This window comes from Phaeodactylibacter sp. (genome assembly GCF_022763345.1).
Classification (GTDB): Bacteria; Bacteroidota; Bacteroidia; order Chitinophagales; family Saprospiraceae; genus Phaeodactylibacter.
In genome coordinates this window covers 57672-115342 of record NZ_JALEGS010000037.1, presented here as the reverse complement: position 1 = coordinate 115342, position 57671 = coordinate 57672, and the positions used below count along the sequence as shown (strand labels likewise).

The window sequence follows — 57671 nt, the reverse complement described above, 5'->3', positions numbered from 1 at the left end:
CGTCCGGTTGCCAGTTGGTAGCCCACCGCAGTTGGAGGGGCTGCTGCATTATGCTCAGCAACGCCCGGCTTACGGCGGGCATTGTGTGCTGGTGGCAGACGGGGAGGCGCTGCCCGAAAACTGGCAGTCTCCGCTTCAGGAGCGTACCGTGGACCAGGTTATAGGCTGGAGATTTAAAGAAGAAGTAAGCGCAGGGCGCCCTTTCGTGGCGCTCAACAGCCCGGTAGCCGCCCGCCAATACTTTAGCAAGCATCAGTTTGCAAATACCTTATTCCTTGTACACGCTGGCGATGAGCCGACCTGCACCGATCTGCTGGGTTATATGGGAGCGCCCTTACATCAGGCTACCCTACAGGTAGATCTGGACGCACTTCACCATAATTTGGAGGTACACCGCTCGGTATTGACGCCAGGCACGTCAGTTGCCGTAATGGTTAAAGCCAATGCCTACGGGGCCGGTCTGATTGAAACGGGTCGGGCATTGGAGCGGGCAGGAGTAGATTACCTGGCCGTTGCTTATGCAGATGAGGGGCTTCAGTTGCGCCGGGCTGGTGTGGAGTGCCCGATTATGGTCCTGAAAACGGAACTAGCTGCCTTTGAGCATTTTGTACAGGGGCGGTTAGAGCCAGTCGTGTATCATTTCCCGCTACTCAAAGCGCTGGCAGGCCTGCTGGAAGAACATCAGGTTGATATGCCGGTGCATTTGGAGTTCAACACAGGCATGAACCGCCTGGGTTTCGAGCCGGAAGAAGCTCGGCCTGTTGGTGAATTTATTGGCAGGCAAGCCCATATCCGGGTGGCAACAGCCTTTGCCCATTTGGCCGCTAGTGGCGCTCCGCAGCATGACCGGTTTACGGAGCAGCAGATGGCGAAGTTTACGGCAGCTTGCACCGAACTTGACCGCCACCTCGGCTATCGGGCTCCCCGCCACCTGCTCAATTCAGGAGGTGTCGCCCGTTTTCCGCAATACGATATGGATATGGTGCGTTTGGGGATCGGTGTTTATGGTGCAGACGAAACTAGCGTGCTCCAGACTAAGCTGCGGACGGTGATGCAATTGCAGGCCTGCATATCCCAGGTCCGTACCTTGCAGGCCGGCGAAACGGTAGGGTACAGCCGGGCAGGGCAACTGCCGGTGGGCAGTAAAGTCGCTACTTTGGGAATTGGCTATGCGGACGGGGTGCCAAGGGCGCTCAGCCGTGGGCGGCATAAGGTGCTGATCAACGGGCAGTTGGCACCGATCGCAGGCAATGTGTGCATGGATATGTGCATGGTCGATGTGACGCATATTCCTGACGTGGAAGCAGGCAGCCTGGCTACTATTTTTGGCGCTGAGCCCACAGTGGAAGTGACAGCTGAACGGCTGGGGACGATTCCCTATGAAGTTTTTACCAACGTGGGGCCGCGCGTACGGAGAATCTACCGGGAAACTGTTTAGTGCAGGGTGGAAAGGTCAAAAATATGGAATACCATACGATATCGAACAGATAAGGAATACAGCAATATTTTTTAGGGTGCGGTATTTTGCTAATTTTGCGGCGGTCTCCCCTAAATTGAGAAATATTAAACAAAAACGATCATTCATGCTCAACCTAATGATTAAGCGCTTTTGGATGCTGATGGTGGCAGTAGTATTGCTACCCGGGCTTAGCTTTGGACAGGACGACCCTGTTTTGTTTACCGTTGATGGCAAGCCTGTGCATCAGTCTGAGTTTGTATACATCTATTCCAAAACCAATGGCAAGAATGCAGACTTCTCGGAATCCTCTCTGGAAGAGTACCTGGACCTGTACGTCAAGTTCAAGCTGAAGGTGGCTAAAGCTCGCGAAATGCAGCTGGATACTATCCCCGAGCTGATGAATGAGCTCAATGGTTATCGCCGGCAGCTGGCCGATTCCTACCTCATTGACAAGGAGGTTACGGAGAAGCTGATTAAAGATGCTTACGAGCGTTCTAAGCAAGACGTAGACATTAGTCATATTCTTGTAGCGGTAAAGCCGGAGGCGACAGCGGAGGAAGTGGCTGCTGCAAAAGGCAAGCTGGAGCGGGCGATGAAGCGGATTGAAGAAGGGGAAGACTTTGAAATCGTTGCCCGTTCGGTTTCTGACGATCAGTCGGCCAAGAATAATGGTGGCCGGATTGGCTACGTCACGGTCCTGTTCCCAAATGGGTTTTACGAGCTGGAGAAAGCTGCTTACGAAGTGCCGGTGGGCGAGTTGAGTGGCCCGATTCGTACAGATGCCGGTTTCCATGCTCTGCTGGTACATGACCGCCGCCCTGCCCGTGGAGAAGTGGAAGCTGCCCACATTTTATTGCGGGTAGAAGAAGCGGGTGATGAGAAAGCGGTCAAGGCCCGTATTGACAGCGCATATCAGGCGCTGGAAGCAGGGGCTGATTTTGACGCTATGGCGAAAGCTATCTCTGAAGATTCCCGCACCGCCTCAAAAGGGGGGTACATCGGGTTCTTTGGGATCAACAGTTTCTCCAAAGACTTTGAAGAGGCTGCTTTTGGCCTTAAAGAGGAAGGAAAGTACAGCAAACCCGTTAAAACCAGTGTAGGCTGGCACATCCTAAAACTGATTTCCCGCCGGGGCATACAACCCTATAACATCGAGCGGGGTCGTTTAGAGAACGAGATTAAAAAGGACAATCGGTTTGAACAGGCCAAAGCCGCTATGGTGGTGCAGATCAAAGAGGAAGCTGGCTTGAAGGAATTTCCCGATGCACTAAATCAATTCACTGCTTCGCTGACTGATACGTTCCTGACTTTCCGCTGGCGCGCGCCGGAGACGCCTTCTGAGGCAGTGCTGTTTCAGTACGGTCCTGAGTTCAAAGTGACAGAGGGAGACTTTGCTGATTATCTGGAGCGGGCATCCCGCGAGCGCATTCGGATGGGGCGTGGCAAAGACGTTGCATCAGCCGTGCAGTCGCTTTACGATAAGTACCTAGACGAGAGTGCTATGCGGTACGAAGAGAAGCAGCTGGAGGCTAAATACCCGGACTTCAAAGCACTGATGCGGGAGTACGAAGAAGGTATACTGTTATTTGAGGCGACCAAGCGCCTGGTTTGGGACAAGGCTTCTCAGGACACAGTGGGCCTCGAAAAGTTCTATGAAAAAGTGAAAGGTAAGTACCGTTACGGCAACCGGGCAGAAACAAGTATTTACCGGGTTTCTAACGAGCTGAAAGATCAGATGGAGGAAGTGCGTGCTTTTATTGCAGACAACGAACCGGAAGCCGTGCTTGAAAAATACAATGACCCTGATGCGACTTTTCCCCTAATCACGCATGAGTCCAAGGATCTGGACAAAACGTTGTACCCGGATTTCAAAAGCATGGAGTGGAAGAAGGGAGCAATGTCGCAGTCAGAGCCTAATCCGCAGGCGCAAAAGTTCAAGATTGTAAAAATTGAAAAACTGCTGGAGCCTCGGATGAAAACGCTTGATGAAGCACGCGGTTACGTGGTAGCAGATTATCAGGACTACCTGGAAGAGCAGTGGGTGGAAGAACTGCGGGAAACCTACGAGGTGGATATCAACCGCAAAGTATTCAAAAAGCTCATAAAGGAATAGAAGGTATGCTGCAAAGTGCGAAAGCCGGGCAGGCCCTTCGCCGTCCGGCTTTCGCCGTTTTATTATCCAAAAGACCGACTATGAGAAGGATAAGGTTTTCCGTACTGTTGCTGGGGGTGTTGATTGGCCTGTCGTCTTGTACCGGAGAGGATGGGAAAGCTGCTGCCGAAGATCAATTGTTGGCGAAGGTCCACAACAAAGCCCTTTACATCTCGGACATGGAGGGCATGTTCCCGGACGGTACTTCTGGCAAAGACAGCACCGTCATCATTCAGATGTTTGCTAACCGCTGGATGCGGGAAGCGCTGTTGCTGCATGAAGCTGAGCAGAATATCCCCGGCGATCTGAATATCGATAAGCTGGTACGGGACTACCGGGCTTCACTAATCCGGCACAACTATGAAAAAATCCTGGTCCAGGAACTGCTCGACAGTACGGTGACCGATGAGCAGTTGGCTGAATTTTATGAGCGCAACAAGCAGCAGTATCAACTCGAAACCCCCATTGTCCGTTGTTACTTTGTGAAGGTGCCCATGCCAGTGCCGGAAGCGAACGAGCTTCGGCAGTTGTGGAACAATAAACGGGAAGACCTGAAGCCGCTCGTCGATTACTGTTCCCGAAATGCAGAAGCCTACCTCCTCAACGACAGCATGTGGTATAAGGTAGAGGATATTGCCCGGGAGATGCCCAAGGGCACGGTGACGGTGGACAACATTAGCGCCAAGCAGGACTTTAGTCAGCGAGACGATGAGTACCAATACTATTTTAAGGTATTTGAGGTGAAGAACCGGAAAGATATCGCACCGCTTTCGTACATAAAAGGGCAGGCCCGGAAAGTCATCCTGCGCAACCGAAAAGAGAAATTACTGGAAGATAAGATCGAAGCCATGTATCAACGGGAGCTTCGGCGCAACAACATCAAGACATATTACTGATTATGGATACAGCAATGAAATATTGGATTAGTGCGCTGTGCGTCTTGTTCATCGGAACGAGCGGCTGGGCACAACGTGAGGTGATTGACAAAGTCGTTGCCACCGTTGGCGGGGAGCTGGTTTTGCTCTCTGAAGTAGAGGAACAACGTGCACTAATGGCTTCACAGCAGTCCAATCTGCCGGATGACATCCGCTGTAGCATTATGGACCAGATTATGGCCAATAAGCTGTTGCTCAACCAATCTAAGCTCGATAGTATCATGGTAACCGACGAAGAGGTGGAAGTACAGCTGGATGCCCGGATTGAGCGGATTCTTGGCTTTATGAACAACGATGTAAGCCAGTTTGAGGAATACTACGGGCAATCGATTAACGAAGTAAAAGCACAGTTCAGGGAAGACTTGAAAAATCAGCTGCTCGTGGATCGTATGCGTGGAAATATTATGGCAAGTGTGACGGTCACGCCCTCTGAAGTGAAGACCTTTTTCAACTCCATCCCGCAGGATAGCCTTCCTTATTTCAATGCTGAAGTGGAGATCGGTGAGATCGTGTACAAGCCCAAGGTGAATAAGGAAGAGCGGGAGCGGGCGGTCAGCCTGTTGGAAGAGCTGCGCGAGCGGATTGTGGACGGTGGCGAGAGCTTTGCCGAACTGGCCGGAAAGTACTCTGACGATGGCTCTGCCCGCGCCGGGGGCGACCTGGGTTGGGCAAAGCGGGGCCGCTATGTGCCGGAATTCGAAGCTGCCGCTTTCCGTCTGGAAAAGGACGAAATATCTCCGGTGATTGAATCTGAATTTGGTTTTCATATCATTCAAATGCTGGAGCGCCGTGGTAATTCTATCCGGGTACGCCACATCCTGATCAAGCCAGATATTACGGAGGCTGACCTGGAACTGGCCAGAAACCGACTGGACAGTGTCCGCCACTTGGTGATGGACGACTCCATGAGCTTCTCTATGGCTGTTAAGCGGTTTGGGAATGAAGACCAACAGAGCTATAATAACGATGGGCGGATGGTGAACCCGGCGACTGGTAATACCTTCTTCGAAATTGGTGACCTGGACCCCGATATTTACTTTACTGTAGATACAATGGATGTGGGGGAGATCTCCGCCCCATTTATGTTCCGTGACCCGACCGGGGAGCGCTATTTTCGGGTGGTGCAATTGCAGTCCCGGTCCAGTCCGCACAAAGCGGACCTGAGAAAAGATTATTCCAAGATTCAGATGGCTGCTATTGAGGCTAAGAAAAGCGAATTTATCAGCGACTGGGTATCGGACAAAGTAGGGGCCACCTATATCGATATTGATCCCATGTTTAATGGCTGTCTGGTGTTGAGGAAATGGACGGTCGATAAGACGGCGAGGCCCTAAAATTTTGCCCGGGGAACCCCTTCCCGGGCAAAACTTTCTGTATTACTGTTCGTTAGATTGCAGTAACTGAACATGCAAATTGCGAGAGTTATATGCACGATATAGAGCCTTATTATCGCTGGAGAGGGAAGTACATTTCGGCTCACGATGAGCGCTCACCATTTTATGGGCGGACCTATAGCGAGTTTACCTTTTCCAATAAAGTCTACAATTACTTTATCCACCCGCAGTGGGATGAGTTTGGCTCGGATACGCTCTACCTGAAGGTTATTTATGCCGACTACGATGAAGCTTTTGCTATTATTGAGCTGATCGGGGAATGGAATGACGCCTTGTCCAATGACATCATGTATCTCAAGCGTGAGGTAGTAGACCGGATGTCTGATCAGGGTATCTATAAATACATTATGGTCTGCGAAAATGTCCTCAACTTTCACGGTTCAGATGATTGCTACTACGAAGAGTGGTATGAAGACGTGGTGGAGGAAGGCGGCTGGATCTGCTTTGTCAATACCCTGCCGCATGTGAAAGAGGAAATGAAAGACACCCAATTGCATCAGTTTGTTAACTTTGGCGATGCATTTAATGACATCAACTGGCGCCCCCACAAGCCTAAACTGTTTTTCAAGGCTATGGATGCGCTGGTACACGGTGAACTTCAGCGGTATTTGCCGGAGGAGCTGTGATTAATACAACTTCATGCATCAATCCGGATTCGTCAATATTATCGGTCGGCCCAACGTCGGCAAATCCACGCTCATGAATGCCCTTGTGGGTGAGCGTATGTCCATCATCACCAACAAGCCACAGACTACCCGCCACCGCATCATCGGATTGGTGAGCGGGGATAACTATCAGGTGGTCTTCTCCGATACGCCCGGCGTGATTGAAGCGCCTTCCTACCGTATGCAGGAGTCGATGAACCAATTCGCCTTCTCTACCTTTGAGGACGCAGATATCATGATGTTCGTCACAGAGCCGGGCGAGCATTATGCGGATGACGATCCCATCATTCAGCGCCTGCAAAACGTTAAAGTCCCGTTCTTTCTGGTGATCAACAAGATTGACACGGTGGATGACGGTAAGGTCCTGGAGTTGATCAAACTTTGGAATGACCGGATTGCCTTTACAGAGACTATTCCGGTTTCTGCGCTGCAAAAGGTCAATACCGAGCGCCTCATGGAAGTGGTCATGAAATACCTGCCTGAGGGGCCTGCCTTTTATCCAAAGGATCAGCTGACGGACCGGCCCGAGCGCTTCTTTGTAAGCGAGATCATCCGGGAAAAAATACTGCTGCTTTACCAACAGGAGATACCCTACTCCTGCGAAGTAATCGTCACCTCCTTTAAAGATGGGGAAACGAAAAAGGGCGAACCGCTCGTGCGCATCGGAGCGGAGATCTTCGTTGCCCGGAAAACCCAAAAATCCATCATCATTGGCAAGGGCGGGAGCGCCATTAAGAAGCTAGGTATGGAAGCCCGCAAAAGTATTGAAGAGTGGCTGGAAAGCAAGGTGTTTCTGGAGCTGCATGTTAAGGTGAAAGACAACTGGCGGGATGATGAACGGTCTTTGAAGCATTTTGGGTATTGAGCATCTAGGTAAGTCAAAAACGGCAAAGTTGATTAAAACATTTTCTGCTCTTCCGCTAAGATTTTAGCGTATAAACTATCACTAATCCAAAATCCGATACGCCTTAGTTTGTCCATTTCTTCCTGGATGGAGACAATTAAGTTTTTGCTTCTTGCTTCTATTAAAACGCCAAGAGTACCTATGATTTTTATATTTTTTTCAAGAGCTACAATTCGTCCGGCTTTCTCATCAATTAACAGATAATCAGCAGAAAGTTCAATGCCCATAATAATGGCTTCTGATTCACCAATATCTAACCGGTCTAATAATTTACTAACTTCAGAATGGTCTTTAACTCGTTTAGGTTTGATCCATTTTTGCCGCAAATCTTCCTTTGAGACAATATTTAAATCCACGAGGATTTGTAGCTCCTCATAAACACTCTCAGGTATAACAACCTCTCCATAGAGACTTTGCAGAAGGTTCAACTTTCCTATCTGAACAAGGTTGCTAATGGCTGTGGTATCACTTACTACTATCATTGGTTGTCAACCCAAGCGTATCTAAATCTTTGATAAATTCTTCTTCGTCATAGGTAACCGGAATAGCTCTATTGGCAAGCTCCTTCAGAAAGAGAATTTTATTCATACCAGCAAACTGACTAGCTTTTCCAGTGGAAAGCCTACCTTGCTCATATAACATAATTGCTATTTCTTTTCGGAGTTCTTCTTCACTCATGTGAACAAGCTCTAATTCGTTATCTTTAATAAGTAATGCCATAGGGTTACGGAAGATATGTTATATTATAGGTAACGGATCGGATGGTTTTTTAGTTCTTTCTGGTGACTATCGCCTCACCTCATAATCTTTACCAATCTCCACCTTATACTCCCGTATCGCCATCGCCTGATCATACTGCCGGGGATCAATGCCGGTTTCCAGTAGTTTTTCTATTGGAGCGCTGCAGCGGGCACAGGCACCTTCCACAATCACATCACCGGCAGGGTTAAGCCAGAATTTTTCCGGCAACACTGCGTCGTCTTCCTTTTGGCGGCAGGCCGGGCAGAAGACGTCCCTGAGCGCAGCGGCGTAGCGGGGTTTGAAATTCCTGCCCATAATCAGTTGCAGGTCCTCTTCGGTGATGGAAATATCGACGTACATACGGCTTTTGTTATCTTCGGCGTAAATCTGCGTTTATGAAAATCTATGTATACAACGGTCTGGCCTTCGTATGGTTTGCGATGGCGATGGTGGCCTGCGGCCCTGAAGTGTCCAAAATTGAGCCCGGGATGGTCATCACACAGTCAACCAGCTTTGAGGCAGACACCCTGGTATTGCCAAGCGATACGCTGAGCCGCCCGGTCCTCGTGATAGAAGGGGAAGGGCTTACGATTGACTTCGGGGGGACCCTTCTTCGGGGGAGTTTGGCGGATAGCCTGCCTGATATCTTCACCGGCCTGGCAGTACTCGTGCGCAACAGCAAAAATGTGACCATCCGCAACCTGAATGCTCGGGGGTATAAGGTCGCCCTCATGGCGGAAAATACCGACAGCCTTGTGCTGGAAGACTGCGATTTCAGCTACAACTACCGGCAGCGGATGAAAAGCACCCCGGAGGCTGAAGACCTTAGCGACTGGCTCTATTACCACCACAACGAATCGGACGAATGGCTGCGCTATGGGGCTGCGGTCTACCTTAAAGGATGCGATGGGGCTACCGTACGCCGCCTCCGCGTCACCGGCGGGCAAAACGGGCTGATGATGACAAACTGCAACAACGGTACGTTTTACAACAACACCATTCACTTCAATTCCGGCATTGGGATTGGGTTGTACCGAAGCAGCCACAACCGTGTGATGCACAACCGGCTCGACTGGAATGTACGCGGCTTCAGCTATGGGGTGTACAGCCGGGGACAGGACAGTGCTGGCATTTTATGCTATGAGCAAAGCTCAAATAACGTTTTCGCCTACAACTCTGCCACGCACTCCGGAGACGGATTCTTCCTTTGGGCAGGCCAGCATACGATGGATACGGGCGAGGGCGGCTGCAACGACAACATCATCTTCGGCAACGACTTTTCCCATGCGCCCACCAACGGCATCGAAGTGACCTTTAGCCGGAATATCATAGCAGAAAACAGGCTGGAAGAGTGCCGCTACGGTATTTGGGGCGGCTACAGCTTCGAAAGCCTGATGTGTGCCAATACCATCACCAACTGCGACTATGGCATCGCGATTGAGCATGGGCAGGACAATACCATTTTGTACAATAGCTTTGATAGCTGTGAGGTGGGGATTAAGCTGTGGGAGCGGGCAAAGCAGCCTGAAGACTGGGGCTATGCGCAGCAGCGGGAGGTAGAAAGCCGGGACTACCGCATTCAGCACAACCTTTTTTACAAAACAAAGACCCCGCTTGCCATTGCTGGGACGGATCAAGTGGCCATCAACGATGATAATCAGTTTTATGCTTTCCAAACCTTACTCAGGGAAGAGCAACCGAACGACCGCCTCGTACTGGTGAAAAACCGGATGGGCGAGGGTAGCCTTGGAGATGCTGCGCCCTTCGCCCGGGATAATCCCCCGGCAGCGCTGCCTGACTCCGATGGACGTCGTGACTTGGTGAGGGCTATGCCGGAGCAAGCCCCCCTTGAGAAATACCGGCCAGAACCCTTACCCGATGGGATGGATGCCCGGCTTCCGGAAGCACATCTGAGAGGCCGGAAGTACATCCTGGTCACCGAATGGGGCCCTTACGATTTTCGCAGGCCTATTGCGTGGAAGCGGGCAGCGGATGAGGAAACGATGACCTTCCTGCTACTCGGGCCACAGGGCAACTGGCGGCTTGCCGGAGGGGAGGGCTTTACCCGGGTGACACCTAAAACCGGGACGTTCCCCGCGACCGTAACTGCCCGGATTGATCCAAAGGCAACCAAATATGCTCTGAATTTCGAGTTTGTGGGGGAGGCGGTGACTACAGAATTTGGTAAGGATTTGAAGCGGGGCGCAGGCGTTTCTTTTCACTGGAAGGACTAAACGTGGAGTCTGAATCGAACCTGGTCTCCGGGGCGGCACTGCGCAAGGATCGGTAAGTCATTGGTACAGACCTGTGCCAGCCGGGGGTATCCACCGGTCGTCTGGGCATCGGCCATCAGAATAATGGGTTGACCGGAGGAAGGTACCTGTATGGTGCCCGGGAGTACGGCAGAGGAAAGGAGCCCGGGCAGGTGGCCTGTTTCGGGCAATTGTTCCCTTAAGCGCAGCCCCATGCGGTTAGAATCTTTGCTTAGGGTAAACGGCTGGTTCAGGAAGTGCTCCCTGGCTGAGTTGGGAAAAGCCCCCCATTCTGGTCCGGGAAAGACCCTGACTTCACAGATTTTTGGAAAAATGGGGTGATCCTGTAGCGGAAACTGCCGGATTTCGATGTTTGGAGCGTTCTGAATTTTCAAAAGTTGGCCAGGTTGCAGTCGGCTATCCGGTGTCAGCACCTCAGGCTGATAAGGCGGCGGGCTGCAACTGCCCAGCCATTTTTGTACCTGCCAGTCACCTCGGATAGCGAGATAGGTACGGCAACCTTGCTGCATGCTACCGATGTTGAGAATGGCTCCAGGAGGCACATTCACGGTAGTGTAGCGAGGTAAGGGGTGCCCATTCAGCATAGGGCTGGCCAATGCTCCGGCCAGCGCAAGTTGCGCCGGGCCGTGGAAGCAGAGCCTTGGTCCCAGGAGCGTGCTTTCCAACACCGGTGTCCTTAAAGGATTACCCACTAATTGATTAGCCAGTGCTGCGGATTGCCGGTCCATGGCACCACCGAGGGGAACACCCTGTGACTGATAGCCGGGCCGCCCTTCATCCTGTAAGGTGTCGAGCAATCCGGCCGATATGATTTCCACTTCCAGCATAAGTCAGACCGGTTTGAAAATAACCGTATCGCCGGGGCGCAGCAAGAACGGATCTCTTGCTTGGGCATCAAACACTTTTAGCAGGGTTCGACCAATAATCTGCCAACCGCCCGGTGCCTCAAAGGGATAAATGCCGGTCTGTGCGCCCGCCAGCCCTACGGCACCGGCAGGGACGGATTGGCGGGGTGTCTGTTTGCGTGGGCAGTGCAGGGCTTCCGGCAATGGGCCGAGATAGGGGAAACCGGGCAAAAATCCAATCAGGTAGACCCGGTAGGGACGATTGCTGTGCAGGCTGATAATTTCCGGTAAGGAAAGGCCGGTGCGCCGTGCGACTTCAGGCAGGTCGGCGCCATTGTAATCAACGGGGATTTCGATGGTCCGCCCGGCATGCCGGGTAGATGGTTCGGGGATTTTTAAAGCTTGGATTTTTTCTGCCAGTGTTTCGAATGCAATTTGCAGAGGATTGAACACCACGGTAAGGGAGCAGTAGGCCGGAATACTGTACTCCACCCCTTTGATAGCCGCCTGCTCGATGGCTTGCTTCCAGGCATGCACTGTAGCATTAAGCTCCGGGTCTATGCGCTGTTCCCAGTTGATGAGCAGCGCACGGTCGCCAAAGGGTTGGAGGGTCATAGGTTGCCTTTTTGAATACCCGATTGCCGGAAAAAGTGGTCGAGTGCCTGCAGGATGGGTACAGCCATGGGGTTATCTCCGTGTACGCAGAGGCTATCGACCTGAAGAGGCAGACGGGCACCGGTATTGGTGGTAACCATCCCCTCCATCAGGATTTGCCGGACTTGCCCGACGACTTCAGCAGGATTGTGGAGTACGGCACCTGGTTGCTGCCGGCTCAGCAGTTGTCCGTCTGGGGCATAGCGTCGGTCGGCAAAGCCTTCCCGGATGTAGCCTAAACCGGTATCGCTGGCAGCCCGGGCAAGTGCGGAATCAGGTAACCCCATCACTTGTAAGTTGGGGTCAATGGAATGGAAGACCGCCACAGCGAGCTGAGCCTGCCTTTCATCCCTGCAAAGCGTGTGATAGAGCGCACCGTGCGGTTTGACATATGATAATTGCCCACCGAGGCTTTCCACCATGCCTTTAAGGGCACTGACCTGATACCGGAGCATCGCCTGTTGCGCTGCTGCCGTTAGCTCCATAGGCATCCGCCCAAAGTTTTCCCGTTCGGGGTAGGAGGGGTGGGCACCAATGCGTAAACCATGCTCGAGAGCCTGTAGAATCGCCTTTTCGATAAAAATTGGATCCCCACCGTGGAAACCGCAGGCGATATTGCAGGAAGACAGATAGGGGAAAATCTCCGCTTCGTGCGGGAAGCGCTTGGTGTGGGTGCTTTCGCCCAGGTCGGCATTAAGGTCTACGGTATACTGCATTAAATTTATTAAGTGAGCAGGACAGGGTTATTGCCCTGCTCACGTAGAGTTAGTTTTTGATGACTTTGAATAGCCTGGGCAAATCCACATGCTCAAATCGTAAATAGTAGGTACCAGCTGGCAGGTCATACAAAGATACAATGCCACGGGTGATTTCGCCATAGTTTACCAGTCGTGCATGCCTTATGGTCTGTCCTGAAGTATTGATAATCCGGACAGGCAGGAAATTGGTGTTTTCCAGACCGCGAATCTCAACTTGCACAAATCCATCGGTTGGGTTAGGATAAAGTTTCACCTCTTTTCCGAAGAAGGTTTGGCTAAGGGAAGAGGTCATCTCGACCGTTACGAGTAGGCTTTGCTCGCAGCCTGCACCATCGCGTACCCTAATCGTATAGTTACCGGGGGCAAGCCCTTCAAACAAGTTGCTGTCCTGAAAAGCGCCATTGCCAATTTGGTAAGTCAGTTCACCCTGCCCTCCGTTTACATTGACGAGGACACTGCCGTTTGGCTGTCCCTCAGTGGCGTTGGTGACCTCTGCCGACAGCTCCAGGGCGCAGGTAGCTAAAGTCACAATTGTATCTGCCAGGCAGCCGTTGACATCCCGGCCCACACATTCGTAGGTGCCGCCGATAAGATTGGAGAATACCGGGCTGCTTTGGAAGGAATCTCCGCCATTGATGCTGTATTCGAAATCTTCCAGGCCGTTGGAAAGGTTGAGGATGATGCTGCCGTCCTCTGCACCAGGTGCTGATTCGTTAAGGATGGAGGCATCTATGGAGAGCAGGCAGTTGAATGTTGCGCAGAAGGTTCGTTGGGTCTGCGTACCAAAGTTAATATTATCGCCGAGTTGGGCAAGGATATTTCCTTCCCCATCAACGATTTCAAAATCACCGGCAGGTGGGCCAATCAAGCCATCGCCCCAGCTATCATAAAGGATAAACAGGTAACAGGCATCCGGCAGGCAGAATTTGGCTTCTTCCAGCGCGATTTGTTCCTGGTAAGGCCCTCCTTCGGCGATAACGTTACCCATGAGGTCGCGGATTTCCCAAGACGTTTCCTCGGGATAAGAATCTGTCAGCAGGCGTACCGTAACTTCCTGCCCATCGAGCACGGCTTCAAACTGTATTTCCCGGCTGTCGTTGGTCTGATTTTCGTCATTGACCTCATTGGGAAAGCCCACGCTTACGGCAAATTCGTTGATGCCGTTGTTAAGCGGTGAAAGCTCAATAACGATGGTTTCTGTGGCTCCGGGAGCCAGACTGCCTTCCCATTCGATATCATCACCGATCATTCCATTTAGCCCGGTGGTGATAAAGGCGGAAAAGAGGGTGTCCACGCCAGCATTCTGAATGACGATTTCAACCAGGGCTGAGGTGTCGCAGATATTTTGCTCCAGGCCCAGCACCTCGGCAATAGCGACATCATTACGGGGTAGCTGTTCTACCTGCACCCGGAGGGTATCGTTAAAATTGGCGGTATCCAGCGGGTGGCTGGTAAAGAGCAGGAAATCGTAAGTGTCGATCAGGGTCATATCAACAGTCTCCGCAAACGTGTGCAGGTATATGCTATCTGAGGCGAGCGTATCCATAATGGTATCTGTGAAAACCATGCCGTTCTCAAACTGGAAGCCTACGGTGTAGCCAGACATGGGCTTGTAGCCGAAATTCCGTACCGCTACCTGCACCGGTTCTGCATCAGTAAGGTAGCCGGAGGACTGCGGTGAGGTGAGGGCCTGAATGCCTACATCGTTGGAGTCCCGGCGGAGCTTTGCAGACATGATTTTAGTACTCCAAAGCCCATCCGGACCCATATATTCTCCGGTGAACCAGAAATCGGTACCAGTCAGGGGATCTATGGCCATAGCCGCATAGTCCCCCCAGCGGGCGCCATTTTGTGAGCTGAGCCCTTCGGCGAATTCGTATTCTTCTACTGTCATGATGCCAAGCGGGTCTCCGTTGAGGCGGCCGGTGTAGCGAAGGGATAGCTCACGGGTGGGCCCACCGACGGAGTAGGCCATGAGGATATTGCCGTTGAAATCCATGGAAATTCCACCGGCAAACCGGCTCAGCCCGTCATCTTTACTGTAGGTGCCCTCCTGATAAATGGACCAATCGCTGTTGCCGCTTTTCCGGAGCTCCATCCAGCGCAAACCCGCACGGTCCATGCCGTCCACATCCACTGCGAAGTGGAGCAGGATGGATTCGTGGGAACCGAAGTTGAGATAAGGCACCCGATGGAGGATGATGTCCTTGAGGCCGTCCACCAGCTGCCCGTTAGGTTGCTCTATGCAGTCGAAGAAACTTCCATTGGGGCAAATTTCTGCATCAAAAGGAGCCCCAACCATATCTGAGGGGCCAGACACAAAGTTGCCGGCATCATCGGCCCAGTCGAGGTGGACTTCCCACAATTCTACTTTGTCTTGCCCGCCATCCCAGGCATCATCGTACATTCTTACTACGTAGCCGGGTGCATCGGTAGGAGGAGGATTGTTGCCGTCCCAGTCTACCGGGGTAGCAACCTGGAAACCTCCGCCGGGGAATTTTGGGATGCCCAGGCGCTGCACACCGGGTTCGGCTCCCTGAAGCATAGCTTCGCGCTCCAGAGCATAGATCGGCACATTATCATCAGATGGCTCGTTAGTGGTGACCAGGTAGGCATTATGCCAAATGGAATACTTGGGGTAATCCGGGAAACTTGGCGTTTGAAAGCGGTAGGCGTACCATTCGCCTGCCGGGTCATCCGTCACTGAGACAGCCACGAGGAGGGCATTGCCCCCAAAGTCCTGAAATTCCGAGATCATCCAGCGTTCTGCGGCATGGTCCCAAAGCACGATGGGGTCCCCCAGGCCGGAAACACCAAACTCGGCCCAAAGGGCAGAGAGAGAAGGTAGGTTAAGGGTCAGATTGCCTTCAAGGTCATAGACGCGCAAAGTAGCTCCTCCGCTGGAGTTAGCCATTTGTATGTATTGCTTGCCATTGAGGTCGCCACAGGGGTCTGGAGGGGTAATTCCACCGGAGGCTGGCCGGTCGATGCCTTCGAATACGATAGAGGGCTCCACCATCAGGTTTTGGCTGCGTAGTTGCTGGGCTTGGAATCTGGGGTCAGGGCCCTTAGGTAGTGCTGTAGCTGCGGCGTTGCGCGGAATATGCTGGCGCTGGGTGAAGTTTGGGATTTCCTTTGGGATCACCTTGCGAAGTTTAGCCTTTCCGGTGCGGTCCCGGCTGAAGTCAGCAAGTTCTGTAAGGGCAGGGCTTTTGCCCAGGAATTCAGCGACGCTCCGCTCAGCTGGGTACGTATTTTGTTGAGCTGTTAGCATGGCAGGGAGGCTGAGCAGCAGCAAAAGTAGAGTTGTAATCCAGTTTTTCATTATTCTTTCAATGGTTTTGAGTGGGCAAGCGCAATAGTAAATGGTTCGCTTTTCCCTGTTTTAGAACCTGAATATAGTAGATTGAAGGGGGCTCCGGGTAATTTGCTGTCAAAATTGTATTTACCTTTGCCAAAAATCTGAGCCAATGTCTAATCTAGCTGATGCTGTACTGGAGACGCATATGAATTTACCGGGCCAAACGGCTTTTTATCGCGGGAAGGTGCGCGATGTCTACACGGTAGGTGAAAAGCTGGTAATGGTTGCTTCTGACCGTATTTCTGCATTCGATTATGTGCTGCCCCGCCCCATTCCCTACAAAGGACAGGTGCTAAATCAGGTGGCCACCCATTTTTTGCAAGCCACAGCCGATATTGTGCCCAACTGGCTGGAAGCAGTGCCCGACCCCAACGTGGCAGTAGGTGCAGCCTGTGAACCTTTTAAAGTGGAGATGGTAATCCGTGGCTACCTCGCTGGCCATGCCTGGCGGGAGTACAAGTCTGGCAAGCGTGAATTGTGCGGGGTCCCTATGCCGGAAGGCTTAAAGGAAAGCGACCGGTTCCCGGAGCCCATTATTACCCCGGCGACCAAAGCTGAGGAGGGGCATGATGAGGATATCAGCCGGGAAGAGATCATCGCGCAGGGCATTGTGAGCGAAGCCGACTACATCCAACTAGAGCAGTACACCCGGGCACTCTTTCAGCGAGGCACAGAGATGGCTGCAAAGCAAGGGCTGCTATTGGTGGATACGAAGTACGAATTTGGCAAGCGGGACGGTAAAATCTACCTCATTGACGAAATCCATACACCGGACAGCTCCCGCTACTACTACGCAGAGGGTTACGATGAGCGGCAGCAGCTGGGCGAGCGGCAGAAACAGCTCAGCAAGGAATTCGTGCGTGAGTGGCTTATGGCGCACGGCTTTCAGGGCAAAGAGGGCCAAATTATGCCTATTATGCCCGATGCATTCATAGAGGAAGTCTCAGCGCGCTACATTGAGCTCTATGAGCGCATCACCGGCCTAACCTTTGAACGCACCGATACCACAGCCATTGAAGACCGCATCGAGCGCAATGTCCTGGCTTACCTGAAAAAAGCTTAGGCACTTACCCCTTCAACGTACCCCTTCAGGTATTGGAAGTGAGGGCCTAGTTTGCCACCGGCTGCAACGGTAGCCCGCTCTATCACTTTGCTGTCCGGCTTCAACAGTTCGGGCAAAATATAGTCCATAAACTGTTGCCCAAAAGCCTTGGAGGCATCCCGGGGCAGCTCATTGGGCAGGTTGTCGATTGTCATCATGTCCACGGCATCAGGCTGATAAGGAGGCGTTTCGGTTCCGGTAAACGGATCAAAACCGAAGACGGGCTCCGGTATGGTACTGGGCCGCAGGGTAGAGGGGATGGAGGAAACCGGTGCAATATCACAAGTTACATCCGCAATGACCTGAATGTTGAAGTCTGGCGCCTGCATGTCTTCTTTAGTGAAAAAGGCGGGGGCTTCATTGTCCCAGTAGATTCCGTTGATCATCACATCGGCTGCGGCAGCATAGGGCCCGAATATGCTTTTATAAGCAGCTGGGTTTTCGTAAAAATCCTGCTTCCGAAAAGGCTTTCCGTCTTTGCGGGCAGCATAATCGGCGCAGGCCAGCACGGTGAATACGGCTTCGTCGTAGCTTAGGGTTAGAAAGTCGTCAGGCTCCACTTCGCGCAGCCCCATATCGCGCAATACGAGGGCCGCACCTTTGCCTACCCGCCCGGTACCGGTCAGTACGACCTTCATGGCGGGCCACTGCACCCGTTTATAGATTTGGCGGGCTTCGGCATAATCGAGGCAGTCTTTCATACGGACCAGATCGAAAAGCCCGGTGCGCTTCCCATACGTCAAAATGCCATTATGAGCGCCTACCATGCCGGCAAATTTACCAAAGGCAATCAGGCGCTTGCCCCGGTTATCTGTCAGGACCTCGTAGTCGATCAGGCGGATGTTTTTTTCAAGGACTGCTAGCAGGAGCTTCCGGTTGTAAGATTGCTCTTTGATGGTATGAGAGAAAAAGAAATAAGTTTTGTTGGGGATCAGCTGATCAACGGGCACTTCCTTGACGCCCATTAGTACCTGACAGGACTGCATATCCTCTGTCAGCTTAATATTTTGGTGCTGGTAAGCCTCATCAGGGTAGCAGCGCCCCGGGGAAGGCTGAACGACGATGTCCACGCCTTCATAACTGCCCATAATGGAGGCACATTGTTCAGGAATGAGCGGAACGCGGGAGTCTGGCGGGATTTTACCCTCACGGATAATGCCAATTTTCATGAGCTATAATTTTGGTGACTGAAGGAGCGTTACTCCTCGTTTTATTTGGTTGCGGGTAAAAATATGGAAATCGGCGAGAACTGAAAGCAGGCAGGGCGATTATTCTGTTTCCTGCTCTTCTACAAAAAAATAAACGACCAGGTAGGTAGTAGGGGTATCTTGCTGATTTACAGGTGTGTGCCGGATACGCCCGTCAAAAAATAGCGCGTCGCCGGTATGCAGATCAAGAGCGGTATCCTCCAGATGGAATTTCATGCTTCCATTAATCATGTAAACAAACTCATAGGCTGAGGTGGCCACCTGCGGGCGTTGATTGCCCGGATCCAGGGTGACAAGGGATATCTGAAAATCATTGCCGCTTACCGTATGCTCAAAGATGGACTGATAGTTGAAACCAATAGCGCTTTCCTCTTTGACGTAAGGTACGAAGTGCTCCTTTCTGACCAGAACGTAGCCATCCGCAGTTTGCTTTCCGTTAATCTCGGCGAAAAAGTCATGCGGCTCCACCTGCAGTACGCTAATCAGTTGGAAAAGGGTGGGGATGGTGGGAATGATGCGGCCATTCTCAATCTTTGAAAGCATGGCAGAGCTGATATTGGCAGCTTTGGAGAGGTCGATCAGGCGAAGCCCCTGTTCTTTGCGGTAAGCTCGTATTTTGGGGCCAATGCGGTGGATAACGTATCCAGAACCTAGTTTCATTTGGGTTAAGTTTAAAGATTAGGCAGCAAGAGCAGCGCGAATATAGGGAAAACCTTGTATTCCATTCTCCCCAGTAGATAGGCGATGAGCAAGACTTAGCATATAGATAACAGTAAAAGTGAAGCGGTTTTCAAATGGTGAAATAATTTTGCTGTCATGAATCGATCCGACAGCACAGGCCGGTTATGGGCTTTTAATGCAGAAAAGGAAGGCCTGCAGGCAGAGGAACGGAGGTTGCCTGCCCCTGGCACAGGTGAGATCCTGATTGCCAATGAGTACGTTACGCTTTGCCGCAGTGATTTGAAAACCTATGCCGGAGCGCGTAAGGAAAAGAACCCTACTATCCTTGGGCATGAAGTGTCAGGCCGAATCGTTGATATGGGGCCGGGTGCGCCCGAAAAGGATGAGCGTGGTGCTCCGCTGAGGCTGGGCGACCGGCTTACCTGGGCGGTCTTCGCCAGTGCTCCGGGGTCGGCTATGGATGAGCGCGGCATGCCGCAAAAAGCAGCAGATTTGTTCAAATACGGGCATGAGCAACTGACACCGCAAAGCGCCTGGCACGGAGGCTTGGCCACGCATACTTTGCTGCGCAGGCATACGCCAATAGTGAAGGTAGCGGATGCGGTGCCTGTAAAGGTCGCCGCGTTGATCAACTGCGCGGTGGCGACAATGGCCGGGGGGATGCGTCTGGCCGGGGCGGTTTCCGGGAAGCGGGTGTTGATTTCAGGTGGCGGGACCTTAGGCATGTTTGCTTGTGCCATGGCCCGGGAAGCGGGTGCTGCTGAAGTATGCTTAGCTGACCCAAAATCTGCCCGGTTAGAATGGGGGCGGCGTTTTGGCGCCAGTCAGGGGCTTGAGCCGGAGCAGGTGGCAGGACTTGAGGTTGATGTGGTTCTGGAAACGAGCGGAGTGCCCTCGGCTATGGAGTCTGGATTGAAAGCGCTGCAGACCGGAGGGGTGGCCATTTGGGTCGGAGCGGTCTTTCCCCAGCCGGCGGTAAAGGTAGATGCCGAGCAGGTAATCCGGCGTTTGCTGACTATACGCGGATTGCACAATTACAACCGGGAGGACCTGGTCCGGGCGGTAACTTTTGTAGAAGACCATCACCATCAATACCCAATGGCGGCGTTGGTGGAAGAAGAATATGACTTATCTGCCGTACCCGCTGCATTTGACTGCGGGATAAAGCAGAGCCCTTTTCGGGTAGGGGTGAAAATATAATCCTGAGTTCAGGCTACAGTATCATTCATCACTGGCGCTGGCGCTCTACCGCCTGTAGCCTCAATATGATACTTATGCCCAGACTTTTCAGCTTCCGATCGTGGCTAATGCGTACGAATGGAATTGCCTTTGCGATTTACTGCATCCTGGCGGCATTTATTACCTATTGCTGCATGTATGCTTTTCGCAAACCTTTCACTGCCGGGATGTACGAGGGGCTTTCTCTTTGGGGCGTGGATTACAAGATCGTTCTGATTATTACGCAGGTGATGGGTTACATGCTCTCCAAGTTTATCGGCATTAAGGTCGTTTCGGAAATGACGCCGGGCAGGCGGGGCGGCAGCATTCTGTTGCTGATTGGGATTTCCTGGTTGGGGCTGCTCGCCTTTGGCTTACTGCCTTATCCTTATAACTTTATCGCCCTATTCCTGAACGGGCTGCCGTTGGGCATGATTTGGGGGATTGTTTTCTCCTTTCTGGAAGGCCGGCGGTATACGGAATTGCTGGGCGCGGGGCTTTGCACGAGCTTTATTGTTTCCTCCGGTTTTGTAAAGGCGGTGGGGAAGTGGCTGATGGACCATCATGGGGTCACAGAATTTTGGATGCCCTTCTTTACCGGGCTGCTATTTGTGCCCGGTTTGCTGTTGGGGGTATGGCTGCTGGTTCAAATACCGCCACCCACTGCTGAGGACAAAGCCAACCGGACTGAGCGGGTTCCGATGGACCGGGCGCAGCGGCGGCGATTCTTTGCTACTTTCGCCCCCGGCATTATCCTGATGGTAGGCATCTACATTGCATTGACCATTTTTCGGGATGTGCGCGACAATTTTGCTGTAGAACTTTGGGCAGCATTAGGGTACGGAGATTCACCGGAGATTTTGGTAACTGCGGAGTTGCCCATTGCGGTAACGGTTCTCGTGATTGTCGGGGCTATGATGTTCATCCGGAACAACCGCCGGGCGTTCTACGCCAATCAGCTGATCATTTTCACAGGCGGCTTGCTGGTTTTGGTTACCACCTGGCTGTTTCAGCAAGGGCGGCTTGATCCGGCCGTTTGGATGATTGTGATTGGCTTTGGGATGTACCTGGCCTACATTTCCTACCACACTATGCTGTTTGAGCGCTGGATTGCCCTGTTTCGGTACAAGAGCAATATCGGTTATCTGATGTATGTGGCGGATGCTTTTGGGTATTTGGGCAGTGTGGCCATCCTTTTTTTCAAGAACTTTGGGGCAGGCGAGGTAAGTTGGCTGCGGTTCTTTACAGCCTGTGCTTACGGTATGGGCATTGCCACCCTGCTCCTCAGTGTGCTGGCTTTGGTGTACTTTAGGCGAAAGGAACAAAGCTTATCCACTCAGCCTTCTGGCCGGGAACCTGCTTTATCATAAAACAAAACACAACCATGAAAAACCAACTGATCTTTTTCGTTCTGGCAATTTTTGCAGCAAGTTGCAGTTCGCAGGCACCAAAAGAAGCGCCCGCTGCTGAGCCGGTTACCCTTATTGCCTTTGGTTCCTGCGGCTATCAGGATCAGGCACAGCCCGTGCTGCGGCTGGCGGCAGCGCAACAGCCTGATGCCTTTGTCTTTCTGGGCGACAATATTTACGGGGACACACATAATATGGACACCCTCCGAAACAAATACGAACGCTGGATGGCTAAGCCGGAGTATCAGGCGCTGAAAGACAGCACCACCATTTTGGCCACCTGGGATGACCACGACTATGGCTGGAATGACAGTGGGCGGCACTACCCGGAAAAGGAGTTGTCCAAGGCCATCTTTCTGGATGTATTTGAAGTGCCGGAAAGTGACGAGCGTTACACCCGCCCCGGGATTTATACGGATCACATGCTAAAAGCTGGCGACAAAACCGTTCAAGTCATCCTACTTGACACCCGGACCTTCCGGGATGATGTACGCCCCTACGAAGGGCAGGAAGTGGATACAGTAGCTTTTCACTACGAGCTTGGGTACTGGCCTTACGAAACGGAAGATTCTACCCTGCTGGGCGAGGCGCAGTGGGCATGGCTGGGCAAGGTACTGGAAAAGCCGGCGGATTTGCGGATCATTGCCAGCAGTACGCAGTTTGGGATAACTTACAATGGCTATGAAGCCTGGGCCAACTTCCCGCACGAACAGGAGCGCATGCTGGAACTAATCAAAGCCAAAAAAGCCAATGGCGTCGTCTTTATTTCCGGGGATGTCCACTACGCGGAGGTCTCCAAAGTCACTCATCCGGGCTTATATCCCATCTACGATGTCACCTCAAGCGGTATTACCTCCACCTGGGGCTTTGCCACCCCTAACGACAATCGTATTCAGGGCCCGGTAATGGAAAACCACTTTGGCTTGCTGGAGATGGATTGGGAAAAAGAGGAGCTGCGCATGAAAGTTATCGATGTGGCGGGACAGGAGCGCTTTGCGGAGACGGTTAGCTATGATGAATTGAAGAGCTGGTAATTGCTTTGGAATATTGATGGTGGGCATCCTGGAAGCTTGATCGTCCCCCGAAGCTGCTCAGAAGTTCGGTTTTTTCAATAAAAGAAGTGTAGTCATAGATGTAATCTTCATAAGAGCTGTAGGACCAATGCTCCGGGTGTTTTACGAATCCGTGATGTACAGGATTGAAGTGAATGTAAAGGCAAACCCTTCTTAGGTAAGCTTCGTTGTCGATGAGTTTTCGTTTTGTGTTTTGCTGAAGTAGGCTACCCCTGCGCTTATACTTTTTGTTATAGGCTTTGGCATAACCGATCATCAATTTTGACAATTGCCGGTGCACTATGAATCCTGCTTGGTTTTCCATTGATAGGTTCTTAATGGTAGAACTAATGCTCTGTGTGCCATCTTGATCTTTGTTGTACTGCATTATTGTCCCCTCGTCTTTGAGGCGGATTAACAGGTGAAAGTGATTTGGCATAAGGCACCAGGCAAGAATTTTAAGCACCGGATGGGTTCGTTCCACTAATTTAGCCATGAAGTAGCGATAATTGTCTGGTTCGCGGAAAAGGTTTTCGCTACCATTGGCACGGTTATAAATATGGTAGGCTTCGCCAGGGAATAGAGGGTCTTTATGCATGGTTTTGGGGTTGGGTTCTACCTATATGTCGTGGAAAGTGGAAAATTCCATAAATCAAGGTGGTATTTTTTTTGCTCCCCCCAGACCGTGGAGGTTTTTTAAACCTCCACGGTCTGGGGGGAGCAAATAATGAACCAAATCCCCCCTTCAGAGGTCATTAATAAAAAACTTTGAAGCTATGAAGATGAAAACAATGTTAACCCTGGCGCTCTTTAGCCTCTTTTTCAGTAGTTGTGTCGTCATCCGCCCCGGTGAAGTGGGAGTGAAACAACGCCTCGGCAAAATTAGCAACGAAGCACTATCAGAAGGCCCCAGGGGCTATAACCCATTCACCACCAGTATTATAACCCTGCCTACACGAACTGTCAACCTGGAGATCAAAAGTAATTTGCCATCCAAGGAAGGACTGACCATTACTTCTGTGATGTCCATTTTGTATCGTATCCGCCCTTCCAGTGCCCCTACTTTGCTACGGGATGTTGGTCGTGCCTATGAGAGCGAGATAATCCTACCGGTTTTCCGTTCGGCAGCGGCGGATGTCAGCTCCCGTTTTCTGGCCAAGGATATGCACTCGGGCGAACGCGCAGTGATTGAGGCGCAAATACGCGACCGAATGGCCGAGATCCTGGAGCCAAAAGGGCTGATCGTCGACAATGTGCTGATGAAAAGCATTGTCCTGCCAGCCGGGCTTTCCCGTTCTATTGAAGAAGTACTGCAGGCAGAGCAGGATGCACAGCGTATGGAGTTCATCAAGCAGCGGGAGCAGCTCGACGCGGAGCGGCGGATCATTCAGGCACAGGGCGAGCGGGATGCCGCGGTCATTCAGGCGGATGCAGAACGGCAGCGGGTAGAAATACAAGCAGCGGGTGATGCAGCCGCTATCCGGCTTCAGGCAGAGGCACAGGCAGAAGCCAACGCCAATCTGCAACAATCCCTCACCGATGAGGTGCTCCGCAACCGGGCTATTCAGGCCTTTTTGGATATGGCGCGTTCTCAGAACACGAAAATTATCATCACCAATGGCGAGTCTCCCTTCCTGGGTTTGCCTGCCGAGGAACTGAATGTCGGGAATTAGAAAGATTAGCAGACCGTCGCGCTAAAATTCCGGGCGCAACGGTCGCTTTTTGTTATAAAGGCTATCCTTTCTCTTGAATCAACCCTTCATCAACGCTATTCGAATTCATTACGGCTTTGCTGACACTTCCAGCAACTGCAATATACGGTTGTGAATGGCTGTGTTGTCAAGTGTTCCGGTAAATTGGTTTGCTCCGGGGCCGTAGGCAAAGCAGGGAATGGCAACGCCGGTGTGGTCGTTGGTGCTGAAATGCCCTAAGACCCAGCCGTCTTCCAGGTTGCCGTCCAGCAAAGACAGCCCGCCAGTCTCGTGGTCTGCCAGCACGATCAGCAGGGTTTCCGGATGGGCGTCGATAAAGCGTAGGGCCCGGGCTGCCGCTGCGTCGAGAGACAGGGCTTCATCAACTGTCATTTTCATATCATTGCTGTGGCCCCCACCGTCTACGCGCCCGGATTCGGCGACCAGAAAGAAGGGTTTGCCTGGCTGATGCAGAAAGGCCAAAGCATCTTCCAGCAAGTTGGCAAAAGCTTGTCTCGAGGCTTTGCTGCTGTCAGCTTTGAAGGTGTCTGCTGGAAAGATAACCACCTGGCTGGAGTCGCTATCCACCCGGATGCGGTCAGTCAGGAGTTGGCGGCCCGTTGCCTGTAGTGTGTCAAATGATTCTCCGAAGAGCTCAAGAAGGGCATCCCCTTCACCGGCCAGCAAATGTAATGGAGCCCGGCGCATACTGCTTACGATTTCCCGGATTTGATCGCGCTCCGGCACCTGCGCATAGAATGCCGCCGGCGTGGCATCCCCGACATTTACGGAAGTGATGACGCCGGTGCGGTACCCTGCCTCTTGTAATCGTTTGGGCAGTTGGGTGAGGGGAGTATGGTCAGGTGCAACACCAATTTTGCGGTTGTCGGTTTTTTGCCCGGTGGCGTAGGCGCTCGCACCGGCGGCGGAATCGGTGCAGTAAGCGTCCGCACTCCGCGTGTGTACCCGTCCGGTATGTTTTAGGTTGAAAAGCGTGAGTTGCCCGGCATTGGCCGTGTAGGCGGCGTAAAGCTGGCTCAGACCGGTGCCATCCCCGATGAGGAGGATGATGTTTTTTGGGGATGCTGGAAAGGAAGAATTTTGGGGCGTGTAGGCTGATTGGGGCAAAGGGTTGTGGTAGAAGCTTTTGGCGTACGCCTCTACGAAATGCCGTGCCCGGTCTACTTCGTCCGTACCAATGATGTCCACACTGTTTTTGATGAGGAGCTGCCAGGAGGAGGGCGTGTCCGGAGTGCCCCAAAAGCGAAAGGGCTTGCCTTGCTGATGAGCACGCGCAACGATTTCTTCCAGGATCTGCTGTCGGTCGGGCGTGAGCTGCCCCTTGCCATTCCAGGAGGCAACCGCATTGAAGGAAGCGCTCACCATGGCCACTTTTTCCATTTGCTGAGCGGTCAGCCGGTCACCCGGTCGTCCGTCAATGAGAATATAGTCAGGTAGCCCCGGCCAGTCTTTAGGTTCCGGGCGGTCACCGGACAGGACCAGGTCGACACCGCTTGGGCTTTGGAAAATGTCAGGATACCGTTCTGCGGTTTGGACCAGGTAATGCAGGATGGTATCCCGGGCATTTTTGATGTCAATCAGCAGGTGGAGTTGATGGCTGCTGTCCTGGTAGATGCGTCCCCGCTGCCGTTGGAGGACCGACCGGATGGATTCAAAGTATAGGCTGTCCAACTGATAGCCCAGGTGCAGGTCACTGGGATCATGAGCAACGTACACTTGCCCTTCGTGCCAGTACAAGTCCGCTTCAATAGAGCCATAGCCTGCCGCCCAGGCATTCCAGAAAGGCAATTCCCGGGCATAGTCATTATGAGCATGCAGGCGTTGCGGGTGGGGTAGGGGATAGGGTTGTGCTATGGATGTTGAAACAGATAGTAACAGCAGAAAAAAAAGCAGGTGACGTTTCATAGGGGCTTGTTTTTTCATATTATTAAGGTGAGGTAATTCAGCAGGGGCGAAGACTTGAGAATCATGGTCAAGAAAAAGAAAAAGCTGCACCTCCTGATCTTTGGTGCAGCAGTATTATATCAATCGCTAGTATAAATTACGAATTGTATTCACCCTTTTAGGTTAAACCAATAGGCGAATAGTTGTTTTCATGAGGGTAAAATTAGCGCAGTGTGCAAGAGTGGTGGAATAATTCAGATTAAAAAACGATTAAGCTTTTTTCTGAAGAAATAACTTAGGGTTAATCTTTAGGTTACTGCTGGTTGAGCTTAGTTTTTATCAGGTTGGGCCTATTTTGGATTTGTTGAATCTTTTAGTTGGTAAGCTCTTGAAACGTTGAACAGGGGAAGTGAGCTTAGTATAATTTTTTTTCATGAGGTGAAAATAATAACCGCTTTGACCTGATTCTTTTAACCCGGCTGTATTAGCTTTGGGAGCGGAAAATCAAAACTGAAGATCAATGAGCGCACAAAGCCTGAGGCATCAATTGCTAACTGCTGACAAGCCGGGCCGGGCAGACCTCCTTTTTGGTTATCTCAGGGCGCACGGCAACAAACATTACGAGGAAGAAGGGACTCAAATGCAGCATGCATTGCAGTGTGCGGCATTAGCCACCCGCGGCCGGGAATCCGCTACTTTGGTAGCCGCCGCCCTGTTCCACGACATTGGGCATATGCTTGCTGATGATCCCGTGGAGGCCAATAACCCTACACTGAAGGATGACCTGCATGAGGAACTGGGCGCCAACTACCTCAAGGGTATCTTCCCCGAAGCCGTACTGCAGCCCATACAGCTGCATGTAGCAGCCAAGCGATATCTCTGCACCCTTAAGCCTGCGTATTACGAACAACTTTCGGAGGCTTCCCAAAAAAGTTTCCGGCTACAGGGTGGTCCGATGAGCGAACAGGAAATCGCTGCATTTGAACAGCATCCATTCCATAAGGCAGCGGTTAAGCTACGCGGCTGGGATGATCAGGCCAAAGATGTAAACGTTGAGCACCTGGAGATTGACGCTTTCCGGGCTTCAGTATTAGAAGCTTTAAGTTAAACCACGACTCGCTATGATAAAAATGATTGTTTTTGATATGGCTGGCACTACGGTGGACGAAGGCAACGTCGTCTACAAAACCCTGCGGGATGCCGTCAACGCCACTGGAGGCTATCCGTTCTCCCTACAGGAAGTATTGGCTTCTGCGGCCGGCAAGGAAAAACGGGATGCCATTGCGGGGCTATTAGGCAGGAACGGCACAGTGACCGGAGAGCAGGTAGATGCGGCCTATCAATCCTTCAAAACGGCACTTGAAACGGCTTATGCCAATCTGGATGTAAAACCCACCATCGGGGCAACAAGCTTTCTGAAGCAATTGCGCAATGCCGGCATTAAAGTAGTACTCAACACCGGGTACAATGCCGCCACCGCTCAGTCGCTGATTGACAAAATGGGCTGGAAAGCTGGCCAGGAGTATGACTTGCTGGTCACCGCAGACCAGGTAACGCAAAGCCGCCCCGCACCGGATATGATCGTACTGGCGCAGGCTAAGCTCGGTATAGCATCTGCGCAGCATATTGTAAAAGTAGGGGACTCGGCTATTGATATTGAGGAGGGCAAAAATGCCGCCTGTGGCTACACGGTAGGCGTAACCACAGGCGCACAGACTGCTGCTCAAATTAGCGAAGCAGGGCCTGACTTCATTATTGACCGCCTGGAAGACTTGAAACTTAGGCTTCCACTTTCGCTTTAACCTTTGCTGTGGCCTCTTCCTCTATGGAGTCGGTTACGGGCAGGCCTGCCGCCTCAGCGTAGGCTTTCTTGTTCAAGGTCAGGTTGGGGCTGCCAAAGAGAATCTTATACCAGGCTTTGGGGGAACGGTAAGTCGATAGGTCCTTGACGATGTCAATAGCCTCGTGGAAGACCAGGTAAACGGGGTTGTAAGAACCAACGGGCTTCAGTATGCCGTAATCCGGCGTTTCCTCCTCCTCTTTAAAGGTACCGAAAATCCGGTCCCAGATAATCAATGTGGAGCCGTAGTTCTTGTCCAGGTACTTCTCATTCGTAGCATGGTGGACCCGGTGGTGGGACGGCGTGGTAAAGATATACTCAATAGGCCGGGGCAGCTTTTTGATCAGCTCGGTGTGCAGCCAGAACTGGTACAGGACTTCGATTTGGTGCACGATAAAGAATACCACGGGATGAATGCCCATTAACGCAATAGGCAGGAAGAAGATGATTTTTAGTTGCTGAATCCAGGAAAGCCGGAAAGAAACCGTGAAGTTGTACTGCTCGGAGGAGTGGTGCGTCACGTGCGTGGCCCACCAAAATCGCTGCTCGTGCGCGACCCGGTGCGCCCAGTACCGGCAAAAATCCAGAACGACAAAGCAAAGCGCAAAGGACCACCAGGTAATGGGGATGCTCCAGGGAACCAGGTTGTAACATACCAAGACCAGTCCGAAGGTGAAAACCTTTGTCAATGCGGAGGAGATAATGTTGCCTATGCCTACGGCAGTAGCTGCAAAGGCATCTTTGGTGTCATAGTTGCGGCGCAATTTCCGGATCCGGATAAGGTACTCTACGAAGACTAACGCAAACATTACCGGGGCTGCGTAAATAATTATAGGAGGCAAGTCCATTGCGAAGACTTGCTCCAGGGTCAATTTTGGTTCGTTCATTTCCTGTTATTTGATAAGATTGATAGCCGAATATGCAAAGAAGGCCCTAAATACATGGAATCACAAAGATGTAGCGTAGAAATTTTGTCAACTATGGCGGCTTGTACGAAATCAAACCCTAATAGATGAAAAAAACTGAGCGCTGCAACTTTTCTGCTTTTTAAACGGCTTTACAATACTATGATGCTTAATTGTCTCTTCAACCCTCATTCCGCGCCCAGGTTCGTTGGATTTTTCTGGATGCTAATCTAAAAAAGTAGGGGTTGAAGGCGCCTAACCGCATCTTTGAACCATAAAACAACCCGACACACGGCCTTTAGCTCAAGAAGCTGCGGGCTCAAATTTTTGAAATCACCACGACAATCTGAAATTATGGAAACCATTTTTAGAACCCTGCTATTAGTCATTTGCCTGACCCCCATTGGGCTCAGTGCCGGAACACCTACCTTATTTGATCAGTTCGGGCATACCGAGTTGCTGAAGCTGGAATTGGAGTTCAGCCTGGATACCATGTACGCCAAAGTGGATACCAATGAAGAGTACCCGGCGATCTTTCGCTACCAGGATGCACATGGAAACTGGGTGGAACTGCCCAGCGAAATCCGCGCCCGTGGCCGCTACCGCCGCCGGGTATGTGATTTCCCGCCGCTGAGGATTGACTTTTCCAAAAGCGATCTCAGAGCTCGCGGGCTGGCAGAACACGATGATATGAAGCTGGTCACCCACTGCCAGACCGGCAAAAAGGGAAAAGAAGCAGTCCTGCGGGAGTACCTCGCCTACAAAATGTACCAGGAATTATCCGATCATGCGCTTCGGGCACAGTTGGTCGAAGTGACTTACAAAGACACAGAAAGTAATCAGGAACTGGTCAAATACGGCATTCTGCTGGAGGACATTGACGAACTGGCCGCCCGTAAGGCAAGTATGGAATGTGACGAATGCTTTGGCTTGTCTACTGTCGAGTTTCAGCAGGAGAACCTGCGTACCCATGCCATGTTCCAGTACATGATTGGCAACGTAGACTGGTCCATCCCCATGTCGCGCAACCTCAAAATCCTGAAGCCTGTGGATGGCGGATTGAACACGGTTGTCCCCTACGACTTTGACTTTTCCGGCATCGTGAACGTAGGTTACGCTGTGCCAGCCCGTGATATTGGGCAGGACAAGGTGGGCGAAAGGGTTTATCTGGGCGCTGAACTCAGCAGCAGTGAATTGCATTCGACTGTTCAACTCTTTAAGTCCAGGCAAGGCAATTTTGAAGCAATGATTAGTGATTTCGACCTGCTGAGCCGTAGCGATAAGCGCGAAATGCTGGAATACCTTCAGTCTTTCTACACTGCTCTGGATAATGGCACCGTTTGCGCTGAGTTCACAGCGAAAAACTGCCCCACTGTGCTGGGGAAGTAAAGGAGCAATGAGGAAAAACAAAAAGCCTGCCCGGCAAAACGCCGGGCAGGCTTTTGTAATGAGGAGGGTGGAGGAGACGGGTCTAAAACCAGCCCGCACCAAGCCCGCGGAACGGCCACGGAATGCCCAGTAAGATGAGCACCATTCCAATCAGATAGAAAACAAATACCGCCTTGCCAGCGGCAGTAGCATTCGCTTTGCGCTTTCCACGGCTGTAGCCAATGGTAATCAGGATGATGGCGAGCAGCATCGTCACCAAATGCTCAACCGTGTAGAAGCGGGTGATGGTGTCCTTCATGAAGCCTTCTCCGTAGGATACCAACGGGCTGTATACAAAATACAACAGCAGCCCAATAACCAGTTGTACGTGAGTCAGGATCAGGCCAATGAGTGCAGAGGGCTTATTAAAAGCCTTGCCATTGCGCCAGGACTGAAAGCCTTTGATAATGGCATAGATGAGCGCCGCGAGCAGTAGCCATCTCAGGCCCGAGTGCGCGTGTTTTAACATGTTATACATAAGTTCAAGTTTTGGTCAATGGTGTAAAGGATACGGGCAAATCTACTATTTATGTGCCATTCTCTTTAGCTTTCTTTGCCGTAATTGGCATTTGGTAATGCCGTTGTAATCTTTGAGCCTGTACTCAACTTTTCGGGGGATAGTCAATGTTCTATAAAAAGTTTTATTCCTTGCTTATGACAAAGGTATGAACTTATGAAGTTTTGTACATTTGTGCCCACAAAAGCTATCAGCCATGAAATTATCCTGGAAGGGAATCTGGAATTATAAATGCCCCCGCTGCGGGGAGGGTGATCTGTTTAAAAAGCCTTTTAAATGGACCGATCCCATTGACATGCATAAGGCGTGCCAAAATTGCAAGCTGGACTTTGAGCCGGAACCGGGCTTCTACTTCGGTGCGCTCATTATTTCCTACGGCATTTCGTCATGGATGCTGCTGCTGCCGGCGCTGCTTCTGGTACTGTATTACGATTGGTCCGTGATGGCGGCTATGGGCTTTACCCTGGCTTTCGCAGCTTTGACCTACTTCAAAATTATGCGGTTGTCCCGATCGCTCTACCTTCATTTCTCCATGCGCTACGACAAGAGCCTGGAAAATTCAGAAAACTCTGGCTCTAAGTACGACAAGACTATCTTTTAGACTATTTCATCGTACATTTAGCGGAAAAACATAGCCATGCGTCTGTTTTTCCGCTTGCTTTTGCTGAGTTGCATTTCCTTCATTTCCACGGCACAGCCTGCCTCCAACCGTTCTGCGCTGAAAATTGCTGATGTTATGCAGGGCGAGCGCTTCGTAGGCTTCCTGCCAGAGCGAATTCAGTGGCACCCCAACAGCCAGGAAGTCTTGTTTACCTGGAACCCTGAGCAGGATACCCTGCGCTCCCTGTACAGTGTGAAACGGGAAGAAGAAAAACCGGCATCTGTGAGCCTGGAGCGGCAGCGGGGATTGCCTGAGCCGGGCGCATACAATTCTGACTATACGCTCATGGCTTACGCCAAAGATGGCGACCTCTTCCTTTATGATATTGCAGCCGATAGCAGCCGGCAGCTGACCCACACCGGGCAGCGGGAGTCCGCCCCTTCCTTTACCTCGGATGACAGGCAGATCATTTTCACCGCCGATCGCAACCTCTTTGCTTGGCATTTGCAGGAGCACCGGCTGGAGCAGCTCACTTACTTTGAGAAAGGCAGCGGAGGCAGCAGCCGTTCCCCTGATGCACAGCAAACATGGCTGGACGAACAGCAAATGGAACTCTTCGAAGTCCTGCGCTGGCGGGATGCTCAGGACCGGTTGGAAAAGGAACGCCGGGAAGCCCTGCGCCCGGATCGCCCTCAGGCCATTCATTTGGGCAGCAAGTCGTGGAGTGGCCTGCAGCTTAGCCCCGATCACCGCTTCGTGACGCTCCGGCTGCGTTCCGATGCCACAACAGAAAGCACACAGGTGCCCCATTTCGTCGACCCAACGGGCTATCTGGATATCAAAAAAGCACGCCCAAAGGTGGGCCATTCTCAGGATACTTACGAAATGGGCGTTTACGACCGGCAGCGGGATACGTTCTACACCGTTTCCACCCTGAGCCTGGAGGGCATTTACGACAAGCCTGCCTATCGCATGGCCGTCTACGGAGACACTGCCGCACAGTATGAATCTCCCAGAGCCGTCCTCCTGCATGGCCCGGTCTTCAGCGATCAGGGCAGGGCAGTGGTCGTCGTCCGCGCACTGGACAACAAAACCCGCTGGATTGCAGAGCTAGACCTGTCTACGGGGCAACTCCAGCAAATTGACCGACAGCAGGATGATGCCTGGGTGGGCGGCCCTGGTATTTCCGGCTGGAATTTCTCAACCGGGACCTTGGGCTGGCTGGATGAGCAAACCATTTTCTACCAGTCAGAAGCCACCGGGTACTCACATCTCTATACACACAATCTGGATACCGACGAGCGTACCGCGCTGACAAGTGGCGATTTTGAAATCCGTAGCGCACAATTGTCCCGCGATAAGCAGACCTTTTTCATCATCGCTAATGCGGAGAGCCCCTTTGAGCAGCATTTTTACCATCTGCCGGTCAGTGGAGGCTCTTTGCAGAAAGTGACGGACGCGCCAGGGAAGTACGAAGTGGAAATCGCACCGGATGAAAAGACGCTGGCCCTGCGCTATTCCTACAGCAATCAGCCCTGGGAACTGTACCTGATGGATAATCAGCCCGGCGGTGCGCTGCGCCGGGTGACTGAATCCACGACCAAGGCTTTCCAAAGCTACGCGTGGCGGGAGCCTGAAATTATACGCTTTAAGGCATCAGATGGTGCAAGCGTGCCTGCCCGTCTGTACCGGCCAAAGAAAGGCACGACGAAAGGCAAAGCCGTCATCTTCGTTCATGGAGCGGGCTACCTGCAAAATGTACACCGGTGGTGGAGTAGCTATTACCGGGAGTACATGTTTCATAATTTGTTGGTGGACAATGGCTTCACGGTATTGGACATCGACTACCGGGGCAGTGATGGTTATGGCCGGGACTGGCGGACCGGGATTTACCGGCATATGGGCGGCAAGGACCTTAGCGATCAGGTGGACGGTGCTGCCTACCTGGTGGAAGCGGTCGGCATTGACCCGGAACGAATTGGCATTTACGGAGGCTCCTATGGGGGCTTCATCACCCTGATGGCGCTATTCACTTCGCCTGGCACCTTTGAATGTGGTGCGGCCCTGCGTTCGGTAACCGACTGGGCGCACTACAACCATCCTTATACCTCCAACATCCTCAATACACCGGTGGAAGATTCCATTGCCTTCCGCCAAAGCTCACCGATCTACTTCGCAGAAGGGCTGGAGGACCGCCTGCTTATCCTCCACGGCATGGTAGACGACAACGTACAGTTTCAGGATGTAGTGCGACTGTCCCAGCGCCTGATTGAGCTTGGGAAGGAAAACTGGGAACTGGCCGTATTTCCGGTAGAGCCCCACGGCTTTATTGAGCCCAGTAGCTGGACGGATGAGTACCGCCGTATTTTTAAGCTGTTTCAGGGTATGTAAACCTACTCTTTGAGAAAGATATAACCGCCTTTCTCAGCACCCCAAACCTGTGCTCCGGACGCATCAAAGCCCCGGTCCCAGCTGACGATTTTTCCGGGCATGACGGTGACTTCGGAGGTGGCATAAGCCGCTCCCCTCAGGGTGCTTTTGCAGCGGTCCCCCTCTGTGCTACCGGTGTAAGAGCCGTCAGCTTGTCGGGTTAGAATGACCGCGCAGCCTTCGCGCAAACGCAAGTTATCTTTGGATAGCGCATTGAAGCTTTCCGGTACCTGCCAGTCGCCCACCAGGTCATCTTCATTATCTACGGTGTAGACGATGCTTTTGAAGGTCTTTTTGTCCACCTGTTCCAATTGGTAGATGCGCTGCCGGTAAGGTTTGGCAGGCATGGCACTCACGGCTTGCTCTACGTACAGCCAATGCCCCCGGTCCTTCCAAATGGGGTACATGTGCAGGGTGATATCGTAGAAGGCATCGTCTTCGGCAGCCTGAGCAGCGCTGGTAAAGGTGCCGGTCATCGCTTGCTGTAGCTGGTCAAGGGCCTTGGTATTTGCTGTGTCGGTGGTGGATTTGGTGGTATTGCAGGCTGAAAGTAGCAATGCTGTTGCCAGGGTAAACAGGTAGGGTCTCATAGTTTGAAGGTGTAATTGGTTTGTTAAATGGTCAATTGGTATGGGGTGGAAGTGCAGCTCTGATTCTTACTTTGTGTAGCGTTTGGCAAACCGCAGCCGTTGCCGGTAGGGGAATACGTCAAAGAGGTAGCCTGCTTCCAGTTTCTTCTGGGTGTCAATCCAGAAACCAACATCGTAGAGGTCGCCATGCAGGCGGTAAAAAATATCCCTGATATCGCGCCGCCCAATCAGGAAACGCCGGAACTCCTCCGGGAAAATGTCATTTGGGCCTACCGAGTAGAAAGGCTCTGAGGAGAGTTCTTCTTCGTAGGTTTCGGCCTCGGGGATGCGCCGAAAGTTGTAATCGGTTAGCGGGCCAATTTCGTCGTAGTCGTAAAAGACGACCCGCTTCAGGCGTGTGACACCAAAGTTTTTGAGCAGCATATCGCCCGGGAAAATATTGACCGCAGCCAATTGCTTGATCGCCTTGCCATAGTCGTTGATGACCTCCTCTGCTTCCTCTGTTGTAGCCTGATCGAGGAAGAGGTTGAGCGGGATCATCTTTTTCTCAATGTAGAGGTGCTTGATCTCCACGATATCGCCTTTGATTTTGACCTTGGAAGGGGCTTCTTCCATGAGGTACTGCAGGAGTTCATCCGAAAACCGGGAACGCTCAAACAGGAATTGTTCAAAGATGTGGCTGTCTGCCATGCGCCCCACCCGGTCGTGGAAAAAGACCATCTCGTACTTCCGCTTCACCTCATCCTCCGTCACTTGCTTCGGAGCGGCGAAGCGGTCTTTGATCACTTTGAAGACCATATTGTAGGAGGGCGTGGTGAAAACCGCCATCACCATCCCTTTAATGCCCGGCGCGTGGTCAAATTTATCGAGGGTACGCTCCATATGCCGCAGGTAGTCCCGGTAAAGGACGGTTTTGCCGTGCTTTTCGAAGCCAATGGAGTTATAGAGTTCGCCCAGGCTCTTTGTGGGCAGTATGGATTTCAGGAAGTCGACGGTTTCGCTGACAATATCCACGTCAACGAGAAAGTAGGACCGGTTGTAGCTGAAGATGGAGGATACATCGTTGTAGTCGAGCAGGAGTGCATCCGCAAAAATGCCATTCTCCTTATGCAGGAGCGGGATGATAAACGGGGTGATCCGGTCTTCCAGGTGCAGCCTGCCCACGATATAGGCTCCCTTGTTGCGGTAAAATACCGACTTGAGCAATTCAATGCGGGCATGGCGGGGCAATTCTCCGGGGGTTAGGCTTTCCCGTAAGGTATCGCAGATGTACTGAATGTCCCGTTCCATGTCTTCCCATTGAGCATCAAAGGTGAAAAAGTGGAAGACCTGCCGGAAAATATGTTCCAGAGGTTCAATCAGGAAGAATGTCTGATGGATAGGTATGGTAGAGCGGAACTCCCGGTAAGTAGCCGTTGCAAGGACAAACATGAGGTCTTTGTCGACACTAAGGCCCCGGTGGCTGTGCCTGAAAATAGAATTGTAGAAAGTCTCCGCAATATTCCGCGTGGCAAAATTGCTGACTTCCTCCAGGTAGTATTGCTTGATTTTTTTCCAGGTGTCGTCATCACTCGACAAGCTGCCCAGTAGTTTGACGACTTCCTTAGTGGTTTTGCCCACCTGATCCCGGTAAAGGGTGAGCCGTTCGCGGGCATCCGCCTGCATGCCCCTCCAGTCGCGGTGCTCGAAGCGGATCTGGGCGCGTTTGGTAACACGCTTGTAGTTATAGTAGTATTGCTGGTAGCTGCGCAGGATGAGGTGAGCAGTGTCGTAGGGTAGTAGTTTTTCAAACATAATAAAGGCAGTTTAGCCAACAATAATGCGCTCCAGTACATCCCCAACCCAGTAAGCGACTCCAGCAGCCAGCGCCCCCAGCGCTAGTGTTTCGAGTACGCCTTTCCAAATAGAAGTTTCGGTAACGTAGCTTTTCAGCCCGCCCACAATACCAAAGCCTAGGCCGGTAAGCAGGCAGGTGGTCCAAAACAAATCACCGGCAAATGGAATAAAGTAATCATAAAGATACAAAGCCAGCGGAATGAACCCCACCAGGATAAACGCCACATAAGTTACAGCGCCAATGGCCAGGGGCGACCGGCGTTGCTCCATCATGAACAACTCCTCTTTCATCATTACATCTGCCCATCGGTCCTTGTCAGCGGTGAGGATGTCTACAACCTGCTCCAGCAGTGGCCCATCAAAGCCTTTTTGGCGGTAGATTTCCCGGACTTCCTCCCGCTCCTCTTCCGGCTTATGTTCAATCTCCCAGTATTCTGCATTTTTATGCTTCTCGTAGTTGTGGGCTTCGGATTTTGCCGAAAGGTAGGCTCCCACAGACATGGAGAACCCATCTGCCAGCAAGTTCGCGAAACCTAGGATGAGAATTACGGAGCTGTCCAGGCCAGCGCCTACAGATCCGGCGACCACTGCAAAAGTAGTCACGCTGCCATCAATGCCGCCGTAGACAAATTCGCCCAGGTAGTCCTGATGCCTTTGGAGGAAATTAGGGGCACTTGGTGCTGCTTCCATCACATGCGGTTATTCTGTGGGCATATCCTTGTGCTGAAGTTCCGGTTTAGGGCTTTGTTTCGGGGTTCTCTCGCGAATGCGCTTTGAAATATCCCGGTCGTCGGCCAATGCGCTGAACCAGGTCACGAGGCGGCTGCGTTGCTCGTCCGTAAGGCGGGCTTCCGCATGGGTGAGCGGGTAGGCTTTCAGTGGCATATGCCCTTCTTCTACTTCTTCGGCACATTCCTCTGCTTTGTGGGCGCGCTTCTCTGCATCGTAAGCGGTCCAGGTAGAGAAATTAAGATGTTCCCGGCCTTCGTCCACATGGCCCTTCAGCCACCAGCCTACGGGTTGTACGTTAGCGTACCAGGGGTAGGTGGTGTGGTAGGAATGGCAATCGTAGCAGGCATCTTTCAACAGCTGTACCACATCCTGCGGAGGTTGCACAGCCGCAATCAGGTCTTGCCCGTTGGGAGCAGGCGGGTTGGCCTTATCGATTTGGAAAAACTGAAGCACCACAAGAGCGCCGAGCAATCCTAAGAGTATTCGCTTTACAAGTGTTGACATGGCAATTGGTTTTAGACTGTGTTTGGATTTCACCCTTTGGGCTGCATTTGCCAAATTTCATCCTGCACTTCGTTGCTCTTCAGTCGCTTAGCTCAGGCTAGGCTCCCTCATCGCGCCTTGTTCAGAATAAAATTTGACTACATTCGCTCCAAAAGCGAATTCCAAACACAGCCTTAGTGATCAGCAAGGTAGTTAAAACTGTTTTTCCGAGCAAAAAATCAGGGTGGATTGAGTGGTAATTGCCGGGCTATATTTCCCGATGGCCATCCTGTCCTTAATACCAGTAATTTGTATATTACCGGCGTCCACTCAGGAACTCCAGTTCCAGGCGGAGCAAGTGGTAGTCCCTTAAGTTATAAATCCATTCGAGTTTGGTTTGCAGCCCCTGTTCGAGGTTTACGATATAGTCATGGTAGTCTACGGCACCACTTGCGTAAGCTGCTTCTGCCGATCGGATTTGCTCGTCTGCCAAAGGGAGGAGTTCTTTTTTTGAGAATTCCAATAGGTTCTTCTGAGCCAGAAACAGGGTCGTCAGTTCCCGCCTTCTATTCTCCAATGCCCTTTCGGTTGCATCGAGTTCGGCTTCCTGAACAGCGACTGCTTTTTCGGCCCCCTCTATTCTGGATTGTATAGCTTTGCGGCTAATGGGGAGGCTGAGCCCCAGCTGATAGCCCAGAAAGGGCAGGGTTTCGTTGATCATTTGCAGCTGCCCGCCTGCCAGGATTTTGGGCATCAGCTGGCTGCGCTCCTGTACAATTTGGGCTTCTGCCAACCGGACTTCCTGCTGCTTTTTAAGCAGGTGAGGGTGGCCGCCGTTGACATACCAGTTGGGGGTTGGGGAAGGCAAAGGCAGGGAATCGAGCAGGGCGTAAAAGACGGAATCTGAGTGCAGCCAGTTGTTAAAAAGCGTATGGGCTAGATCATAGGCTTTCTGCGCTTCCTGTTGTTCGAGGCTGGCTTGTTTTTGCTTGCTTGTAGCAGAGAGTACAGGTACTTTCCCGGTTTCGCCAAATTCAAACCTGGCCTGCGCAAAGTCGACGAGCCGGCTCATCAGCTCCTGCTTCTCGCGGTAGTGCTGTTGGAGATTTTTAGTGAAGACCAGCTGATAGTAAGCTTTGGACACTTCCCGACGTAGTTCCCAATTAGTCAGTTCTAACTCCGCATTGCCCAGCAAAACGGCTTCCCGGAGCGCCTCCTCCCGCATTTTTGTCGTGCCCGGCCAGTCGAACGCTTTGAGAAAGCCAGCGCTATGCAGGCCGGTAGCGGGGTTATCCGGGTCTACCATGCCGCCTGCCATAAACAGCTGAGTGGAATTATTGGGCCGTGCGGTGCCCATCAGCGCCTGAAGCTGTTCCAGTGCTTTTTGGTCACGCTTGAGCTCAGGGTAATTCCGTTGGGCAATGGCCATCGCTTCTTCCAGCGTTACCGGAAAGCGGGCCTGTGCTGCCAAAGTGCCTGTGTTAAGCATTGGGAGCATCAAGGTAAAAAGGAAACTCAGGAGTAGTGAGGAGTTCGTTTTCATGGTTCGTTTGGACGTTGATCTCGCTGCAAAAGTAATGCCCTTTTTCCGAAGCTTCAGAAAAAGGGCATTACTGTAGTTGATGAAGTGGGCCGGATTAAGGCTTAAGGTCGGTCTTTTTGCCCTGACAGCCTCCTGCTCCCTGCCCCTTTTTGCCACTGCAGCAAGCTTTGCCGGATTGGCCGGCCTGTTTGCCTGGGCAGCCCACCTCTGCTTGTTGTTTGTTGCCTTTACAGCCCTGCTGACTCTTTCCCTTGCAGCCTTGCTGATTTTTTCCTGGTTGACAGGCTTTCGTGCTGCCCCTCATGATGGCATCGTAGTCGGCCGTGGTGATGTAGCTGGGTACATAAGCTTCACCTGCCTGTTCCAGGTTTTGAGAAAAAGCAACGAGGTGGTTGTTCGAAGCTTCCATCAGCCGGCTGTAGGTGGCTTTCAGGTTGGCATTTTCGGTTTCAGCAATGGCTGTTTTCAAATCTCTAATGTCCATTTCTTCAATCAGCGCACCTACCTGGAAGGCAGCAGTAAGCGATTGCTGGCCTTTTTGAGTCAGGTCCAGATAAGATTGTTGCAATGCAGCATCGTCATACAGCCCTCTTTCACCCGAACGTACGGCTTTTGACATTTTTATGCCGTAGCGGTCCGCGAGCTGTTTGATCATTTCCAGGTGGCGCTGTTCTGCAGCTGCAATTTGTATAAAAGCCTGAGCTTCCCATAGCTCTGCCATGTCCATGTAAACGTCATAGGCAAGTTTTTCTTCTTCCGCCATCCGGGCCAGGGTTGCGCCTTCCTGTTGGTTGAGGACCAGTTTTACCTGTGCGCTGCCCAGTTGCAGGGTCAGGACGGTCAATAAAAATACAAAGGTCTTTCTCATGGGTTCTGCTTTTACCGGAAAGGTAGGGCAGGGCCGGCAAGGAGGCACTAACCCTGATCATGTACAGCGGTGATATAAATCAGTTTTTTGCTGTCTGCTACGGGAGGGCTACCGGGCGGGGACGAGTGGAAAGGGCGTGGAGAAAGGCTTTGAGTTGCGCCCTCTCCGTTTCTGTGAGCCCGAGCGGCTGCAGAATAGGGGAGTGGGCAGGCTGCCTTGTGCCGTCCAGCCTTTTGGGGATGATCTGCGGCATCCCCTGATCGTACATAAAGAGGACTTCGTCCAGTTCCACGATATTACCATGATGGAGGTAGGGGCCTGTAAATACAACGTCTCTCAGGCTTGGGGTCCGAAACTTGCCCATGTCCAGGCTATCACCAGTGATGTTGAACAAGCCGAGGTCTTCCCCCGGTCGGCCAAAGTGGGACTGCCCGTTGTTATGGAATTGCTGGTCGGTCAGGAAGGGGCCATTGTGGCAATTGATACACTTGGCTTTAGTGCGAAAAAGGTGCAAACCAGAAATTTCGTCGTCGTTCAGAGCGCTGTAGTTGCCTTCCATAAATCGGTCAAACCGGCTCTTACGGCTATGGATGCCCCGCTCAAAGGTAGCGAGTGCCTGGGCAATGCGCTCCACGGTAACTTCCGGGCTGCCAAAGACTTCCTGAAAGCTTTGCCGGTAGGTCGAATCTGAGCTTAACTCTGCGGGCAGGCTTTCTAAATCCTGATTCATCTCGAAGGGGTCCTGGATTGGGAAAAGGGCCTGCGCTTCCAGTGTAGCAGCTCTGCCATCCCAGAAAAAAAGATCCCAGTGCCCGGCATTGAGCAAAGTAGGGGCATTGCGCGTGCCTAACTGACGATTGTGCCCGAAGGAAGTCCGCCGCCCGTCGCCCCAGCCAAGCTCAGGGTCGTGGCAGGTAGCACAGGCAATTTGGTTGGAACCGCTCAGTACAGGGTCAAAAAACAGCCGTTTGCCAAGGGCAGCTTTGGCTTTGGAGTAGGGGTTGTCAGGTGGATAGGTTACGGCAGGTAAAGGGCCGAGTTCCCGGAAAGTACCATTAGAATCCAGGGTTGGGGCGGCCCATTCCGTTGCTGGCCGGCTGTAGGCGTCCCGCAGGTCGGTGGCAGGCTTGCTGTACCGGGCTCCCAGGGCAACCAGGGTTGCCAGGATCAAAAATGGAATGCTGTATTTCGGAAGGTATCGCATTATTCAATTAACCACTGCCCGATAAAAAACGTTGACGGGCAGTGGTTCGGTATGTTGTTAAGGTTTATTGCTTTATGAAGCGCAGCGTGCCCCGGCGCTCTCCGTCCCGCAGTTCGAGCAGGTAGGTGCCTTTGGCCAGTTGGCTGGCTTTGAAAGCCACCTGTTGGATGCCGTTAGGTACGGCTTCGGTCCAGATCAGTTGCCCCTGTGCGTTGTAGACCCGAGCGGTACCATTGTACAGGCCCTCGCCCAGCGTGACATTCAGTCGGTCCCTAACCGGATTCGGGAAAGCGCTCAGAGATAAGGTTGCCAGGTCCCGAACGCTGCTTTCCATATCGCCAATACCCGTAAGGTTGAAGACGAAAGTGCCTCCTTCGTTAGCGTTGGTGTTCAGGGTCAGCGTGGCATCCAATGGATTGATTTCATTGGGCCGGAAACCAAGCAGAAAGGTATCCTGTGTGCCGGCGGGAATGCTTTCCTGGATTTCAGTAACGAAGAAGTTGACTTCATCATCAAGGGCAATACCGGTGACGAGCAGCGGTACATTGCCCAAGTTGGAAATCGTAAACTGTTCTACGGCTTCCATGCCGACTTCAACGTTGCCGAAATCGACCGTGTAGCCGGTTTCGAGTAAGTTCTCCTCCTGAGTGATTTCCAGCGTTGCGGTAGGCACTATGCCGGTGCCTTTCAGGACCAGTTTGAAGGCGGTTGCATTGAGGTCGTTGGTAATCAGCGTTACCTCAACGAAGAACTCACCTGCTTCGGTTGGGGTAAAGCTTACAGGGAACGCAAAAGCCATATTGGGATCGATTTGCCCTTCAAAATTATCATCTACCGTAAGGGTGAACGGGGCTACGACTCCACCGAAAGGGTCTTCAGCCGGGAATGATAATGTCCCATCGCCATTGTTGCGCAGGATCAGTTGTAAGGTGTTCGTGGTGCTGATCAGTGCTTCGCCCAGGTCCAATGTGTCTCCGCTTAGAATGCGCTCGGTGTCGACCTCGGCTACGAAATCCGGCAGTGGAATCGGCAGGGTCCAGAGCTCATCTCCGGTGGAGCCATCTGTGGCTTCGAAGAACAAACGGTTACCGACCTGAATGATGTCGTCGATGTCGCTGTCGCCAGCGGGGTTAATGTCGGAGATACGGAAGGGCTCGTCCTCGGTGACCGGGAATTCATAAAGCTCCTGCCCGAAATCCGGCGTGGTGGCACTGAAGTATAGTGCGTGTCCGGTAAATACGATATCGTCCGGTTCTGAGCTGCCCAGCCCCGGGTTGATGTCCGCCAGCAAGTCAATCGAGGCAGACAGTGGATTGCCTTCTTCCTCCACAAAAACCTGGAACAGTTCTTCACCGATTTGATCACTTTCCGCGGTGAAAACCAAGGTAAGGCCCAGAAGGTCAACAAAGTTGCCGGGGTTGGCATCGTCTCCATTATTGAGGTCTTCCACCATAATAGTGCCAGCTTCGGTGCCATCGGTCACCCAGAGCTCGTCCCCGTGGGTGCCGTCATCCGCTTCAAAGAAGACCAGCCCGCCGAAAGCGATCAGTCCGCTCGGGCTGGAACTGCTGCCGCCTGGGTTGATGTCTTTCACCAGCACGGTGCCTTCCGGGGTGCCGTCTGTTTTCCACAGTTCGGTGCCGTTTTCGCCGTCGTTTGCCCGAAAGAAGACTTCACCGTTCAGGGCTACATACTGTGATGGAGAGGCATTGCCGCCATCGCGGATGTCTTTAATAAGCATCGTGCCTTCAGCCGTGCCGTCGGTCACCCATAGCTCGTTGCCCACCAAGCCGTCATTGGCGGTGAAGTAGATCTTATCGCCGACTACAGTTTTGAAGTTCGGGTTGCCAGGGCCTGCGCCCTCCTGAATGTCGATGACCAGGTTGGTGCCCGCTGCAGTGCCATCGCTGGACCAGAGCTCTGAGCTGACGATGCCGTCATTCGCGGTAAAGTAGAGCAGGTCATTGAATTTCACGAAGTCAAACGGGCGGCCGTTCTCTTCTCCTTCCTGAATGTCTATGAGCAGGGAGGTGCCCTCCGGTGTGCCATCGGTTACCCAGAGCTCATCGCCCAGTACGCCGTTATCAGCCTGGAAATAGATGAGGCCGTTGTACTCTATGAAGTCGGAGGGGTTGGAGTTGCCGGCGGCGGTTTCCGGGTCGGGGTTGAGATCGCCGAGCATCATCGTGCCTGCTTCGGTCCCATCGGTAATCCAGGGCTCTACGCCAACATCCGGGGCTTCAGCGCGGAAGATCAGCAAATCACCGTAGGCGGCAAATTCACGGGGGGAGGCATCATCTCCCGGGAAAATATTCTTGACTAGTACCGGCTGTGCTGCCAATCCGAAGGCCAGGAATGCAAGAATTAGGGTAAAATTGATTTTCATAACACGAATTTATTTAGAGACGAAGAGAAAATTGTATCATTTATGCCGTCTAACTACTAAAGATTATCGTCGTTCTGATTCCAGAACATATTTGCGTAGCACGCTTTGGGGGCCGCCGATTGCGGTTTCATCAAAGTACACGTCCAGCTGTAGCGCACCAGTGATTTCGTCATACGTGCCTCCGCCGCTGATGCCTATTTCAAAGGGAGGAAGCCCGGAACTTTCCGTACGGGTGATGGTGACCTGTTGCTCGATCACCTCCACTGTGCCGAAGGTGGCCCCCTCGTTTGCCGGAATAAACCGCAAAGCCTCGGGTATACGGATGAAATGAGAGGCAGAAGAAACGTCGAAATCGCTGTAGATTCTCACCATATTGAAAGCATTGCTGCCTTTTTCGGGATCAGGATGTCCAAAACCGATGACATCCGGTGTGGTCCGGCTGGCATAGGCAAAGGCGAAGAATTCATTAGTCCGTCCAGCGGGGACTGGTTCCGCGCCAAAGGAAGTGTAGCCCCAAAGCTGGGGGAAGGTGATATTGGGTGCCCAAATGGGCAGGTCTACTGTGCCACCGAGGGTGAAGTCGATGGTGAGCGTATCCCGGCCTTCCGCAATCTGTACGCCTTCTGCAGGCATTAGCCGCAGATGGATAGAGCGGTCAAGCCGTTCTGAATCCTCGTTTTTCGGTGCGCGGATCCGGAGGCTGCCATTAAGCATGCCGGGTTGCAACAGGAACCGGTTGCCGCCTTCTATTTCAAAATCCGTACCGGGTACGGCATCGCCACTGACGGCTACTTCCACTTCTACAGGTATTTCCACCGGTTTGTTCAGGAGCAGCTGTACATCCAGGAAACTATCCACAACGACTGCTTCAGACAGATTGCCGAAGCCGGCTATTGGTGGTGCAGGGTTGCCGGCCGGCTGCTCTTTTTCACAGCTCGTCAGTAGGAGCGTAGTGATGATCAGGAGTGGGAAAAAAGGCTTCATAGGCTATTCTTGAAAAATCAGTTCGAAGGTACGGCCTCGTTCTGAGCCGGGGAAACCAAGGTGAATAAAGTCCGGGCTGACCTGTTCCAGCCGCAGCAGTATCCGGCTCGGGGCAGGCAGGGTATCGAGCCGCTCAAAGCTTAGCTCGTATTCAAAAGTGCCGGGTGGGAGAATTAAGTTGCGCCCGAGGGCTGATTCGCCATCTTCCCCGGTCAGGGCCCAGTGCATGCCTAATATCAGGCTGTCCGGCGCTTCGTAGGTTACCATTACCAGCACGTCCTCCATTTGGGGTGCAGCCGAAAGGGCAATGGGGATGATCAAAAGGGAATCCTCTGTAGCCGTAGCACTGAGTTCCACACTGTCCTTCGCCGGCTCATTCACCTGATTGTCGTAGTTGAACCGGATGAAGGCATTTTCGGGATCGAAGATATTGTCTTCCCGTTGGGTGGGGCGGGGATCCTCACAACTTAGTAAGCTGAGTAGTGCCATTCCCATGAATATTGCAGTTCGTCGCATCATCATTGCCATTGAGCTCTTCATTAATACCCTTGATTTTGAATTAAGTTCGGATTGGCATTCAGCGCCGATTGAGGGATGGGCAGCGCAAAGCGGTAATCCGGATAAGCAAGGTCACAGTTGGGGTTCGCCGGCAGGCAGTTGTCCCGCTCCACGCTTCGTCCGGTGCGCTTGAGGTCGAACAGCAGGTGGCCTTCCAGCGCCAGCTCCCGGCGGCGCTCCTCAAAGATTTCTTCCTGTAGTTCGGTGCCGGTCAGTGTGGTGGGTATTGCGTCGGCTACGGCTCTTTGGTGGATGAGGTTGTAATCGGCCTGCGCCAGCGCGTCCTGTCCCAGTTTGGCGTAAGCTTCTGCCCGCAGCAGGTAGATTTCCGAGAGCCGCAGCATGGGGAAATTACTGATGGAATTGGGCTGAAGGGCGTATTTGCTGCAATAAACCTGACCTTCAATCTCTTGGTATAGTTCCCGTCGAATGTCGCCCTCTTCCAATCGGTCGAGTAAGTCCTGAGTGACCGTACAGAAGGGGGGATTCTCCACATCGGAAGGAGCTCCGACCACCCGGGCGATAGACGCGATCAAGCCTGCAGACCCAGCGTCAGCATTGCGGAAGCGCTGCAAGTCGAGGTACCAGAGCACTTCGGGGTTAAATTGCTGTTCGGCCCAGGTGTCCACATAATCGTCTGGATTGAGGAGGGTCACCTGCCCGGCATTAATAACCGCTGTAGTTTGCTCGACTACGCCTGCCCAGTTGCCCTGATAGGCATAGGCGCGGGCGAGCAGCCCCCGGGCAATGAGGGGCGTCAGCCAGATGCGGTCTGTAGTACGGCGGGTGTTGGGGCCGAGCAGCTCCACAGCCCTGAGCAGGTCTGATTCGATCAATGTATAGCCTTCTGCGACAGTGCGGCGGGCCGGGCGCTCCGTCACCTCAAACGGGCGTTCTGCCAATACAACCCCCGGGTGGCTACCGTCTTCTGTGAAGAGGTAAGGCTGTGCGTAAAGCCGCAGCAGGTCAAAGTGGGCGATTGCACGCAGTGCCAGGGCTTCTCCCCGCAGGCTGTTTCGGCGGGTTTGCTGATCGGTTTCAAGGGTTTCCAGTGCCGCTATGATATTGTTGACCCGGTTGAGGTGGTTGTACAATACGGCGTAGAACTCGTCGAAACTGTTGTTCTCATAACCGGGGCTTATCGTGAAGAAGTTGCCTTCCCGGTAGGTGGTGATGATGGCACTTTGGTTGCCGGCCACGCCATCAGATCCTGCGGCAGCCGGATTGGGCTGCATATTGCCAGCCAGTTCCGGATAGGCTGTGAAATGCTGACGGTAATAATCGCTTACACCCAGGCTGCTGTAGGCCCCGATGATGGCAGCGTCAATGCCTTCCAGTGTATTGAGGGCTTCATCCTTTGAAATCTGATCCTGCGGTTCGATGTTCAGGAAGTCCTGGCAACTGCTCAGGGCCAGCAGGAGGGCCGTAAAAGTGAGTAGCTTCTTCATCATAGCGTTACATTTAAACCAAACATAAAACTGCGGGCTTCCGGAAATTCGAAACGGTACTCTGCGATGCCATTGCGGTTGGCCCGGCTTCGGGTGGAGTAAAGGTAGCCGAGGTTGTTGGCCTGTGCGGTGAGTGAAAAGCTGCTGATGCCCATGGCGTCCAGCCAACGGTCGGGGAGGCGGTAGCTGAGGTTGAGGTTGGCCAGGCGGAGGAAGTCGTTGTCAAACAGGTAGCGGGTGCTGTTGTACTGCAAGGTGTTGTCGACGTGCAGGCGGGGGGTGTCGGTAAGGTCGCCCGGCTGCTGCCACCGGTCCAGCTGATTGGCGCTTTGGTTGTTAAAGCTGATCTGCCGGCCATCGGTGAAGGTCAGCCCGTCGACCAGGATGTCGCCACCATAGGAATAGCTCACCAGGAATGCGAGGGAGAGCCCTTTCCAGGCAAAGGTATTCGTCATTCCTCCGTACCAGTCTGGCGCACCCTGCCCGATGGGCACCCAGTTAGCGGGGTCATCTACGAGATCATCATCGTCGGTGATGCTGCCATCGGGCAGATAGTAAAGAGGCTTACCGTTGTAGGGGTCCACGCCTGCGAAAGGCACGCCGTACAGCACACTGGAATTTTGGCCCACCACCAGCCCCCGGCTGTTCAGTGCTGAAGCCGGGAAGCGCTCCGCCTCAATTCGGGTAAGCTGATTGCGGTTACGCGCCATGTTGAAGCGGGTGGTCCAGCGGAGTTCGCCCTGTGTGTTGACGGTTTCCACGCTGGCTTCCCAACCAATATTGCGCTGATTGGCGGCATTGGTCACGATGTTGGTAAAGCCACTTTCCAGGGGAACCGGAATGGTGTAAATGGCATCCTCGGTGTAGTGGCGGTAGTGCTCCACGGTGAGGCGGAGGCGGCTTTCCAGCAATTCCAGGTCCACCGCAAAGTTGTACTTGCGGACCAGTTCCCAGGTCAGGCCTTCATTGGCGGGCGCGGTAGGCGCAATGCCGATGTTGTTGCCGTACAGGAAGGCATCGTTGTAGCCATAAAGGCCGCGGGCGCTGTAGGTGCCCAGGCGGGAGTTGCCCGTCAGGCCATAGGACGCGCGGAGCTTGCCGAAGTTGAGCCATTCCAGGCGCCCCATCCAAGGCTCCTGCGTGAAGGCCCAGGCTGCACCAGCGGCCAGGAAGTTAGCGGCCTGCACATCGCCCCCAAAGATGGACGACGCATCCCGCCGCCCGCTCAGGGTGAGGTAGTACCGGTAATCGTAATCATAGCTGGCCTGTGCGTAGAAAGATTCGCTGGCATCCTGATAGTTGGACTCATCGGCGTCGATGTTTTCTTCATCCACTGTCCAGAATTCCCGGAGTTGATCAGAAGGGAAATCCGTAGCGGAAATACGCTGCCGGTAGGTGATTTGTTTGTTGCGCTCCACACCAGCTAGCGTATTCAGATGGTGATTGCCGAAGGTCCGCTGATAGTTCAGCTGCCCGTTGGCGACCCACTGCAGGTTGCCCCGGGTGAAGCGCCGTGCTATGCCGTTCCGGGTGCGGCCGGAGCCATTTAAGGCAGATTCGTACTGATATTGCAGCTGTAAATAGCCGTCCATTCCGCCCGACACCCGTACTTCCAGCCCTGGCAGGATTTCGTAGTTTAGCTGCAGGTTGTTGTTGATGTTGAAAGCATCGTGGAAGAACTCATTCTGTGCGAGTGCCGCCACGGGATTGGGCCGGTTGATGAAAAAGCCACCATTGTTGAAGGTGCCATCCGGATTGACCGGGGAAAGATTGGGCGGATAGGTGAACGCCCCAAAGTCACTAAAGGACTCCTTACGGACGTAGCCGCCGGAAAAGCCGAAGCGGAGGTTGAGTTTGTCGCTCAGTGAGGTGTTGAGGTTAGACCGCACCGTGGCCCGTTCCAGCCCGTTGCCCCGGGAGATCGCATTTTCTTTGTAGTAGCCTGCCGAGAGGAAGTATTTGGTCCGCTCGTTCCCACCACTCAGGCTTAGATTGGCATTGAGCACGGAGCCCTGCCGCTGGGTAAGGGCAGGCCAGTCGGTTTCGATGTCGAGGGGACCAGCATCTGCCGGGTTTTCTCCAGTTGTATTGAATAAGGTTTCCCGGGCCAGGCTGACATACTCTTCCGTATTCAGGTATTCCACCTCATTGATCAGGTTGGAGAATCCGGTGCTTACCCCGCCCGAAATTTGTGTTTTGCCCGTTTTGCCCTGCTTGGTGGTGATGAGGACCACACCGTTGGCAGCATTGGCCCCGTAGATGGCGGTGGCGGAGGCGTCCTTCAGCACCGTAATGGATTCAATGTCCTCCGGGCGGACGAACATGAGCGGATTGAGCTGTTGGTCGAGGGAAGTGCTAAAAGGCGTGTTGGCCGTATTGGTTTCCGAGACATCGTAGAGCGGTACACCGTCGAGTACAAAAAGCGGTTGCCCGGAAGCCACGACATCGTTTCTGCGCACCGGAGGCAGAGAGCCATTGCCACGGATGCGCACCTGTACCGGCAGGCCCGGCTCGCCCGTATTCAGCTCCACCTGTACGCCAGCTACCTGCCCCTCCAGCATTTTGTCGAAGCTTTCGATGGGTCGATGTGGCAGTAGTTCGTCGCCCTCCACTTGCTCGTAGCTGCCCACGAGGTCTTTCTGCTTTTGCTCGCCCGCGTAGGCCGTGACCACGACCTCGTCAATCAGCTGCACATCCGGGTTCAGGATGATGTCGAGGCGGGAGCGGTTGCCCACGGCAACGGTCCTAGGCTGCATACCCGTGTAAGAAAAGGTCAGCCTGACTTCCCCTTCCGGAAGGTCGATGGTGTACTTCCCCTCGTAGTCGGTAGCGGTGCCCCGGTCCGTGCCCGCAAGCAGGACGGTAGCCCCGATCAGGGTTTCTCCATCCGCGCTGCGCACGGTACCGGAGACGGTGCGCTGTTGCGCCACAGCAGCCGTGGAGAGCAGCAGCCCCAGCAAACACAAAAGCCTGTACATGGATTTAGACTTTGTTTAAATTAAGAAGGGCAAAGATAGGAAGGCTTGGGATTTTGTGGTGGCTGTGCAAGGTGATTAACGGAAGAATACCTAATGTTGGGGATGGGGGAGGAGAACCTACATACTCTTCTGAGTTATGGTCGATTACGAAAGATGGAAGGAGGAAGAAGATGATATAGATGAAATACTTGACTATGTAGTCGCTGCTTTAGATAGCGAATACGAAGCTGAAAGATACATTAAGGAAGAGATAAACAGAAGAATAAATAGAAGTTGAACTCGGTTAATCAACTCCCCCTATCTGCCCGAGGGAGTGTACACTAAACCCAAGCTCAACGCTGCAAGTACACTACGTCTACGCCTCAGCTATTAGGCCATAAAAAGAATTAGCAGCTATATCTTCGCCAAGCTTTGGCAGGCACCGTGTGCAGCGGCAACCCAATTTCGTCCATCACCGTCACCGGAAAAATGCCTTTGCCGGTCAATATTGTAGTATATAGGAAGCACACGATCTTGTAGCTTTGGCAAATAACCAGCAGTAAGGAATCATTTTTAAGCATAAAATCGTTATCTTGTATAGGCATAAGCAACAATACCAAGCATTATGAGCCAAGAAGCAAAAAGAGCCCACGCCCACGAGCTGATCGACCAGATGGACAATGAGTTCTTTGATGTGGTTTATCAGCTTATGGAAACCTATGTGCGTAAACAATCTGAACAAATAATGGGCTACTCTGCTAAGGGCGACCCCATCAGCGTAGGTGAGTTTTTAGAAGAAGCAGAGGAACAGATACAGCGCGCAAAAGCAGGTGAGGGCATCAATATTGAAGAACTCAAAAAGCGCTCTGCACAATGGCTGGAACGTTCCAAGTGATCATTACTCCGGCTGCAGAACAAGACCTTGAGGGTATTATTGCTTATCTGATTGAAAATGAGTCGTATGACCGCGCCTTGACGGTGCATGATGAGATATTAGAAGTGATAGAAGGTTTACAGGAAATGCCTACTCGTCACGCTCCAGCACGAGATACCTACGAGTTCGTAGGCGACTATTATCGAAGGGCACCTGCAGGAAAATATAAAGTCATCTTTCATGCCAGTGAACCTGACAATGAGGTCTTCGTTGTTCGAATAATGCATACCAAAAGAGGTCCCGAATTTGTTAGAAAAGCATTGTTGTAGAACCTCGCTGCCGGTAGGTTCGGCCATGCCGCTGCAAGGCGTACTGTCTGCCGCTTATGGTTCTCAGATGCTGACAACGCAGTTCGTTCTCCGGCCTGCACCGAAAGCGTCAGGCAGTTCAGCATCTAAGAACTGTGTCTACGCGCCAACTACCAGCCCATGAAACAATTAGCTACTCCACCTTCGCCAGGCTTCGGCGGACACTGTGCGCTGCGGAACCCCATCAGGCAGTTTGGAAGAAAGCGCACCGCAGTGCCGAAGCCCTGCGGTGCGCCTCCAGACATAGTCTTACTTCAAAAAAGCATACTTCTCCGCATACTCCAGCATTTGCTCTGTAAAGTCAGCCGGGTACTCCACTTTGATGTCGGTGATGGCTCCATCCTCACCGGTAACCGGCACGAGGCGGGGGTTGATAAAGCCACCGTAGGGCGGGATGTTGAGTTTCTCTGACCGGCGCAGCACTTCCGCATGCAGTTCGGCATCCACCTGTACGCCGTAGGTTTCGATCAGGTTTTTGCCGGCTCCATAATCGCCCTGCGACTTGATGCGCTGCACCTCGCGCAGCAGCTCGCCAAACAGCTCCCGTACTTTCGCGTAGTCCTTGATGTCGATGTAGGTCTTGCCGTCGCGCTTGACAATTTCAATAGAGCCATTGGCTGTACCTTGCTCTATGGTCCAGCGGGAGATCATCTGCCGGTCACGCATGTGGGCCTGCTCAATGATATTGCCGGGCTCGATGCGCCGCAGTTGGAGCATATAGCCATTTTTGAGGTAGCCATCGTACTCTGCCTTGGCTACTTCGTCGGAAGGGACCAGCCCAAGCTCCTGCATTTTGGGGTCCATGATGTAGTAGAGGGCGACCAGGTCGGCGCGGGCTTCTTCCAGAGGAGAGGCGTAGTTTTTAAGGGTCTCCTTAGGTGTGGCAACGCCCTCTTCGAGCTGTCCGGAAGCATGGCCGACTACCTCGTGGAGGGCGGTGTGCATTTTGCCGCCCAGGGAACCGTATTCCCGGGCGCGGGCCATTTCTTCCTCATCATGGGAGAATTCCTGCAGCAAGCCGGGGCCATCTGCTTTTTCGTACGCCTGAATGATGTTGCCCAGACTTACCGACTTGGAGCCATGCTTGGCGCGGATCCAGTTGGCATTGGGTAGGTTGACGCCTATAGGCGTGGCGGGGGAGGCGTCCCCGGATTCACCAGCTACAGCTACCACGCGGTAGGTAATGCCAACGACGTCCTTCTTCTTGTGCTCGTCCATGATGGGCGAGTTGTCCTCGAAGTACTGCGCATTTTCAGAAACAACGGCCATACGCTCGGAAGCATCAAAGTCTTTGATCTGAACGATGTTCTCGTAAGAGCCTTTGTAGCCCAGCGGGTCGTTGTAGACCTCGATGAAGGAATTGATGTAGTCAATGTCTCCCTCGGTAGCTGTGACCCAGGCGATGTTGTATTTGTCCCAGGTTTCCAGGTCGCCGGTTTTGTAGTACTCAATGAGTAGCCGAAGGGCATTGGCTTGCGCTTCGTTCTCTGCGACCTCCACGGCTTTCTCCAGCCAGGAGATGATTTGCTGAATGGCGGGGCCGTACATCCCATCGGCGTGCCAGACGGCTTCCTCCAGCTCTCCGTTTTCATTGCGGATAACCTTGGAATTGAGGCCCATGGAGACGCGCTCGTTTTCCAGGTTGGCTTTCAGGTTCGCGTAGAAGGCTTCTGCCTCCGCCTGCGTGATGTCGGGGTCGTAGAAGTTGATGGCTGAAGCTTTGACCAGGTCATCGGCGCTTTGGTTGATCTTCTTGGCGTCTACCTCCGGATCGAACATGGCAGTGAGGGCTTCATCTGAGAGGGTAGCACCCACGGCATTCATCAGCTCCTGAAAGTAGGCCTGTGAGAATGCGGGCTCGAACTTGTCATTGGAGTAGTGGTGGTGGATGCCATTGGAAAACCAGACATTCTTTGCATAAACGATGAAGTTGTTCCAGTCCTCGCTCGATTTGTCGCCTTCGTAGCCGGCTACAATTTTGTCGATGGCGTCGCGGATAGCCAGGTTATGTCGGTAGTTTTGATCGTACATGATGTCGCGCCCGCTCAGGCCGGCTTCCACGAGGTAGTACACCAGCTTTTTCTGATCCAGGCTTAGCTTATCGAAGCCCGGCACCCGGTAGCGGATCATCTTTTTGTCGGCGAAAGTCTCCGTCAGGTACTGAAAGCCCTCGTCGGAATCCTCTGTGGTGGTTTCAGTGGTGTTTTCGGTAGTTGGTTCTGCATTTTGATTGCAAGATGCGATAAGGGCAACGAGCCCCAGCATCCATAGCCATTGTTTATACATAATAAGGTATAATGGTTAGAAAATGAGTTGGATGAGTCAGTTGAAGATACGCTAAATTATGAAAAATATTAAGCAGGATTAAGGGATTCCAGCCCGGCTGTAAGAGAGAGCCTTCGGCTACTGTCCTCCTCCTTACCAGTCCTCTGAATGGTGCGGGAGTGAGGCCCAACAGATTACGCAATAAGAGTGTATTAAAAAATAACTTCAACTTAAGTATCAGAGATCTATGACTTGAGGCACTAGCAGAGATGCAGGCCTGGCATCTCCACTACTTTAAAAACTGAGTATTGAATATCCGGCCTTCAGTCAATGATATGCGTAAATCTCAAAATAGCAGACTCCTAATTTAAGGCCTTTACTCTCTTCCGAGGTAATTCAGCTGAATCCAATCACCATTCATAGTGTACTGAGTCTCATTTGCCGGGTTTTTAAAGACCAAAACGAGCGTATCTAAGCCACTCGTTGGGTTGATGGGCACTTCGAAAACTTTAAAGTCTCCTTTGTCCTCATTGAAGTACTCGATGGTTTGCTTGCCCAGAAGCATACCGTTCTCCTGGCCTTTTCTGATCTCCACTTCACCGTAGTAGGCGTAGTCGGCCCCAAATGCTGCCCCGATGCTGATGCTGCTTAAGTGGTCAAAGCTGATCGGATCGAATTTGAAGTGTTTTCCATCTTTTATCGACCCTACCACTGTGCGGCCTTCCGTTTCCCAAACGCCCAATTCCTTATCCAGGTCAATAGCGTGCTCTAACTCTATTTTGGGCGGGATAAACGTAAATTCTTCTACCACAGAGAGAGCCGATCCTTCAATATTAGGATGCCCTTCGTCCAGGTAAGAGGCCATAAGCACATACTTGCCAGCCTCCGCGTCTTTTGGATGTTTGTTAAAGGTCAATTCTCCGGACAAGGGCAATAGCGTTTCATGGACTTGCTTTCCGGGGTCCAGGGACAAGATATAATTCACCATTGCATCCACTTCTTCCACGGTCAGCTGAGGGTGGGGTGCCATCATCGTTTCCCCCCAGATACCCTGACTCCCTTTGATGACGCGGTGAATCAGTGTTTGTTTGTCCTTTTTATCATAGCGTTTGGCAATGTCTATATAGCTCGGGCCCGCTACTTTTTTATCTTTTGCATGACAGGCCTTGCAGTCCGAAGCATCGATCAGGCTAAGCCCTTTAGGCGTTACGTTTTGCTGATGGCCTATGCTTGCGAGAATGATATCTTCACCTTCGGGAATGTAGTTGAGGGTCACTTTTACTTTTGAGGGATCCAACGTCCCGTCGGAGGTGCTGCCGTCTTCCAGGTCGCTCACGGCTATTTCATACCTGATCTTTTTGTTGGTCCAGTAGGTAGTGCCAGGATCACTTAGTGCGATTTGTAGGGTTGGAGGTTCGTTGCCGGCCATTATTTTTTTATTTACGCTGGCTTGTTCGCCCTTTGTGTCGGTCACGATCAACTTTACATCATAGATGCCGGGGCTTTCAAAGGTATAGGTGAAAGCTGGACCATTGCCCTGCATTACCTCTTCTCCAATAATCCAGGTGTAGGTGAGTGGGTCCTGATCGTAGTCCAGGGACTTAGCCGCTGAAAACTGGACCGTAAGGGGTACAGCGCCTGTTTCCTTGTCGGCCTCGAATCGAGCCACAGGAGGGCGGTTCCCTCTGTTATAAGTAATGACCGATAAGCGGGCATCCAAATTCCGGCTGTTCCATTTTTGGCCATATTCCAGGACATACAATTTGCCATCTCTGGAAAAGAGCATATCCATCGGATGAGAAAACGCTGTGCCCGGCATAAAGGGATCGGCCTGCACAAATTGGTGGTTGTCATTAAGATGTACCACGTAGATCCAGTCTCTCATCCATTCATAAACAAACCATTTGCCATCAAAATAGGAAGGAAAGGCGTGTTCGGATTCCGGATAATCGGAAGCATGGTAGATAGGGCCTGACATGGGGTTGACGCCTCCCAATCCCAGCCACGGAAATTCATCAGAGGCTTCGTAACTATACCAAATCATGGACTCCTGAATGGGCGGCAGGTTTCGAAGCCCGGTATTATTGGGCGAGTCGTTGATGATGTTTTGGGGATCGAAAACAGCACTCGATGTTTTTGAACGGAAATCATAGTCCGTATACATTTGGTTATTCCCCCGGCTGTAAGGCCAACCATAGAAACCGGGCGCTTTGGCTTGGTTGAACTCTCCCATGCCAGCCGGGCCCCGCAAACTGTCGGGGGCGCCGGCATCCGGGCCGACATCGCCCCAATATAAAAAACCCGTTTTGGAATCAATTGAAAACCGGAACGGGTTCCGGCACCCCATCACAAAGATTTCCGGGCGGCAGTTTGCTGTCCCTGCCGGAAACAGGTTTCCTGCCGGAATGGAATAGCTGCCATCTTCTTCCGGCTTAATCCTCAGAATTTTACCTCTTAAATCATTGGTGTTTGCAGCTGAAATTTGAGCGTCAAAATGCTCACGCCCGGGCCTTTCATCAATTGGGGCGTAGCCTGAGGATTCAAAAGGATTGGTATTGTCTCCCACGCCTATGTACAGCAGGCCGTCTTTCCCAAACTCCAAAGAGCCCCCACTATGACAGCATTCCCGGATTAAGGGGATTTTCAAAAGTACCTTCTCGTCGGTCAGTTGGTCCTCCATTAAAGTGAAACGGGAAATGTACTGTGTCGCCTCTGATATGTTGGGCGAGTAGAACAAATAAACCCAGTTGTTCTCCTGATAATCCGGGTCAACCGCGATGCCCAGTAAGCCATCTTCGTTATCATAGTGCACATCCAGGGTGTCCAGGGTTTTGACCTGCCCGGTGTGATAGTCATAGAGCTTAATGGCACCTCTTCGTTCGACATAAATGATGCCTCTGTCTCCTAACTCATCGAGTTCCATGGGTTCGTCCAGGTTGAAATCCAGCACCTGCTTACTGAAACGGGTTTCCTCAGGGACGCTGAATGTTGTAGCTTTTGAGTAGTCCAGGCTGTTATTGCCGATCGCAAACCTGGTCCCCTCCAAAACCTGCTTTAGAAACAAGGGGTCCTGATACGTTTCTTCTTTGTGTCCGAGGGCGGTGTAGAAAGCTCTCCCGCCATCGAAGTGGTGCTTCCAGGCCATAGGATGGTTGGCGCCGTTGCGGCCACCTTCGTAGGAGGATTCATCAATTTCCATTAAGACCTCGATGGCAGGATTGATGGATTTGAAGTTGTACCATTCCTCTTCAATGGACCAAACTTCGGGGAGATGCTGACAGCAAGGGTCTTCTCTTTTTATACAATGCAGTTCAGCTTTCTGAATAGCCGGATGCCCATCAAAGTAAGCCCCGACCAATTGATTGTACCAGGGCCAGTGGTACTCCGTATCAGTCGCCGCATGTATGCCCACAAAGCCTCCGCCCGCCTGAATGTAGCGCTCGAAGTCCGCCTGTTGGGCAGGGTCTAAAACATCACCGGTGGTATTCAGGAAAATGACCGCTGAAAACTGCTCCAGCGTATCTTCAGTAAAGTAAGCGGCATCCTCGGTGAGGACGGCCTGCATGCCTTCTGATTCGTATAACGCTTTTAGGGCAGTAGCTCCAGCTTCTATAGAAGCGTGCCGGAATCCTTCCGTCTTCGAAAAAACAAGCACTTTCTGCTCTCTTTTCGAGCAGGAGCAAACAAGGGCAAGGCATAAAAAAAAGAATAGTGATGGTGCCTTGAGGGTTAGGCGAAAAATTCCAGCTCTGTTGATCATCCTGTAACGTAATTTTCTTATCCCCTAAAGTACGGGTAAACGGGTGTAAACTACTGCAGAAGTTCCAAAAATTGACAGGGAACTGGCTCACTGAAGCTGTAATGTTGACATAGGACCAGCGCGTAAAGTGTTGGATTTCAGATGACTTTTGCTCTTTGCCTGCTGTGTTTCTATGTTTTTTAAGCGCTTGTCCGGATTTTAATTAATTATCATAATGAAACCGGCATTGGATAATTGAATATTTTTGATCATCTCCTTTCTTTCCGCTTATTCTATATACTAATCGATGCTCCTGAGTGATTCTCCTTGACCAATACCCTTTTAAACCATGTTTGAGAGGTTCTGGTTTCCCAATTCCTTTGAATGGCGTATTTCTTATTGATTTGAGTAAATCCTTGATTTTGTTGACAATATCTTTATCCGTTTCGACCCAATATTCAAAATCCTCCCAGCCGTTATTGGTAAATTCAATAATCATGAGTTCCTAAATTAATCTTCAAGATTGAATTCGACCGTATTGCCGGCTTTTAGTTGTTCAATAGATTCTTCAAGTCTGTTTCTGTTGGTTTTAGTCGAGAGCAGATATTCCGTTTCTTTTAACGAGTTATATTCTTTTATTGACATGATTACAATTGCGTCATCGTCATTGTTGTTTCTTGGGACGATAATCACTTCCATAGACTTACT

49 protein-coding genes (2 of these 49 cut by a window edge) are annotated in these 57671 nt (G+C 52.2%); 20 read left to right on the top strand and 29 right to left on the bottom strand.

The window, feature by feature from the left end:
* The 6 genes from alr to era all read left to right on the top strand — a co-directional run.
* A protein-coding gene (gene alr / locus MRY86_RS10370) for an alanine racemase (RefSeq protein WP_293565978.1) crosses the window boundary here: on the top strand, positions 1–1438 show its 3' portion. 50 nt of this gene lie to the left of the window's left edge; the window shows 1438 of its 1488 coding nt (coding positions 51–1488); its start codon lies off the left edge, out of view; it ends in the stop codon at positions 1436–1438.
* 145 nt (positions 1439–1583) lie between these two features.
* Positions 1584–3572: a peptidylprolyl isomerase gene (locus MRY86_RS10365; protein ID WP_293565979.1), complete on the top strand. Its 1989-nt coding sequence runs from the start codon at positions 1584–1586 to the stop codon at positions 3570–3572.
* Between the two features lie 80 nt (positions 3573–3652).
* Positions 3653–4507, top strand: a complete 855-nt coding sequence (locus MRY86_RS10360) for a hypothetical protein (protein WP_293565980.1) — start codon at positions 3653–3655, stop codon at positions 4505–4507.
* A 2-nt stretch (positions 4508–4509) separates the two neighbouring features.
* The gene (locus tag MRY86_RS10355) at positions 4510–5880 is read left to right on the top strand and encodes a peptidylprolyl isomerase (protein WP_293565981.1); all 1371 of its coding nucleotides are present in this window, start codon (positions 4510–4512) and stop codon (positions 5878–5880) included.
* A gap of 92 nt (positions 5881–5972) precedes the next feature.
* Positions 5973–6566: a hypothetical protein gene (locus tag MRY86_RS10350; protein WP_293565983.1), complete on the top strand. Its 594-nt coding sequence runs from the start codon at positions 5973–5975 to the stop codon at positions 6564–6566.
* 13 nt (positions 6567–6579) lie between these two features.
* The gene (gene era, locus MRY86_RS10345; RefSeq protein ID WP_293565984.1) at positions 6580–7470 is read left to right on the top strand and encodes a GTPase Era; all 891 of its coding nucleotides are present in this window, start codon (positions 6580–6582) and stop codon (positions 7468–7470) included.
* Positions 7471–7502: 32 nt separating this feature from the next.
* Here the strand turns inward: era and MRY86_RS10340 are convergent, their stop codons facing one another.
* The 3 genes from MRY86_RS10340 to MRY86_RS10330 all read right to left on the bottom strand — a co-directional run bounded on the left by MRY86_RS10340 (position 7503) and on the right by MRY86_RS10330 (position 8610).
* Complete coding sequence (locus tag MRY86_RS10340; RefSeq protein ID WP_293565986.1) at positions 7503–7991, bottom strand: DUF3368 domain-containing protein; 489 nt, start codon at positions 7989–7991, stop codon at positions 7503–7505.
* A complete protein-coding gene (locus MRY86_RS10335; RefSeq protein ID WP_044229883.1) occupies positions 7975–8229 on the bottom strand; it encodes a UPF0175 family protein in 255 nt (84 codons plus the stop codon). Before MRY86_RS10335 ends, MRY86_RS10340 begins: the two co-directional genes overlap by 17 nt.
* A gap of 66 nt (positions 8230–8295) precedes the next feature.
* Entirely contained in the window at positions 8296–8610 is a 315-nt protein-coding gene (locus tag MRY86_RS10330) for a hypothetical protein (RefSeq protein WP_293565988.1), read from the bottom strand.
* Positions 8611–8645: 35 nt separating this feature from the next.
* Here MRY86_RS10330 and MRY86_RS10325 point away from each other — a divergent pair, with 35 nt between their 5' ends.
* Positions 8646–10484, top strand: a complete 1839-nt coding sequence (locus MRY86_RS10325) for a right-handed parallel beta-helix repeat-containing protein (protein ID WP_293565990.1) — start codon at positions 8646–8648, stop codon at positions 10482–10484.
* On the opposite strand, the gene MRY86_RS10320 is transcribed toward MRY86_RS10325, so the two are convergent.
* Genes MRY86_RS10320 through MRY86_RS10305 form a run of 4 tightly spaced genes read right to left on the bottom strand, consistent with a single transcriptional unit; the run spans position 10481 to position 16105 of the window.
* Positions 10481–11350 (bottom strand): biotin-dependent carboxyltransferase family protein, encoded by an 870-nt coding sequence (locus MRY86_RS10320; RefSeq protein ID WP_293565991.1) that lies wholly within the window; start codon positions 11348–11350, stop codon positions 10481–10483. The genes MRY86_RS10325 and MRY86_RS10320 overlap by 4 nt on opposite strands.
* Before the next feature lie 3 nt (positions 11351–11353).
* Positions 11354–11983, bottom strand: coding sequence for a 5-oxoprolinase subunit PxpB (gene pxpB, locus MRY86_RS10315; protein ID WP_293565993.1), 630 nt, complete (start codon positions 11981–11983; stop codon positions 11354–11356).
* Positions 11980–12738 carry a 5-oxoprolinase subunit PxpA gene (locus tag MRY86_RS10310; RefSeq protein ID WP_293565995.1) on the bottom strand — a complete coding sequence of 253 codons (759 nt, stop codon included), beginning with the start codon at positions 12736–12738 and terminating at the stop codon, positions 11980–11982. Before MRY86_RS10310 ends, pxpB begins: the two co-directional genes overlap by 4 nt.
* A 49-nt stretch (positions 12739–12787) precedes the next feature.
* The gene (locus MRY86_RS10305) at positions 12788–16105 is read right to left on the bottom strand and encodes a T9SS type A sorting domain-containing protein (protein ID WP_293571415.1); all 3318 of its coding nucleotides are present in this window, start codon (positions 16103–16105) and stop codon (positions 12788–12790) included.
* A gap of 145 nt (positions 16106–16250) precedes the next feature.
* Between MRY86_RS10305 and MRY86_RS10300 the strand changes: the two genes are divergently transcribed.
* A complete protein-coding gene (locus MRY86_RS10300) occupies positions 16251–17204 on the top strand; it encodes a phosphoribosylaminoimidazolesuccinocarboxamide synthase (RefSeq protein ID WP_293566691.1) in 954 nt (317 codons plus the stop codon).
* Here the strand turns inward: MRY86_RS10300 and MRY86_RS10295 are convergent.
* Both MRY86_RS10295 and MRY86_RS10290 read right to left on the bottom strand, forming a co-directional pair.
* Positions 17201–18412 carry an NAD(P)-dependent oxidoreductase gene (locus tag MRY86_RS10295; protein WP_293566690.1) on the bottom strand — a complete coding sequence of 404 codons (1212 nt, stop codon included), beginning with the start codon at positions 18410–18412 and terminating at the stop codon, positions 17201–17203. The two genes, MRY86_RS10300 and MRY86_RS10295, sit on opposite strands and share 4 nt — an antisense overlap.
* Positions 18413–18511: 99 nt before the next feature.
* Complete coding sequence (locus MRY86_RS10290) at positions 18512–19111, bottom strand: XRE family transcriptional regulator (RefSeq protein WP_293566689.1); 600 nt, start codon at positions 19109–19111, stop codon at positions 18512–18514.
* 156 nt (positions 19112–19267) lie between these two features.
* On the opposite strand from MRY86_RS10290, the gene MRY86_RS10285 reads away from it, so the two are divergent.
* From MRY86_RS10285 to MRY86_RS10275, 3 genes are all read left to right on the top strand, one after another.
* On the top strand, positions 19268–20332 hold the full coding sequence (locus tag MRY86_RS10285) for a zinc-binding dehydrogenase (RefSeq protein ID WP_293566688.1): 1065 nt from the start codon (positions 19268–19270) through the stop codon (positions 20330–20332).
* Positions 20333–20406: 74 nt separating this feature from the next.
* A complete protein-coding gene (locus MRY86_RS10280) occupies positions 20407–21720 on the top strand; it encodes a DUF5690 family protein (protein ID WP_293566687.1) in 1314 nt (437 codons plus the stop codon).
* A 14-nt stretch (positions 21721–21734) separates the two neighbouring features.
* On the top strand, positions 21735–22793 hold the full coding sequence (locus MRY86_RS10275; protein ID WP_293566686.1) for an alkaline phosphatase D family protein: 1059 nt from the start codon (positions 21735–21737) through the stop codon (positions 22791–22793).
* Here MRY86_RS10275 and MRY86_RS10270 read toward each other — a convergent pair.
* Positions 22765–23409: a hypothetical protein gene (locus MRY86_RS10270; protein WP_293566685.1), complete on the bottom strand. Its 645-nt coding sequence runs from the start codon at positions 23407–23409 to the stop codon at positions 22765–22767. The two genes, MRY86_RS10275 and MRY86_RS10270, sit on opposite strands and share 29 nt — an antisense overlap.
* A gap of 178 nt (positions 23410–23587) precedes the next feature.
* Between MRY86_RS10270 and MRY86_RS10265 the strand changes: the two genes are divergently transcribed.
* On the top strand, positions 23588–24484 hold the full coding sequence (locus tag MRY86_RS10265; RefSeq protein WP_293567627.1) for a prohibitin family protein: 897 nt from the start codon (positions 23588–23590) through the stop codon (positions 24482–24484).
* Between the two features lie 108 nt (positions 24485–24592).
* Here the strand turns inward: MRY86_RS10265 and MRY86_RS10260 are convergent, their stop codons facing one another.
* Entirely contained in the window at positions 24593–26428 is a 1836-nt protein-coding gene (locus tag MRY86_RS10260) for an alkaline phosphatase (protein WP_293567625.1), read from the bottom strand.
* 499 nt (positions 26429–26927) lie between these two features.
* Between MRY86_RS10260 and MRY86_RS10255 the strand changes: the two genes are divergently transcribed.
* Both MRY86_RS10255 and MRY86_RS10250 read left to right on the top strand, forming a co-directional pair.
* Complete coding sequence (locus MRY86_RS10255; RefSeq protein ID WP_293567623.1) at positions 26928–27515, top strand: HD domain-containing protein; 588 nt, start codon at positions 26928–26930, stop codon at positions 27513–27515.
* Between the two features lie 13 nt (positions 27516–27528).
* Positions 27529–28209 (top strand): phosphonatase-like hydrolase, encoded by a 681-nt coding sequence (locus MRY86_RS10250; protein WP_293567621.1) that lies wholly within the window; start codon positions 27529–27531, stop codon positions 28207–28209.
* On the opposite strand, the gene MRY86_RS10245 is transcribed toward MRY86_RS10250, so the two are convergent.
* Entirely contained in the window at positions 28187–29134 is a 948-nt protein-coding gene (locus MRY86_RS10245) for a sterol desaturase family protein (protein ID WP_293567619.1), read from the bottom strand. The two genes, MRY86_RS10250 and MRY86_RS10245, sit on opposite strands and share 23 nt — an antisense overlap.
* A gap of 372 nt (positions 29135–29506) precedes the next feature.
* On the opposite strand from MRY86_RS10245, the gene MRY86_RS10240 reads away from it, so the two are divergent.
* Positions 29507–30541, top strand: a complete 1035-nt coding sequence (locus tag MRY86_RS10240) for a hypothetical protein (RefSeq protein WP_293567617.1) — start codon at positions 29507–29509, stop codon at positions 30539–30541.
* A gap of 82 nt (positions 30542–30623) precedes the next feature.
* Here the strand turns inward: MRY86_RS10240 and MRY86_RS10235 are convergent, their stop codons facing one another.
* Positions 30624–31058, bottom strand: coding sequence for a cytochrome B (locus MRY86_RS10235; RefSeq protein WP_293567615.1), 435 nt, complete (start codon positions 31056–31058; stop codon positions 30624–30626).
* A 235-nt stretch (positions 31059–31293) separates the two neighbouring features.
* Here MRY86_RS10235 and MRY86_RS10230 point away from each other — a divergent pair, with 235 nt between their 5' ends.
* Together MRY86_RS10230 and MRY86_RS10225 are read left to right on the top strand one after the other, a co-directional pair.
* A complete protein-coding gene (locus tag MRY86_RS10230) occupies positions 31294–31698 on the top strand; it encodes a DUF983 domain-containing protein (protein ID WP_044229828.1) in 405 nt (134 codons plus the stop codon).
* Between the two features lie 36 nt (positions 31699–31734).
* Complete coding sequence (locus MRY86_RS10225) at positions 31735–34089, top strand: prolyl oligopeptidase family serine peptidase (protein ID WP_293567612.1); 2355 nt, start codon at positions 31735–31737, stop codon at positions 34087–34089.
* Between the two features lie 2 nt (positions 34090–34091).
* On the opposite strand, the gene MRY86_RS10220 is transcribed toward MRY86_RS10225, so the two are convergent.
* The 12 genes from MRY86_RS10220 to MRY86_RS10165 form a co-directional block, all read right to left on the bottom strand.
* Complete coding sequence (locus tag MRY86_RS10220) at positions 34092–34718, bottom strand: chromophore lyase CpcT/CpeT (protein WP_293567610.1); 627 nt, start codon at positions 34716–34718, stop codon at positions 34092–34094.
* Between the two features lie 66 nt (positions 34719–34784).
* A complete protein-coding gene (gene aceK, locus MRY86_RS10215) occupies positions 34785–36512 on the bottom strand; it encodes a bifunctional isocitrate dehydrogenase kinase/phosphatase (protein ID WP_293567608.1) in 1728 nt (575 codons plus the stop codon).
* A 12-nt stretch (positions 36513–36524) separates the two neighbouring features.
* Positions 36525–37244, bottom strand: a complete 720-nt coding sequence (locus MRY86_RS10210; protein ID WP_293567607.1) for a VIT1/CCC1 transporter family protein — start codon at positions 37242–37244, stop codon at positions 36525–36527.
* 9 nt (positions 37245–37253) lie between these two features.
* Entirely contained in the window at positions 37254–37790 is a 537-nt protein-coding gene (locus MRY86_RS10205) for a heme-binding domain-containing protein (protein ID WP_293567605.1), read from the bottom strand.
* A 295-nt stretch (positions 37791–38085) separates the two neighbouring features.
* Positions 38086–39312: a TolC family protein gene (locus MRY86_RS10200; protein WP_293571413.1), complete on the bottom strand. Its 1227-nt coding sequence runs from the start codon at positions 39310–39312 to the stop codon at positions 38086–38088.
* A 94-nt stretch (positions 39313–39406) separates the two neighbouring features.
* Complete coding sequence (locus MRY86_RS10195) at positions 39407–40180, bottom strand: DUF2202 domain-containing protein (RefSeq protein WP_293566507.1); 774 nt, start codon at positions 40178–40180, stop codon at positions 39407–39409.
* Positions 40181–40277: 97 nt separating this feature from the next.
* Positions 40278–41384 carry a cytochrome c peroxidase gene (locus tag MRY86_RS10190; RefSeq protein ID WP_293566508.1) on the bottom strand — a complete coding sequence of 369 codons (1107 nt, stop codon included), beginning with the start codon at positions 41382–41384 and terminating at the stop codon, positions 40278–40280.
* Positions 41385–41448: 64 nt separating this feature from the next.
* A complete protein-coding gene (locus MRY86_RS10185; RefSeq protein ID WP_293566509.1) occupies positions 41449–43770 on the bottom strand; it encodes an ELWxxDGT repeat protein in 2322 nt (773 codons plus the stop codon).
* Between the two features lie 63 nt (positions 43771–43833).
* Positions 43834–44754, bottom strand: coding sequence for a hypothetical protein (locus tag MRY86_RS10180; protein ID WP_293566510.1), 921 nt, complete (start codon positions 44752–44754; stop codon positions 43834–43836).
* A gap of 3 nt (positions 44755–44757) precedes the next feature.
* On the bottom strand, positions 44758–45294 hold the full coding sequence (locus tag MRY86_RS10175) for a hypothetical protein (protein WP_293571411.1): 537 nt from the start codon (positions 45292–45294) through the stop codon (positions 44758–44760).
* A complete protein-coding gene (locus tag MRY86_RS10170) occupies positions 45294–46763 on the bottom strand; it encodes a RagB/SusD family nutrient uptake outer membrane protein (protein WP_293566512.1) in 1470 nt (489 codons plus the stop codon). The genes MRY86_RS10175 and MRY86_RS10170 overlap by 1 nt, the downstream gene beginning before the upstream one ends.
* Positions 46760–49738, bottom strand: a complete 2979-nt coding sequence (locus MRY86_RS10165) for a SusC/RagA family TonB-linked outer membrane protein (protein WP_293566513.1) — start codon at positions 49736–49738, stop codon at positions 46760–46762. Before MRY86_RS10165 ends, MRY86_RS10170 begins: the two co-directional genes overlap by 4 nt.
* Before the next feature lie 136 nt (positions 49739–49874).
* Between MRY86_RS10165 and MRY86_RS10160 the strand changes: the two genes are divergently transcribed.
* From MRY86_RS10160 to MRY86_RS10150, 3 genes are all read left to right on the top strand, one after another.
* Positions 49875–50015: a hypothetical protein gene (locus MRY86_RS10160; protein ID WP_293571409.1), complete on the top strand. Its 141-nt coding sequence runs from the start codon at positions 49875–49877 to the stop codon at positions 50013–50015.
* A 327-nt stretch (positions 50016–50342) separates the two neighbouring features.
* Positions 50343–50612, top strand: a complete 270-nt coding sequence (locus MRY86_RS10155) for a hypothetical protein (protein WP_293566514.1) — start codon at positions 50343–50345, stop codon at positions 50610–50612.
* On the top strand, positions 50591–50920 hold the full coding sequence (locus MRY86_RS10150; RefSeq protein ID WP_293566515.1) for a type II toxin-antitoxin system RelE/ParE family toxin: 330 nt from the start codon (positions 50591–50593) through the stop codon (positions 50918–50920). Before MRY86_RS10155 ends, MRY86_RS10150 begins: the two co-directional genes overlap by 22 nt.
* Positions 50921–51208: 288 nt before the next feature.
* Here the strand turns inward: MRY86_RS10150 and MRY86_RS10145 are convergent, their stop codons facing one another.
* The 4 genes from MRY86_RS10145 to MRY86_RS10130 all read right to left on the bottom strand — a co-directional run.
* Positions 51209–53245: a dihydrofolate reductase gene (locus MRY86_RS10145; RefSeq protein ID WP_293566516.1), complete on the bottom strand. Its 2037-nt coding sequence runs from the start codon at positions 53243–53245 to the stop codon at positions 51209–51211.
* 355 nt (positions 53246–53600) lie between these two features.
* The gene (locus tag MRY86_RS10140; RefSeq protein ID WP_293566517.1) at positions 53601–56879 is read right to left on the bottom strand and encodes a ThuA domain-containing protein; all 3279 of its coding nucleotides are present in this window, start codon (positions 56877–56879) and stop codon (positions 53601–53603) included.
* Between the two features lie 307 nt (positions 56880–57186).
* Positions 57187–57462, bottom strand: a complete 276-nt coding sequence (locus MRY86_RS10135) for a Txe/YoeB family addiction module toxin (protein ID WP_293566518.1) — start codon at positions 57460–57462, stop codon at positions 57187–57189.
* 11 nt (positions 57463–57473) lie between these two features.
* Positions 57474–57671, bottom strand: partial view of a type II toxin-antitoxin system prevent-host-death family antitoxin gene (locus tag MRY86_RS10130; RefSeq protein ID WP_293566519.1) — the 3' portion only. The gene runs 60 nt beyond the window's last position; the window shows 198 of its 258 coding nt (coding positions 61–258); its start codon lies off the right edge, out of view; it ends in the stop codon at positions 57474–57476.

What these genes read in the sequence shown, in the direction of transcription:
- aceK (WP_293567608.1), bottom strand. Translation starts at nt 36,512, where the DNA reads ATGTTTGAAAAACTACTACCCTACGACACTGCTCACCTCATCCTGCGC.
- MRY86_RS10200 (WP_293571413.1), bottom strand. Translation starts at nt 39,312, where the DNA reads ATGAAAACGAACTCCTCACTACTCCTGAGTTTCCTTTTTACCTTGATG.
- MRY86_RS10205 (WP_293567605.1), bottom strand. Translation starts at nt 37,790, where the DNA reads ATGTCAACACTTGTAAAGCGAATACTCTTAGGATTGCTCGGCGCTCTT.
- MRY86_RS10220 (WP_293567610.1), bottom strand. Translation starts at nt 34,718, where the DNA reads ATGAGACCCTACCTGTTTACCCTGGCAACAGCATTGCTACTTTCAGCC.
- MRY86_RS10150 (WP_293566515.1), top strand. Translation starts at nt 50,591, where the DNA reads ATGGCTGGAACGTTCCAAGTGATCATTACTCCGGCTGCAGAACAAGAC.
- MRY86_RS10355 (WP_293565981.1), top strand. Translation starts at nt 4,510, where the DNA reads ATGGATACAGCAATGAAATATTGGATTAGTGCGCTGTGCGTCTTGTTC.
- MRY86_RS10290 (WP_293566689.1), bottom strand. Translation starts at nt 19,111, where the DNA reads ATGAAACTAGGTTCTGGATACGTTATCCACCGCATTGGCCCCAAAATA.
- MRY86_RS10335 (WP_044229883.1), bottom strand. Translation starts at nt 8,229, where the DNA reads ATGGCATTACTTATTAAAGATAACGAATTAGAGCTTGTTCACATGAGT.
- MRY86_RS10235 (WP_293567615.1), bottom strand. Translation starts at nt 31,058, where the DNA reads ATGTATAACATGTTAAAACACGCGCACTCGGGCCTGAGATGGCTACTG.
- MRY86_RS10255 (WP_293567623.1), top strand. Translation starts at nt 26,928, where the DNA reads ATGAGCGCACAAAGCCTGAGGCATCAATTGCTAACTGCTGACAAGCCG.
- MRY86_RS10340 (WP_293565986.1), bottom strand. Translation starts at nt 7,991, where the DNA reads ATGATAGTAGTAAGTGATACCACAGCCATTAGCAACCTTGTTCAGATA.
- MRY86_RS10135 (WP_293566518.1), bottom strand. Translation starts at nt 57,462, where the DNA reads ATGATTATTGAATTTACCAATAACGGCTGGGAGGATTTTGAATATTGG.
- MRY86_RS10270 (WP_293566685.1), bottom strand. Translation starts at nt 23,409, where the DNA reads ATGCATAAAGACCCTCTATTCCCTGGCGAAGCCTACCATATTTATAAC.
- MRY86_RS10350 (WP_293565983.1), top strand. Translation starts at nt 5,973, where the DNA reads ATGCACGATATAGAGCCTTATTATCGCTGGAGAGGGAAGTACATTTCG.
- MRY86_RS10365 (WP_293565979.1), top strand. Translation starts at nt 1,584, where the DNA reads ATGCTCAACCTAATGATTAAGCGCTTTTGGATGCTGATGGTGGCAGTA.
- MRY86_RS10240 (WP_293567617.1), top strand. Translation starts at nt 29,507, where the DNA reads ATGGAAACCATTTTTAGAACCCTGCTATTAGTCATTTGCCTGACCCCC.
- MRY86_RS10155 (WP_293566514.1), top strand. Translation starts at nt 50,343, where the DNA reads ATGAGCCAAGAAGCAAAAAGAGCCCACGCCCACGAGCTGATCGACCAG.
- MRY86_RS10250 (WP_293567621.1), top strand. Translation starts at nt 27,529, where the DNA reads ATGATAAAAATGATTGTTTTTGATATGGCTGGCACTACGGTGGACGAA.
- MRY86_RS10285 (WP_293566688.1), top strand. Translation starts at nt 19,268, where the DNA reads ATGAATCGATCCGACAGCACAGGCCGGTTATGGGCTTTTAATGCAGAA.
- MRY86_RS10360 (WP_293565980.1), top strand. Translation starts at nt 3,653, where the DNA reads ATGAGAAGGATAAGGTTTTCCGTACTGTTGCTGGGGGTGTTGATTGGC.
- MRY86_RS10230 (WP_044229828.1), top strand. Translation starts at nt 31,294, where the DNA reads ATGAAATTATCCTGGAAGGGAATCTGGAATTATAAATGCCCCCGCTGC.
- MRY86_RS10330 (WP_293565988.1), bottom strand. Translation starts at nt 8,610, where the DNA reads ATGTACGTCGATATTTCCATCACCGAAGAGGACCTGCAACTGATTATG.
- MRY86_RS10190 (WP_293566508.1), bottom strand. Translation starts at nt 41,384, where the DNA reads ATGCGATACCTTCCGAAATACAGCATTCCATTTTTGATCCTGGCAACC.
- MRY86_RS10325 (WP_293565990.1), top strand. Translation starts at nt 8,646, where the DNA reads ATGAAAATCTATGTATACAACGGTCTGGCCTTCGTATGGTTTGCGATG.
- MRY86_RS10310 (WP_293565995.1), bottom strand. Translation starts at nt 12,738, where the DNA reads ATGCAGTATACCGTAGACCTTAATGCCGACCTGGGCGAAAGCACCCAC.
- MRY86_RS10300 (WP_293566691.1), top strand. Translation starts at nt 16,251, where the DNA reads ATGTCTAATCTAGCTGATGCTGTACTGGAGACGCATATGAATTTACCG.
- MRY86_RS10245 (WP_293567619.1), bottom strand. Translation starts at nt 29,134, where the DNA reads ATGAACGAACCAAAATTGACCCTGGAGCAAGTCTTCGCAATGGACTTG.
- MRY86_RS10225 (WP_293567612.1), top strand. Translation starts at nt 31,735, where the DNA reads ATGCGTCTGTTTTTCCGCTTGCTTTTGCTGAGTTGCATTTCCTTCATT.
- MRY86_RS10305 (WP_293571415.1), bottom strand. Translation starts at nt 16,105, where the DNA reads ATGAAAAACTGGATTACAACTCTACTTTTGCTGCTGCTCAGCCTCCCT.
- MRY86_RS10165 (WP_293566513.1), bottom strand. Translation starts at nt 49,738, where the DNA reads ATGTACAGGCTTTTGTGTTTGCTGGGGCTGCTGCTCTCCACGGCTGCT.
- MRY86_RS10195 (WP_293566507.1), bottom strand. Translation starts at nt 40,180, where the DNA reads ATGAGAAAGACCTTTGTATTTTTATTGACCGTCCTGACCCTGCAACTG.
- MRY86_RS10145 (WP_293566516.1), bottom strand. Translation starts at nt 53,245, where the DNA reads ATGTATAAACAATGGCTATGGATGCTGGGGCTCGTTGCCCTTATCGCA.
- pxpB (WP_293565993.1), bottom strand. Translation starts at nt 11,983, where the DNA reads ATGACCCTCCAACCCTTTGGCGACCGTGCGCTGCTCATCAACTGGGAA.
- MRY86_RS10210 (WP_293567607.1), bottom strand. Translation starts at nt 37,244, where the DNA reads ATGGAAGCAGCACCAAGTGCCCCTAATTTCCTCCAAAGGCATCAGGAC.
- MRY86_RS10265 (WP_293567627.1), top strand. Translation starts at nt 23,588, where the DNA reads ATGAAGATGAAAACAATGTTAACCCTGGCGCTCTTTAGCCTCTTTTTC.
- MRY86_RS10180 (WP_293566510.1), bottom strand. Translation starts at nt 44,754, where the DNA reads ATGAAGCCTTTTTTCCCACTCCTGATCATCACTACGCTCCTACTGACG.
- MRY86_RS10320 (WP_293565991.1), bottom strand. Translation starts at nt 11,350, where the DNA reads ATGCTGGAAGTGGAAATCATATCGGCCGGATTGCTCGACACCTTACAG.
- MRY86_RS10275 (WP_293566686.1), top strand. Translation starts at nt 21,735, where the DNA reads ATGAAAAACCAACTGATCTTTTTCGTTCTGGCAATTTTTGCAGCAAGT.
- MRY86_RS10170 (WP_293566512.1), bottom strand. Translation starts at nt 46,763, where the DNA reads ATGATGAAGAAGCTACTCACTTTTACGGCCCTCCTGCTGGCCCTGAGC.
- MRY86_RS10260 (WP_293567625.1), bottom strand. Translation starts at nt 26,428, where the DNA reads ATGAAACGTCACCTGCTTTTTTTTCTGCTGTTACTATCTGTTTCAACA.
- MRY86_RS10160 (WP_293571409.1), top strand. Translation starts at nt 49,875, where the DNA reads ATGGTCGATTACGAAAGATGGAAGGAGGAAGAAGATGATATAGATGAA.
- MRY86_RS10280 (WP_293566687.1), top strand. Translation starts at nt 20,407, where the DNA reads ATGCCCAGACTTTTCAGCTTCCGATCGTGGCTAATGCGTACGAATGGA.
- MRY86_RS10175 (WP_293571411.1), bottom strand. Translation starts at nt 45,294, where the DNA reads ATGAAGAGCTCAATGGCAATGATGATGCGACGAACTGCAATATTCATG.
- era (WP_293565984.1), top strand. Translation starts at nt 6,580, where the DNA reads ATGCATCAATCCGGATTCGTCAATATTATCGGTCGGCCCAACGTCGGC.
- MRY86_RS10185 (WP_293566509.1), bottom strand. Translation starts at nt 43,770, where the DNA reads ATGAAAATCAATTTTACCCTAATTCTTGCATTCCTGGCCTTCGGATTG.
- MRY86_RS10295 (WP_293566690.1), bottom strand. Translation starts at nt 18,412, where the DNA reads ATGAAAATTGGCATTATCCGTGAGGGTAAAATCCCGCCAGACTCCCGC.